The sequence below is a fragment of the Castellaniella sp. genome, from assembly GCF_047971665.1.
GTDB lineage: Bacteria > Pseudomonadota > Gammaproteobacteria > Burkholderiales > Burkholderiaceae_B > Castellaniella.
In genome coordinates, this window is sequence record NZ_JBKEAA010000016.1 from 1 (window position 1) to 57671 (window position 57671).

General features: G+C 65.4%; 53 protein-coding genes (1 of these 53 running past the window's edge). 36 read left to right on the plus strand and 17 right to left on the minus strand.

What is annotated here, in order from left to right; translation table 11 throughout:
* A partial coding sequence (locus tag ACK5JE_RS05865) for a transposase (RefSeq protein WP_416800762.1) occupies window positions 1–395 on the plus strand: 395 nt, incomplete at its 5' end.
* A 331-nt stretch (window positions 396–726) separates the two neighbouring features.
* Here ACK5JE_RS05865 and ACK5JE_RS05870 read toward each other — a convergent pair.
* The gene (locus tag ACK5JE_RS05870) at window positions 727–2850 is read right to left on the minus strand and encodes an autotransporter domain-containing protein (protein ID WP_416800763.1); all 2124 of its coding nucleotides are present in this window, start codon (window positions 2848–2850) and stop codon (window positions 727–729) included.
* 357 nt (window positions 2851–3207) lie between these two features.
* Here ACK5JE_RS05870 and ACK5JE_RS05875 point away from each other — a divergent pair, with 357 nt between their 5' ends.
* Window positions 3208–4176: a Bug family tripartite tricarboxylate transporter substrate binding protein gene (locus ACK5JE_RS05875; protein WP_416800764.1), complete on the plus strand. Its 969-nt coding sequence runs from the start codon at window positions 3208–3210 to the stop codon at window positions 4174–4176.
* A gap of 53 nt (window positions 4177–4229) precedes the next feature.
* Here ACK5JE_RS05875 and ACK5JE_RS05880 read toward each other — a convergent pair whose 3' ends face one another.
* Together ACK5JE_RS05880 and ACK5JE_RS05885 are read right to left on the minus strand one after the other, a co-directional pair.
* A complete protein-coding gene (locus ACK5JE_RS05880; RefSeq protein ID WP_416800765.1) occupies window positions 4230–5741 on the minus strand; it encodes a tripartite tricarboxylate transporter permease in 1512 nt (503 codons plus the stop codon).
* Between the two features lie 12 nt (window positions 5742–5753).
* Entirely contained in the window at window positions 5754–6242 is a 489-nt protein-coding gene (locus tag ACK5JE_RS05885) for a tripartite tricarboxylate transporter TctB family protein (protein WP_416800766.1), read from the minus strand.
* 297 nt (window positions 6243–6539) lie between these two features.
* Here ACK5JE_RS05885 and dapD point away from each other — a divergent pair, with 297 nt between their 5' ends.
* From dapD to ACK5JE_RS05930, 9 genes are all read left to right on the plus strand, one after another.
* Window positions 6540–7361 (plus strand): 2,3,4,5-tetrahydropyridine-2,6-dicarboxylate N-succinyltransferase, encoded by an 822-nt coding sequence (gene dapD, locus ACK5JE_RS05890; RefSeq protein WP_416800767.1) that lies wholly within the window; start codon window positions 6540–6542, stop codon window positions 7359–7361.
* A gap of 2 nt (window positions 7362–7363) precedes the next feature.
* Complete coding sequence (gene dapE / locus ACK5JE_RS05895) at window positions 7364–8497, plus strand: succinyl-diaminopimelate desuccinylase (RefSeq protein WP_416800768.1); 1134 nt, start codon at window positions 7364–7366, stop codon at window positions 8495–8497.
* A gap of 54 nt (window positions 8498–8551) precedes the next feature.
* The gene (gene prmB, locus ACK5JE_RS05900; protein ID WP_416800769.1) at window positions 8552–9448 is read left to right on the plus strand and encodes a 50S ribosomal protein L3 N(5)-glutamine methyltransferase; all 897 of its coding nucleotides are present in this window, start codon (window positions 8552–8554) and stop codon (window positions 9446–9448) included.
* The gene (locus ACK5JE_RS05905) at window positions 9445–11376 is read left to right on the plus strand and encodes an ABC-F family ATP-binding cassette domain-containing protein (RefSeq protein WP_416800770.1); all 1932 of its coding nucleotides are present in this window, start codon (window positions 9445–9447) and stop codon (window positions 11374–11376) included. The genes prmB and ACK5JE_RS05905 overlap by 4 nt, the downstream gene beginning before the upstream one ends.
* Window positions 11377–11487: 111 nt before the next feature.
* On the plus strand, window positions 11488–12030 hold the full coding sequence (locus ACK5JE_RS05910) for a carboxymuconolactone decarboxylase family protein (RefSeq protein ID WP_416800771.1): 543 nt from the start codon (window positions 11488–11490) through the stop codon (window positions 12028–12030).
* Between the two features lie 14 nt (window positions 12031–12044).
* Window positions 12045–13145: an acyl-CoA dehydrogenase family protein gene (locus ACK5JE_RS05915; RefSeq protein ID WP_416800772.1), complete on the plus strand. Its 1101-nt coding sequence runs from the start codon at window positions 12045–12047 to the stop codon at window positions 13143–13145.
* Window positions 13146–13157: 12 nt separating this feature from the next.
* Window positions 13158–14003 carry an ABC transporter ATP-binding protein gene (locus ACK5JE_RS05920; protein WP_416800773.1) on the plus strand — a complete coding sequence of 282 codons (846 nt, stop codon included), beginning with the start codon at window positions 13158–13160 and terminating at the stop codon, window positions 14001–14003.
* Window positions 13994–15214 (plus strand): ABC transporter substrate-binding protein, encoded by a 1221-nt coding sequence (locus ACK5JE_RS05925; protein ID WP_416800774.1) that lies wholly within the window; start codon window positions 13994–13996, stop codon window positions 15212–15214. The genes ACK5JE_RS05920 and ACK5JE_RS05925 overlap by 10 nt, the downstream gene beginning before the upstream one ends.
* Window positions 15215–15248: 34 nt before the next feature.
* The gene (locus ACK5JE_RS05930; protein WP_416800775.1) at window positions 15249–16025 is read left to right on the plus strand and encodes an ABC transporter permease; all 777 of its coding nucleotides are present in this window, start codon (window positions 15249–15251) and stop codon (window positions 16023–16025) included.
* 41 nt (window positions 16026–16066) lie between these two features.
* Here ACK5JE_RS05930 and ACK5JE_RS05935 read toward each other — a convergent pair whose 3' ends face one another.
* The 4 genes from ACK5JE_RS05935 to purN form a co-directional block, all read right to left on the minus strand.
* Entirely contained in the window at window positions 16067–18382 is a 2316-nt protein-coding gene (locus tag ACK5JE_RS05935; RefSeq protein WP_416800813.1) for a UvrD-helicase domain-containing protein, read from the minus strand.
* Between the two features lie 8 nt (window positions 18383–18390).
* Complete coding sequence (locus ACK5JE_RS05940; protein ID WP_416800776.1) at window positions 18391–19593, minus strand: acyl-CoA desaturase; 1203 nt, start codon at window positions 19591–19593, stop codon at window positions 18391–18393.
* Window positions 19594–19660: 67 nt separating this feature from the next.
* Complete coding sequence (locus ACK5JE_RS05945) at window positions 19661–20929, minus strand: RsmB/NOP family class I SAM-dependent RNA methyltransferase (RefSeq protein WP_416800814.1); 1269 nt, start codon at window positions 20927–20929, stop codon at window positions 19661–19663.
* Between the two features lie 118 nt (window positions 20930–21047).
* Window positions 21048–21737: a phosphoribosylglycinamide formyltransferase gene (purN, locus tag ACK5JE_RS05950; protein ID WP_416800777.1), complete on the minus strand. Its 690-nt coding sequence runs from the start codon at window positions 21735–21737 to the stop codon at window positions 21048–21050.
* A gap of 81 nt (window positions 21738–21818) precedes the next feature.
* On the opposite strand from purN, the gene ACK5JE_RS05955 reads away from it, so the two are divergent.
* From ACK5JE_RS05955 to ACK5JE_RS06010, 12 genes are all read left to right on the plus strand, one after another.
* Window positions 21819–22784, plus strand: a complete 966-nt coding sequence (locus ACK5JE_RS05955; RefSeq protein ID WP_416800778.1) for a bifunctional riboflavin kinase/FAD synthetase — start codon at window positions 21819–21821, stop codon at window positions 22782–22784.
* The gene (gene ileS / locus ACK5JE_RS05960) at window positions 22774–25611 is read left to right on the plus strand and encodes an isoleucine--tRNA ligase (protein WP_416800779.1); all 2838 of its coding nucleotides are present in this window, start codon (window positions 22774–22776) and stop codon (window positions 25609–25611) included. The genes ACK5JE_RS05955 and ileS overlap by 11 nt, the downstream gene beginning before the upstream one ends.
* Window positions 25604–26137, plus strand: a complete 534-nt coding sequence (gene lspA / locus ACK5JE_RS05965; RefSeq protein WP_416800780.1) for a signal peptidase II — start codon at window positions 25604–25606, stop codon at window positions 26135–26137. Before ileS ends, lspA begins: the two co-directional genes overlap by 8 nt.
* Window positions 26138–26148: 11 nt before the next feature.
* Complete coding sequence (coaBC, locus tag ACK5JE_RS05970; protein ID WP_416800781.1) at window positions 26149–27342, plus strand: bifunctional phosphopantothenoylcysteine decarboxylase/phosphopantothenate--cysteine ligase CoaBC; 1194 nt, start codon at window positions 26149–26151, stop codon at window positions 27340–27342.
* Window positions 27343–27407: 65 nt separating this feature from the next.
* Window positions 27408–27872 carry a dUTP diphosphatase gene (dut, locus tag ACK5JE_RS05975; protein WP_416800782.1) on the plus strand — a complete coding sequence of 155 codons (465 nt, stop codon included), beginning with the start codon at window positions 27408–27410 and terminating at the stop codon, window positions 27870–27872.
* Between the two features lie 625 nt (window positions 27873–28497).
* Window positions 28498–29640: a branched-chain amino acid ABC transporter substrate-binding protein gene (locus ACK5JE_RS05980; protein ID WP_416800783.1), complete on the plus strand. Its 1143-nt coding sequence runs from the start codon at window positions 28498–28500 to the stop codon at window positions 29638–29640.
* 111 nt (window positions 29641–29751) lie between these two features.
* Window positions 29752–30654 carry a branched-chain amino acid ABC transporter permease gene (locus ACK5JE_RS05985; RefSeq protein ID WP_416800784.1) on the plus strand — a complete coding sequence of 301 codons (903 nt, stop codon included), beginning with the start codon at window positions 29752–29754 and terminating at the stop codon, window positions 30652–30654.
* Window positions 30655–30668: 14 nt separating this feature from the next.
* On the plus strand, window positions 30669–31625 hold the full coding sequence (locus tag ACK5JE_RS05990; protein ID WP_416800785.1) for a branched-chain amino acid ABC transporter permease: 957 nt from the start codon (window positions 30669–30671) through the stop codon (window positions 31623–31625).
* Complete coding sequence (locus tag ACK5JE_RS05995) at window positions 31622–32473, plus strand: ABC transporter ATP-binding protein (protein ID WP_416800786.1); 852 nt, start codon at window positions 31622–31624, stop codon at window positions 32471–32473. The genes ACK5JE_RS05990 and ACK5JE_RS05995 overlap by 4 nt, the downstream gene beginning before the upstream one ends.
* Complete coding sequence (locus ACK5JE_RS06000) at window positions 32470–33183, plus strand: ABC transporter ATP-binding protein (protein ID WP_416800787.1); 714 nt, start codon at window positions 32470–32472, stop codon at window positions 33181–33183. Before ACK5JE_RS05995 ends, ACK5JE_RS06000 begins: the two co-directional genes overlap by 4 nt.
* Window positions 33184–33343: 160 nt before the next feature.
* Entirely contained in the window at window positions 33344–33625 is a 282-nt protein-coding gene (locus ACK5JE_RS06005; RefSeq protein WP_416800788.1) for a peptidylprolyl isomerase, read from the plus strand.
* A 103-nt stretch (window positions 33626–33728) separates the two neighbouring features.
* On the plus strand, window positions 33729–34172 hold the full coding sequence (locus ACK5JE_RS06010; RefSeq protein ID WP_416800789.1) for a VOC family protein: 444 nt from the start codon (window positions 33729–33731) through the stop codon (window positions 34170–34172).
* A gap of 138 nt (window positions 34173–34310) precedes the next feature.
* Here ACK5JE_RS06010 and putA read toward each other — a convergent pair whose 3' ends face one another.
* From putA to clpS, 6 genes are all read right to left on the minus strand, one after another.
* The gene (gene putA, locus ACK5JE_RS06015; protein WP_416800790.1) at window positions 34311–38096 is read right to left on the minus strand and encodes a trifunctional transcriptional regulator/proline dehydrogenase/L-glutamate gamma-semialdehyde dehydrogenase; all 3786 of its coding nucleotides are present in this window, start codon (window positions 38094–38096) and stop codon (window positions 34311–34313) included.
* A 109-nt stretch (window positions 38097–38205) separates the two neighbouring features.
* Window positions 38206–38847 carry a PqiC family protein gene (locus tag ACK5JE_RS06020; RefSeq protein ID WP_416800791.1) on the minus strand — a complete coding sequence of 214 codons (642 nt, stop codon included), beginning with the start codon at window positions 38845–38847 and terminating at the stop codon, window positions 38206–38208.
* Window positions 38848–38881: 34 nt separating this feature from the next.
* Window positions 38882–40579, minus strand: a complete 1698-nt coding sequence (locus ACK5JE_RS06025) for an intermembrane transport protein PqiB (RefSeq protein WP_416800792.1) — start codon at window positions 40577–40579, stop codon at window positions 38882–38884.
* Window positions 40569–41807: a paraquat-inducible protein A gene (locus ACK5JE_RS06030; RefSeq protein ID WP_416800793.1), complete on the minus strand. Its 1239-nt coding sequence runs from the start codon at window positions 41805–41807 to the stop codon at window positions 40569–40571. Before ACK5JE_RS06030 ends, ACK5JE_RS06025 begins: the two co-directional genes overlap by 11 nt.
* Entirely contained in the window at window positions 41807–44095 is a 2289-nt protein-coding gene (gene clpA / locus ACK5JE_RS06035; protein WP_416800815.1) for an ATP-dependent Clp protease ATP-binding subunit ClpA, read from the minus strand. The genes ACK5JE_RS06030 and clpA overlap by 1 nt, the downstream gene beginning before the upstream one ends.
* Window positions 44096–44288: 193 nt before the next feature.
* Entirely contained in the window at window positions 44289–44612 is a 324-nt protein-coding gene (gene clpS / locus ACK5JE_RS06040; RefSeq protein WP_416800794.1) for an ATP-dependent Clp protease adapter ClpS, read from the minus strand.
* Between the two features lie 136 nt (window positions 44613–44748).
* On the opposite strand from clpS, the gene ACK5JE_RS06045 reads away from it, so the two are divergent.
* Together ACK5JE_RS06045 and ACK5JE_RS06050 are read left to right on the plus strand one after the other, a co-directional pair.
* On the plus strand, window positions 44749–44988 hold the full coding sequence (locus tag ACK5JE_RS06045; protein WP_416800795.1) for a cold-shock protein: 240 nt from the start codon (window positions 44749–44751) through the stop codon (window positions 44986–44988).
* A 74-nt stretch (window positions 44989–45062) separates the two neighbouring features.
* Window positions 45063–45461 carry a DUF192 domain-containing protein gene (locus ACK5JE_RS06050; protein ID WP_416800796.1) on the plus strand — a complete coding sequence of 133 codons (399 nt, stop codon included), beginning with the start codon at window positions 45063–45065 and terminating at the stop codon, window positions 45459–45461.
* Window positions 45462–45488: 27 nt separating this feature from the next.
* Here the strand turns inward: ACK5JE_RS06050 and ACK5JE_RS06055 are convergent, their stop codons facing one another.
* The 3 genes from ACK5JE_RS06055 to xseA all read right to left on the minus strand — a co-directional run bounded on the left by ACK5JE_RS06055 (window position 45489) and on the right by xseA (window position 48747).
* Entirely contained in the window at window positions 45489–46739 is a 1251-nt protein-coding gene (locus tag ACK5JE_RS06055) for an MFS transporter (RefSeq protein ID WP_416800797.1), read from the minus strand.
* A 117-nt stretch (window positions 46740–46856) separates the two neighbouring features.
* Entirely contained in the window at window positions 46857–47435 is a 579-nt protein-coding gene (gene sodB, locus ACK5JE_RS06060; protein WP_416800798.1) for a superoxide dismutase [Fe], read from the minus strand.
* 10 nt (window positions 47436–47445) lie between these two features.
* Window positions 47446–48747, minus strand: a complete 1302-nt coding sequence (gene xseA / locus ACK5JE_RS06065) for an exodeoxyribonuclease VII large subunit (RefSeq protein ID WP_416800799.1) — start codon at window positions 48745–48747, stop codon at window positions 47446–47448.
* A gap of 317 nt (window positions 48748–49064) precedes the next feature.
* Here xseA and ACK5JE_RS06070 point away from each other — a divergent pair, with 317 nt between their 5' ends.
* From ACK5JE_RS06070 to rpsT, 9 genes are all read left to right on the plus strand, one after another.
* Window positions 49065–49673 (plus strand): MotA/TolQ/ExbB proton channel family protein, encoded by a 609-nt coding sequence (locus ACK5JE_RS06070; RefSeq protein ID WP_416800800.1) that lies wholly within the window; start codon window positions 49065–49067, stop codon window positions 49671–49673.
* Complete coding sequence (locus ACK5JE_RS06075; protein WP_416800801.1) at window positions 49670–50083, plus strand: ExbD/TolR family protein; 414 nt, start codon at window positions 49670–49672, stop codon at window positions 50081–50083. Before ACK5JE_RS06070 ends, ACK5JE_RS06075 begins: the two co-directional genes overlap by 4 nt.
* A gap of 68 nt (window positions 50084–50151) precedes the next feature.
* Complete coding sequence (gene lpxK, locus ACK5JE_RS06080; RefSeq protein WP_416800816.1) at window positions 50152–51204, plus strand: tetraacyldisaccharide 4'-kinase; 1053 nt, start codon at window positions 50152–50154, stop codon at window positions 51202–51204.
* Between the two features lie 96 nt (window positions 51205–51300).
* A complete protein-coding gene (locus tag ACK5JE_RS06085) occupies window positions 51301–51486 on the plus strand; it encodes a Trm112 family protein (RefSeq protein ID WP_416800802.1) in 186 nt (61 codons plus the stop codon).
* A complete protein-coding gene (gene kdsB / locus ACK5JE_RS06090; protein ID WP_416800803.1) occupies window positions 51483–52262 on the plus strand; it encodes a 3-deoxy-manno-octulosonate cytidylyltransferase in 780 nt (259 codons plus the stop codon). Before ACK5JE_RS06085 ends, kdsB begins: the two co-directional genes overlap by 4 nt.
* A 78-nt stretch (window positions 52263–52340) precedes the next feature.
* On the plus strand, window positions 52341–53009 hold the full coding sequence (gene adk / locus ACK5JE_RS06095; protein ID WP_416800804.1) for an adenylate kinase: 669 nt from the start codon (window positions 52341–52343) through the stop codon (window positions 53007–53009).
* An 18-nt stretch (window positions 53010–53027) separates the two neighbouring features.
* Complete coding sequence (locus ACK5JE_RS06100; protein WP_416800805.1) at window positions 53028–53786, plus strand: 3-hydroxyacyl-CoA dehydrogenase; 759 nt, start codon at window positions 53028–53030, stop codon at window positions 53784–53786.
* 123 nt (window positions 53787–53909) lie between these two features.
* Window positions 53910–55466, plus strand: coding sequence for a murein biosynthesis integral membrane protein MurJ (gene murJ, locus ACK5JE_RS06105; RefSeq protein ID WP_416800806.1), 1557 nt, complete (start codon window positions 53910–53912; stop codon window positions 55464–55466).
* Window positions 55467–55511: 45 nt separating this feature from the next.
* A complete protein-coding gene (gene rpsT, locus ACK5JE_RS06110) occupies window positions 55512–55775 on the plus strand; it encodes a 30S ribosomal protein S20 (protein ID WP_416800807.1) in 264 nt (87 codons plus the stop codon).
* A 130-nt stretch (window positions 55776–55905) separates the two neighbouring features.
* On the opposite strand, the gene argF is transcribed toward rpsT, so the two are convergent.
* Window positions 55906–56844: an ornithine carbamoyltransferase gene (gene argF / locus ACK5JE_RS06115; RefSeq protein ID WP_416800808.1), complete on the minus strand. Its 939-nt coding sequence runs from the start codon at window positions 56842–56844 to the stop codon at window positions 55906–55908.
* A 145-nt stretch (window positions 56845–56989) separates the two neighbouring features.
* Between argF and ACK5JE_RS06120 the strand changes: the two genes are divergently transcribed.
* Both ACK5JE_RS06120 and alkB read left to right on the plus strand, forming a co-directional pair.
* Entirely contained in the window at window positions 56990–57325 is a 336-nt protein-coding gene (locus ACK5JE_RS06120; RefSeq protein WP_416800809.1) for a DUF3579 domain-containing protein, read from the plus strand.
* Between the two features lie 127 nt (window positions 57326–57452).
* A protein-coding gene (gene alkB, locus ACK5JE_RS06125) for a DNA oxidative demethylase AlkB (protein ID WP_416800810.1) crosses the window boundary here: on the plus strand, window positions 57453–57671 show its 5' portion. The gene runs 432 nt beyond the window's last position; the window shows 219 of its 651 coding nt (coding positions 1–219); it begins with the start codon at window positions 57453–57455; its stop codon lies beyond the right edge, outside the window.

Genomic DNA, 57671 nt, shown 5'->3' on the forward strand with positions numbered 1-57671 from the left:
CCGCCGCACTCAAGCCCATCTACGCAGCGGCCAACGAGCAGCAGGCCACAGAGGCGCTGACGGCCTTTGCTGCTGGCCCTTGGGGCACGAAATATCCGACCATCGTGGCCGCCTGGGAGCGAGCCTGGGAGCATGTGGTGCCGTTCTTCATCTTCCCGCCTGACATCCGGCGTGTGATCTACACCACCAACGCCATCGAGAACATGAACCGGCAACTGCGTAAAATCATCAAGAACCGGGGTCAGTTCCCCAATGATGAGGCGGCCGTGAAGCTCTTGTGGCTGGCACTGCGAAATGTGCTGGCCAAGCCGTCACGATCGGTTCATACGTGGAAAGCAGCCATGAATCAGTTCGCCATCCTGTTCGGCGAACGGTTCACCGAGGCCAGGGATTGAACGATGTCAAACCGCCCCGCCCACAAAAAATCTGACACTCCCGGTCCCGCCCCACGATCGGGGAACGCCGGGACGCGCAGATGCGCGAAGGCCTGATCCCCGCGCCCGGCGATGGCGCTGCCAATCCGACGGGCGATTCGGGACCGACGGGGCAATCCCTCGAAAAACAGCACCCAGAAGGCGATTTTCGAGCGCCCCGGCTGTCCCGAGCGGACAGGCTTTATATCTTAATTGATTATTGATTGATATTTTGCGATCCACAAAATAAAACGGCACTCGCCATGTCAAAAACAGACAGGGCGAGCGCCGGTCATTCCGTGAGGTCTCTTCCCTAGAATCGACCGCTCAGACTGATCATGACCCCATAGGCGGTATCGCGCGTGGAGGTCCCTGCAACATAGGGCGTGACGCTCATGCTGACATCATCCGTTACCGCATACGCCAGCGTGCTCGACAAACTCGCGCGGGTATGGGCAAAATCGGAATCGAACTTCAACGCCCCGATGTAATCGGCGCGAGCGACCACACTTGGATCTTTGTGGGCAATGTCCTGCTCCAGTTCGCCATTAATCGACCACTTGAATTTATCGCTCAGCACCCTGGTGTAATTGGCGCCGATATAAGCCGTCGTCTGCTTGGATGTGGTTTGGGAATAAGTGAACGGGAAAACGGCATTGTGTTCGGTATAGCCGTCCATGTTCAGGTCGCTATAGCGCAATCCACCGTAGTAGCCGACGAGATCCCGATCCGAGAGCGCGTGGTTGCGGCCGATTTCGAACGATGCGCCCCAGCCGTCCATCACGGCATCCCCGGCACCGGCTTCCGTGTAGGAAAGCACAGCGCGGGTCCGCTTCACTTTGTACCGATTGGCCGCGACCGCGCCGCGCAGATACCAATCGCCATTTGCCGTGTCCTGTTTCCATCTCACGTAAAGGCCGCCACCGATATTGTTGCGATTGCGCCCAAAGCTCTCGGGAAGATCACGCCAGAAGGAATGCCCAATGGAGAAACCCGCCGAGAAATTATCGGTAAAGGCATGACCGATCGAGATGCCGGAAAGGACATCTGCATTGCCCGCAAAGCCGCCGACATCCATCATGATGCGATAGCATGTCTTGCCGACCTGGGCGATATCACAGCCCTCCTGGAGGCGATCCAGCCCGCGGCGCTGCATCTCGAGTCCCTCGAAGGTATCCTGGGCGGCTGCGCCAACCGTCTTGATGGTATTGTCGACGTCGATCACGGACGGCGTGACCGGATCGACGGGATCAACGGGATCGACCGGGGCGACGGGTTCAGGGAACTTCCACAATGCCGCGTGTGTCCCGCCATCGGCGGTCCCCGCATTTCCGACGATGACACGGCCATCGTCGGAAACCGCCAAGGCGTTCGAATTGTTCCCGCCGAGCGTGCCGAGGTCCTGCATCTGGTCCGCCTCAGTCCAACGGAAGGCGTGGATGTAACGATTGTTCGCCAAGTCGCTGTTTCCGACGATGACACTGCCATCCGCAGAAACGTCATAGGCGCGTGAATAGTTACCGCCAAGGGACCCGAGGTCTTCCATCTGCCTGGCTTCAGTCCAGCGGTAGGCATGGCCGGCGTCGCCGCTGCTCGTCAAGTGGCTGTTTCCCACAATGACACTGCCATCTGCGGAAACGGCGATGGCGGTTGCAAAATCCCCGCCAAGGGTTCCGAGATCCTCCATCAGCCTGGCTTCAGTCCAGCGGAAGGCGCGGGTGCTGCCCGTCTCGATCTCACTGTCTCCTATGATCACACTGCCATCCGCGGAAACGGCCTTGGCGTATGAGCGCCTGCCGCCGAGCGTTCCAAGGTCCTGCATCCGCCCGGCTTCAGTCCAACGGAAGGCACGAGCGCTACGATCCGCCAAGAAGCTGATACCTGCGATGACACCGCCATCTTCGGAAACCGCCTCGGCGCGTGAGTTCCCGCCCAGCGTTCCAAGATCCTGCATTTGCTCGGCTTCGGTCCAGCGAAAGGCGTGAATCTCACCGCTCCCGTTCCCCAATTCACTACGTCCGACAATCACGTTGCCATCCGCAGAAACCGCATACGCTTCCGCGTAGTCCCCGCCCAAATCCCCGAGGTCCTGCATCCGCCCGGCTTCAGTCCAACGGAAAGCGTGGTTGCGACCGCTCGCCACGGCACTGCTTCCCACAATGACGCGGCCATCTGCGGAAATGCCATTGGCGTCTGCCCCACTCCCGCCGGAAAGGGAACCAAGGCTTTCTATCTGGCTGGCGTCAGTCCAACGGAAAGCGCGCCCGCTACTGCCTTCTCCGATGATGACGCTGCCATCCGCGGAAACCGCCACGGCGGTGGAATAGCCGAATCCGCCGCTTGGGTCCAGATTCTGCGAGATTGGTTCTGCTGATGCGAATCCTGTTGTTGCGACCGCAGCCAGAAACATCAGGACTGATTTTTCTCCATGAAACATTCAAAAAACCTTTTAAATCCTAAATAATTAGAAAAACAAAAACCTCCTATGTTGGCATTCGTAGCAAGATTTATCTTTGTGAAAAATCAAATTTCACGGTAATTTTAAATAGTTTTGATATTTCAAAACTCCTGGGTTCAGGCGGCAGGCTCTAAAAAATGACGTCATGCAAAAATCTGGCGAAGTTCTCTCCCGAAAAGCGCAAACGTGCCGTACACGCGGGCGCCCGAATCCCGGTCGTCTCGCTACAATCCAATCAAACGACCAACACTTGCCCCCCAGAACCACCCATATGAGCGGCCGAAATCCACTAAAACCCGCCAAAACCCAACCAGCATTTTTCACGGAGACCCTGACATGCAACGACATACATTCGTGATGGCCGCCGCCGCGGCCGCTCTGGCTGTTTCCCTGGGCGCACAGGCGCAGGACTGGCCGACGCAACCGGTAAAACTGGTGGTCGGTTTCCCGGGAGGATCGACGCCCGACATGGTGGCCCGCACCCTCTCCGAGCCGCTGTCCAAGATGCTGGGCCAGCCGGTCATCGTCGAAAACAAGCCCGGCGCCGGCGGCAATATCGCGGCAGCCACAGTGGCCAAGGCAACCGATGGACATACACTGGGCATCGTGATCAACGGCAACCTGACCTCATCGCCGATGCTCTACCCCAGCCTGGCCTATGACCCGGCCAAGGACTTCAGCAACCTCTGCCTGCTGACCACGGCGCCGCTGATCCTGGTCGCGCCGGCCGATGCGCCCGAGGGCGCCGCGTTCTTCAAGAAGGCAGAGGAAGAAGGCGACCGCTGGAACTACGGCTCGGTGGGCGTCGGTTCCGTCTCGCATCTGGGCATGGAACTGCTGAAAAGCGAGGTATCCGGCCTCAAGCCCATGCAGGTGCCCTACACCGGCGGCAACCCCGCCGTGGTGACGGCGCTGATCAGCGGTCAGGTGCAGATGGGCCTGATGCCGCCGGGAACCGCCATGCCCCAGGTCAAGGCAGGCAAGCTCAAGGCGGTGGGCGTGACGACCACCGAACGCAGCCCGCTCGTGCCCGACGTACCGACACTGGCAGAGGCCGGGGTCAAGGACTTCACCCTGGAGGTCTGGGACGCCCTGGTGGGCCCCGCCAGCCTGCCGGCGCCGGTCCAGAAAAAGATCTCCGACAGCGTGATCCAGATCCTGCACACCCCGGAAATCCAGAAAAAGCTGCTGGCGCAAGGATGGAAGGCCGTGGGCTCCACGCCCGACGAGATGAAAGCCCGGGTCCAAAAGGAAACCGCCCTGCTGGGCAACATCATCCGTTCACAGAACATCAAGCTGCAATGAACCACGCACGGGTCTGCGGGCGCCCTGCCCGCAGACCCGTTCCGGTCGCCGGTTCATTCCTCGGAAAAGGCCTCCTGGCGGCGCTTGCGGATGGCCGGCAGCACCAGGAGCAGGAGCAGGCCGAGCGCCAGCAGCAGCAGCGTCGCGGATATCGGCCGCGTGACCAGCACGCTCCAGTCCCCTCTGGACAGCAGCAGCGCCCGGCGCAGGTTTTCCTCCATCATGGGTCCCAGGATCAGCGCCAGCAGCAGCGGCGCGGACTCCAGTCCCAGCTTGATGAAGACATGGCCGATCACGCCGAACCATCCCAGCATCCAGATGTCCCAGGTGCTGTTGCTGAGCGAATAGGCGCCGATCGCGCAAAACAGCACGATGGCGGGAAACAGCCAGCGGTAAGGCAGGGTCAGGAGTCTGACCCAGAGACCCACCAGGGGCAGGTTCAGAACGACCAGGAACGCATTGCCGATCCACATCGAGGCAATCAGGCCCCAGAACAGTTCGGGGTTGCTCGTCATGACCTGCGGCCCCGGCTGGATGTTGTGGATGATCATGGCGCCCACCATCAGCGCCATCACGCTGTTGGGCGGCAGGCCCAGCGTCAGCAACGGAATGAAGGCGGTCTGCGACCCGGAGTTGTTCGCGGACTCGGGGGCCGCCACTCCCCGGATATTGCCCTCGCCCAGGGGTTCCTCGCCAGGTTCGAGCTTGATCTTTTTCTCGGCCGTATAGGCCGCGAAGGACGACAGCACTGCCCCGCCGCCGGGCAGGATGCCCAGGAACGCACCGATCAGCGTGCCGCGGCAAATGGCGGGCGTCATCCGTTTCCAGTCTTTTTTACGCGGGTACAGATTCGACAGACCGACCTTGAAGACATGGCGTCCGCTATCGGGGCGCGACAGGTTCGAGATGATTTCTCCATAGCCGAACAGCCCCATGGCAATCACGACAAAGTCGATGCCGTTGGCCAGCTCGGGTATATCGAAGCTGTAACGCTCCACCCCCGAATTGACGTCCGCCCCCATCATGCCCAGCAACAGTCCCAGCACGATCATGCCCAGGGCCTTCAGAACCGAGCCCGAGGCGAGAATCACGGAACCGATCAGGCCCAGGACGATCAGGGAAAAATACTCGGCCGGTCCGAACTTGAAGGCCAGTTCGGTCAAAGGCAGCGCAAAGGCGGCGATCACCACCGTGCCAAAGCACCCGGCCACGAACGAGCCCACGGCGGCGGCGGTCAGCGCAGGCCCCGCCCGGCCCTTGCGCGCCATCTGGTAGCCGTCCAGCGTGGTGACCACCGAGGAGATTTCGCCGGGCAGATTGACCAGGATCGAAGTCGTCGAGCCGCCATAGGCGGCGCCATAGTAGATGCCGGCCAGCATGATCAGCGCCGAAGTCGGGTCCAGCGCATAGGTGGTGGGCAGCAGAATGGCGATCGTCGCAGTCGGCCCCAGCCCCGGCAGAATCCCGATCAGCGTGCCCAGCAGACAGCCGGCAAAGGCATAGGCCAGATTCTGAAGCGTGAAGGCCACGCTGAATCCCAGGGCGAGATGCTCAAAGACGTCCATGGTGAATGTCCCCTATCCCGGGATCAGCCGCGGCCAGCTCGAAAACTGCATGCCCAGGGCATAGACAAAGATGAACCAGCTGCCCAGCGCGAGCACGGCTGCCAGCGCCAGGGACTCGCGCAGCCGGAACGCCGGGCCCGCCCAGGAGGCCACGACAATCAGGATGACGGTCGAGAGCACGAAGCCGAGCGCGGGGATGTGCAGCGCGGGCCAGCCATCGAGCAGCACACCGAACAGCATGTTCGCCAGAATGATGAAAACCAGTGGCCGGACATGCCAGCCGCCGACGGGATCGCCATCGGCGGTTTTGATCGTCACGGACCGGATGCAGATGATCAGGCCGATGATGACCAGCAGCACACTGCAGATCAAAGGAAAATAGCCGGGCCCCATGTGGGCGCTGGTGCCGATCCGGTAGCGGGTCGCGCCCACGCCGAACGCCGTGCCGGCGGCCATGAAGAGCAAGCCGGAATAAAAATCCTTCTGGCTTTTGATGCGCATGCGGCGTGATCCTGTCGAAGGAATGAAAGGAAAGCGGGCCGATTCGATGAGAAATCATCGTGCCGTCCAGGGATGGCTGGATTGTATTGCAAGGCCCGGAGGCTTCGACATGCCAGCCCTCCGCCTCCGGGTCGGGGCGGCAAAGCGTGCTACATTTCATCTTTCAACTTGTATCACGACCGGCCGCTATCTTATTGATTCGCGTAGGAGTCGGCTGTGCCCCGGTTTCTGCGCCCGCACGACGACGCCTCGCGCACCGTCACCCGGCCGCTGTCATCAACGCCGCAACGGACGACCATGAGCTCAACTCTTCAACACACCATCGAAACCGCCTGGGAAGACCGCGCCAGCCTGAACCCCGGCCAGGCTCCCGACGCCCTGCGTCAAGCCGTCGATCAAGTCCTCTCCGGGCTGGATGACGGTTCGCTGCGCGTCGCGGAAAGAATCGACGGGCAATGGCAGGTCCATCAGTGGATCAAGAAGGCCGTGTTGCTGTCCTTCCGGCTGGTCGACAATCGCGTCGTGGGCCAGGCGCCCCAACTGTATTACGACAAGGTGCCGCTGAAATTCCAGGATTACGGCCCCGATGACTTCCAGCGAGGCGGCTTTCGCGTGGTCCCCACGGCCACCGTGCGACGCGGCGCCTACATTGCGCCCAATGTGGTGCTGATGCCCTCCTACGTCAATATCGGCGCACACGTGGGCGAAGGCACCATGGTCGACACCTGGGCGACCGTCGGCTCCTGCGCGCAGATCGGCAGCCACGTGCACTTGTCCGGTGGCGTCGGCATCGGCGGCGTGCTCGAGCCGTTGCAGGCCGGTCCCACCATCATCGAGGACAACTGCTTCATCGGTGCCCGCTCCGAAGTCGTCGAGGGCGTCATCATCGAGGAAAATTCCGTGCTGGCCATGGGGGTCTTCATTTCCCAGAGCACGCGCATCTACGATCGCACCACCGGAGAAACCCACTATGGCCGCGTGCCGGCCGGATCGGTGGTGGTGCCGGGATCGCTCCCCGCCGCCGACGGCAGCCACAGTCTGGCCTGCGCGGTGATCGTCAAGCGCGTGGACGCCAAGACCCGCGCCAAGACCAGCATCAACGACCTGCTCCGGGCCTGATCATGGCCGATGCCGACGTCCGCGCCCTGGCTTCGAACCTGATCGCCCGCCCCTCCGTCACACCGGACGACGCAGGCTGCCAGGATCTGATCGCCGAGCGCCTGCGGGCCCTGGGCTTCACCTGCGAACCCCTGCCGAGCGGACCCGTCAGCAATCTCTGGGCGCGGCGCGGCGCCACCGCCCCGCTGCTGGTGTTTGCGGGCCATACCGACGTCGTGCCCACCGGCCCCGAGACCGAATGGCCCAGCCCCCCCTTTGTCCCGACGGAAACCGACGGCATGCTGGTGGGCCGGGGCGCGGCCGACATGAAGACCTCGATCGCCGCCTTTGTGGTGGCCGCCGAGGAATTCGTCGCGGCCCATCCCGATCACCCAGGCTCGATCGCGCTGCTCATCACCTCCGACGAGGAAGGTCCGGCCACCGACGGCACGGTCCATGTCTGCCGCATCCTGGAAAATCGTGGCGAAAAACCCGACTACTGCATCGTCGGCGAACCGACCTCGGTGAAATCACTGGGCGACACGATCAAGAACGGCCGCCGGGGCTCGATGTCGGCCCGGATCACAGTGCGCGGCATCCAGGGGCACGTGGCCTATCCGCATCTGGCGCGCAACCCCATTCATGAGCTGGCTCCCGCACTGGCCGAACTGACGGCGGCCCGTTGGGACGAGGGCAATGAATACTTCCCTCCCACCACGTTCCAGGTCTCGAACCTGCACGCAGGCACGGGTGCGGGCAATGTCATTCCGGGCACGGCGACGATCGACTGCAATTTCCGCTTTTCCACCGCCAGCACGCCCGAGGGCCTGCAGGCCCGGGTGCGCACCATCCTGGAGCGTCACGGCCTGGACCATGACATCGACTGGACGATCAGCGGCCTGCCTTTCCTGACGCCCCGGGGCACACTGTGCAGCGCACTGCAGGCCGCCATCGCCGAGGAAACCGATGTCCAGGCGACACTGTCGACGACAGGCGGCACCTCGGACGGCCGCTTCATCGCCCGGATCTGCCCTCAGGTCGTGGAATTCGGCCCACTGAACCAGTCGATCCACCAGACGGGCGAACACATTCCCCTGGACAGCCTCGCTCCCCTGAAGAACATCTACCGCCGCACGCTGGAAAAGCTGCTGGACTGACCCGACCACGGCCCGCGCCGGACGGCGCGGCCCTTTGCACCGACGCCTTACGCCATGCCCGCCCCCCATCTCGAACTTCTGACGCTGCGCGATCTGCTGCGCTGGTCCATCAGCCGCTTTCATGCCGCCGACCTGGTCTTTGGCCACGGCAGCGACAACGCCTGGGATGAGGCCGCCTACCTGCTGCTGCACAGCCTGCATCTGCCGCCCGATACGCTCGATCCGTTCCTGGACGCACGCCTGCTCGAAAACGAGCGTCAGCGCTGCATCGACCTGATCCGCCAGCGCATCGAGACCCGCAAGCCCGCCGCCTACCTGACCGGCGAAGCCTGGCTCCAGGGAGCGCGGTTCCTGGTGGACGAGCGCGTGATCGTGCCGCGCTCCCCCATCTCTGAACTGCTGGCCGAGGGGCTGTCCCCCTGGATCGACGACCCGGACCAGATCGGCCAGGTGCTGGACCTGTGCACCGGTTCGGGATGCCTGGCGATCCTGGCGGCCCACGCCTTCAGTCAGGCCGCCGTGGACGCCGTGGACGTGTCCGGTGACGCCCTGGCGGTCGCGGAATCGAACATCACGCTGCACGGCCTGCAGGACCGGGTCCGGGCTCTGCGCAGCGATCTGCTGTCGCAGGTGCCGCCGGAGCGCCGCTATGAACTGATCATCTGCAATCCGCCCTACGTCAACGAACAGTCAATGCAGGCGCTGCCGTCCGAATACCGGCACGAGCCCCGGCTGGCGCTGGCAGGCGGCGACGACGGCATGGATCTGGTACGCCGCATTCTTGCCGACGCACCCGGCCTGATGGCGCCCGAGGGCCTGCTGGTGCTGGAAATCGGTCATGAGAAGGCCCATTTCGAGGCGGCCTTCCCCGAATTGGAACCGGTCTGGCTGGACACGGCCGCCACCACCGACCAGATTCTGCTGCTGCGCCGCGCGCAGCTGGTCTCGTGATCCGCGCCACCGGCCTGACCCTGCGGCGTGGCGTCAAGGTCCTGCTGGAAAACGCCGATTTCGTCGTCCATCCCGGTGAGCGGGTCGGTATCGTCGGCAAGAACGGGGCGGGCAAGTCCTCGCTGTTCTCCCTGCTGCAAGGGCAGATCGATCCGGACGCCGGCACGCTGGACATCCCCGCAGCATGGCGGCTGGCCAGCGTCGAGCAGATCCTGCACGATACGGGCCGCCCGGCGCGTGAATTCGTCATCGACGGCGATCATCACCTGCGCGAACTGCAGGCACGCCGCGCCGCCCTGGGGCCAGACCAGGGCCAGGCGATCGCCGAGCTGGAAGCCGCCCTGGTCGAGGCCGAAGCCTGGAGCGCGCCCTCGCGCGCCGAACAATTGCTGGCGGGGCTGGGCTTCGCCCCCGACGAATGGACCCGGCCGGTCGCCAGCTTCTCCGGCGGCTGGCAGATGCGCATCGCCCTGGCGCGCGCGCTGATGGCGCCCTCCGACCTGCTGCTGCTCGACGAACCCACCAATCACCTGGATCTGGACGCCATGCTGTGGCTGGAGCGCTGGCTGGCCGGCTATCCTGGCACCGTGCTGCTGATTTCCCACGACACAGAATTTCTGGATGCGGTGGCGCGTGTCGTCCTGCATTTCGAACAGCAATCGCTGGTCCGCTACAAGGGCGGCTATGAGTCGTTCCTGGAGCAACGCACCGAACGCCTGCGCCAGAACCGCCTGGCGATCCAGCGCCAGACGCGCGAGGCGGCGCATCTGCAATCCTTCATTGACCGGTTCAAGGCCAAGGCCACCAAGGCCAGGCAGGCGCAAAGCCGGGTCAAGGCCCTGGCGCGCATGCAGACCCTGACGCCGCTGGCCGTGGAGTCGGGCATCGACATCCGCCTGCCGGAACCTTTGCAGACACCCGACGTGCTGCTGACCCTGGAAGATGCCGCCCTGGGCTATCCGGCCATCGAGGCGGGCGCGCCCCGCGCCATCCTGGAGGAGGTGGGCCTGATGGTGCGAGGCGGCAGCCGCATCGGCATCCTGGGCGTCAACGGCGCCGGCAAGAGCACCCTGGTCAAGACCCTGGCCCGCGAACTGCGACCGCTAGCCGGCGGCTACCACCCGGCCAAAGGCCTGGAGATCGGTTATTTCGCCCAGCAGCAGCTGGACGTGCTGGATCCGGAGCTGAGTCCGCTGCAGCATTTCGTGCGCATTGCCCCCGACACCCGCGAGCAGGAGCTGCGCAACATGCTGGGCGGCTTCGGTTTCGGTGGCGACATGGTCAGCCAGCCGGTGGCGCCGTTTTCCGGCGGCGAAAAAGCGCGGCTGGCCCTGGCGCTGATCGTCTGGCGCAAGCCCAATCTGCTGCTGCTCGACGAGCCCAGCAATCACCTGGATGTGGATACCCGCGAGGCGCTGGCGCGCGCCCTGGCGGAATTCCCCGGCAGCGTGCTGCTGGTGTCCCACGACCGGCATCTGCTGCGCACGACCGTGGACAGTTTCTGGATCGTCGCCGATGGCCGGGTCCAGCCTTTCGACGGCGATCTGGAGGACTATCGCGACTGGCTGCAGCAACGTCAGGCGCAACGCAACCAGAGCGCGCGCACCGCGGACGGTCAGGCGCCGGAAAAAGACCGCAAGGCGCAGCGTCGCGAACAGGCTCAGGCGCGGCAGGCGCTGGCCGCCCGGCGCAAGCCGCTGGAAACCCGCCTGAAACAGGTCGAAGACGCCATGGCCAAGATCCAGGCCCGGCTGACGGCGCTGGACGCATTGATGGCCGATCCGGACTTCTACACCGATGCTCACAGGGACAGCCGCCCCGGCCTCATGGCCGAGCACGGCGAACTGAGCAAGGCGCTGCAAGGCCACGAGGAAGACTGGCTGGACTTGCAGACGGAGATCGAGGCACTGTCCCTGCCTGCCGATTGACCTATATATTCCAAGGTCGAATAATTTAATACTCTTATATTCGTTCGGTATCAGAAGCACGATCCTTAGAATGAACGGGTCTTATCACTTTCCGTTCAAAAGATCCGTGCCATGAGCCGCCTTCCCATACAGTCCATCGAATCCGCCCCCGCCGAAACGCAGGAACGCCTGCGCACCGCCGCCCAGGCCAACGGCTTTCTTCCCAATCTGCTGGGGGTTCTGGCCAATGCGCCCACCGCGCTGGAAACCTACCAGGTCGTCGGCGCCATCAACGGCCGCAACAGCCTCACCCCGACCGAGCGTGAGGTCGTGCAGATCACGGCCGCAACCTACAACGGCTGCGGCTTCTGCGTGGCCGGCCACACCAAGCTTGCCTACAAGAAACTGCAATTGCCGCAGGAACTGGTCGAAGCCCTGCGCGGCACCCGCGCGCTGGCCGATCCCAAGTTGAACGCGCTGGCCCGGTTCACCCTGCAGGTTCTGGAACACCGCGGTCAGGTGCCCGACGCGGCCCTGAGCGACCTGCGCACAGCCGGCTACGGTGACGCCCAGGCCCTGGATGTGGTCCTGGGCGTGAGCCTGGCCACCCTGTGCAACTACGCCAACAATCTGGCGCGCACGCCCATCAATCCGGAACTGCAGGCCTACGCCTGATCCTGGAGAACTGCATGGCCACCGACCTGCTGCCCGATGCGGACCGCGACGGCATCGATACCCTGATCCAGAAAACCCTGGCCCCCCAGGCGCAAGCCATCGACGAGGGCTGCTATCCGAAAGCGTTCATGCAGGCCCTGGGCCGGCAGGGCGGCTTCGGTGCCGCCCTGCCGGCTTGCGACGGCGGCCTGGACCTGGATCTTGCAACCCAGATCGACATCATCGCCCAGGTCGGGCGCGTCTGCGGTTCCACGGCCTTCCTGACCTGGTGCCAATCGGCCTGCGCCTGGTACCTGCGGCAGACTTCCCATGCCGCCGCGCGCGAGCGCTACCTGGCGCCCATCGCCCGGGGCGAAATCCTCGCCGGCACCGGCATGTCCAATGCCGTCAAGCATCTGGCCGGCATCGAGCGCATCAACCTGCGCGGCCGGCGTGACGGCGAGGGATACCGCGTCAATGGCGCCCTGCCCTGGGTCTCGAATCTGGGTCCGGACCATCTGATCATCGTCGCCGCCGCCCTGGAAGAAGGCGGCTACATCATGTTCGTCATCCCGCCAGGCGCGGCCGCCCTGACGCTGCGCCCCTGCCCTCCGTTTTCCGGCATGGAAGGCACCGGCACCTGCCATGTCCGCCTCAAGGACGCCTGGATTCCGCCGCAGGACATCCTCGCCTTCCCCGAAGAATTCGAGACCTACCTCGGCCGCATCAAGCCCGGCTTTCTGCTGATGCAGGTCGGCATGGGACTGGGGCTGGTCCAGGCCAGCCTGGAAACCATCCGTGCGACCAATCAGCGCCTGAGCCACGTCAACACCTTTCTGGATGACCAGGCCGAGACGCTCGACGAAGATCTCCAGGCGCTGCAGGCGGAAACCGCACGCCTGGCCAGCCTCGATCTGAAGGCGCTGCCTCTGGACGTTCTGCGCGCCCGGGCCCGCGCCTCCGAACTCGGACTGAGGGCCACGCAATCCGCCGCCCTGCATACGGGGGCCGCCGGTTATCTGATGAGCCATCCCGTCCAGCGCCGCCTGCGCGAAGCCCTGTTCGTGGCCATCGTGACGCCAGCCCTGAAACACCTGCGCAAGGAAATCCACGCGCTCGAGCAACAAGCCGCTTGAGGCCTGTCCACCATGACCTTGGCCACTGCGCAGCCCGATCCGCCCACGCAACCGGCCGTCTTCGCCCCTGGCGTGCTGAGCGCCACCGACGTGGCCCTCGGCTACACACGGCCGCAGGCCGGGCTCCATCGCATCCTGCAGGATTTTTCCTTGAACCTGCAGGCGGGCGAGATCGTCGCCCTGCTGGGCCCCAGCGGCGTCGGCAAGTCCTCGCTGCTGCGCGTGCTGGCGGGGCTGCAGCCACCGCTGGCCGGTCGGGTTCTTCTGCACGGCCGCCCGCTGACCGGCCCCGCGCCCGATGTAGGCTTCGTTTTCCAGGACCCCTGCCTGCTGCCCTGGCTGACGCTGGAGGAGAATGTCGCCTTCGGCCTCGATTTCCGCCACCAGCCTTCCCTCGACATCGCGCAGCGCCACCAGCGCGTGCAACAGGCCATTGCCGAGGTTGGTCTGGTCCCGGCCCGGACGCGCTACCCGGACGAACTGTCGGGCGGCATGGCCCAACGGGCCGCCCTGGCGCGCAGTCTGGCACGCGCGCCCGAGATTCTGCTGCTGGACGAGCCCTTCAGCGCCCTGGACGAGGTCACCCGCGGCGACATGCAGACCCTGCTGCTGGAGATCAGCGCGCATCATCACGCAGCTGTGATCCTGGTCACCCACGATATCGACGAAGCACTGCTGTTGGCCGACCGCATCCTTCTGCTCGGTGGCCAGCCCGGCCGCCTGATCGGTCAATGGTGGCCCGAGCGGCCCCATCCCCGCGACGAAACCGATCCGCATCTCACGGCACTGCGCATCGAGATCCTGCAAGCCCTGCGCGCCGCCCGCCCCCCAAAACCGGACCTTGCATCATGCGCCTGAAACTGATCGATTCCTGCTGCGGCATCACCGCAGACCCTCAGACCAGCCGCCGGCAGTTCCTGAGGCTGTCCTCGCTGTTCACGATGGCCGGCGCCCTGCCGCTGCTGCAGGCGGGCCAGGCCGCGCGCGCGGCCGAACCCGACGCGCCGGTGCGCATCGGCTACCTGCCCATCACCGACGCCACCCCGCTGCTGGTGGCCCACCACAACGGTCTGTTCGAGAAACGTGGCCTGCCGGTGGAAAAGCCACGGCGCTTTCGCAGCTGGTCGCAGATCGTCGAGGCTTTTCTCAGCGGTCAGGTGAACGTGGTCCATCTGCTCATGCCCATGACCCTCTGGTCGCGTTACGGCAGCAAGTCCCCGGCCAAAGTGGTGGCCTGGAACCATATGGAGGGTTCCTGCCTGACCGTGCACCCCGAGATCGTCCGCCTCGCCGATCTAGGCGGCACCACGATCGCCATTCCGTTCTGGTATTCAGTGCACAACATCGTCCTGCAAGCCATGCTGCGCGAGACCGGCCTGGCATTCATCAGCAGCGGTGAACCGACGAAACAGCAGGTCAAGCTGGTGGTCATGTCGCCCGGTGACATGCTGCCCGCCCTGGGCACAAAGCGGATTTCCGGCTACATCGTCGCCGAGCCGTTCAACGCCAAGGCCGAGGAACTGGGGGTCGGCAAGGTCTGGCGTTTCACGGGCGACGTCTGGCGCAATCATGCCTGCTGCGTGGTCACGATGCACGAGCGCGACCTGCAGGAGCGCCCCGGATGGTCCCAGAGGGTCGTCGATGCCATCGTCGAGGCCCAGGCCTGGACACGCGGCCATCGCGAGGAAACCGTCAAGATCCTGGCGCGCGACAACCCGGCCGACTACACCCCGCACGAACATTCGACCCTGGCGCGGGTCCTGCTGGCATCGCCCGAGCGCGATGCGGAATATGTCCGCACGGGCGCCATCCGGCATCCCGACTGGGAGGAACAGCGCATCGACTTCCAGCCCCACCCTTTCCCCAGCTACACGGAAAAGCTGGTGGAACTGCTGCAATCCACCTACGTGCCGGGCGAAAACGCTTTTCTGAAGACACTGAATCCGGCCGCGGTCGCCCGCGACCTGGTTGACGACCGTTTCGTGCGTGCGGCCATCGAGGCCCAGGGCGGGCCGGCCGCCTTCGGCATCGAGGGCTACACGCGCACGGAGACATTCTCGGTCGCCTAGCACCGGTTCACACGCATCCAGGAGTCGCGACATCATGAAACCACATCGCTGCGCGCTGCCCATCCACAGACGGCTGACGCTGAGCCTGGGCGGACTGCTGGTCCTGCTGCTGCTCTGGGCCGCGGGCATCGGCATGATCGGCGAGGAACCCGCCATGGCCGGGTTGTTCTCGCCGCTCGAGGCCCTGCCCAGCCTGGCCCATCTGGTCCTGGACAATCAACTCACTGCGCATACGCTGGTGAGCCTGAGACGCGTGGCCGTCGGCCTGTTCTGGGCGCTGGTCTTCGGCATCCCCCTGGGGCTCGCCATCGGCGCTTCACAAAAACTCGAACTGGCCACCAGCGGCGCTTTCCAGTTCCTGCGCATGGTCTCGCCCCTGTCCTGGATGCCGGTCGCCGTGATGCTGTTCGGCATCGGCGACGCACCCATCTATTTTCTGCTCAGCTTCGCCGCCGTCTGGCCGATCATCCTGAACACCAGCGCGGGCGTACGCCAGCTCGATCCGCGCTGGCTGATGCTAGCGCGCAGCCTGAGCGCCACCCGCATGGAAATTCTCCGGAAGATCGTGATCCCCGGCACGCTGGGCCATATGCTGACAGGGCTGCGTCTGGCCATCGGTATCGTCTGGATCATCCTGGTGCCCTGCGAAATGCTGGGGGTCAGTTCCGGGCTGGGGTATTTCATCCTGGACACCCGCGACCGGCTGGCGTATTCGGAGCTGATGGCCGTGATCGTGCTGATCGGCGCGCTGGGTTTCCTGCTGGATGCCACCGCGCAGCGGCTGCACCGGCGCTGGGCGCGGGGGCGCTGAGGCCCGCCCCTGCGCGACGCCTTGATTCGTGTGCACAGGCCCTAATCGAGGACTTCCAGCTTGGCCACGCCCAGGGCCAGGGTCTTGGTGCCGGCATCGCGGAATTCGATCCGCGCCTGCGCATCGGCGCCGCTGCCGCTCAAGGCGACCACGGTGCCTTCGCCGAAGCGCCCATGGCGCACGCCCGAACCGATCCGGAAACATTGTTCGCCCACCGTGACGCCGCTCGACTGAACGCGCGGCGCACGCGGCGCAAAGCTGCCGCCGGCCTCTCCCTGCCAGCCGCCCAGGCCGCGCCGGAACGCGCCACTCCAGGGCGGCTGAGCCGCCGCCGGGCGCTGGCGCGGGGTGACCGATTTGAGGTGTTCTTCGGGAATCTCATCCAGGAACCGGGAGCGCATGCCGTAGCGCGTCTGGCCATGCAGCATGCGGCTTTGGGCCAGGGTCAGCGTCAGACGCTCGCGCGCGCGCGTCACGGCCACGTACATCAGGCGGCGTTCTTCTTCCAGGCCGCCCGCGTCCAGCAAACTGTTTTCATGGGGAAACAGGCCCTCTTCGAGGCCGGTGATGAACACCACATCGAATTCCAGTCCCTTGGCCGCATGCACGGTCATGAGCTGCACCGCGTCTTCGCCGGCCTGCGCCTGATTGTCGCCAGCTTCCAGGGAGGCATGACTGAGGAAGGCGCCCAACGGCGACATGACGGCGGGCGACGGTTCGGCCTCCTCGCCAAAGGCGAGGCCCGGACCGGGTCTCGCCCCGGCGACCGGGGCAGAGTCAGGGAGGGCAACGGACTCGGGAAGGCGGCCGGCGGGCAGCCCCTGGAAGCCCTCCTCGGCCACGAAGGCGGCCGCAGCATTGACCAGTTCCTGCAGGTTCTCCAGCCGGTCCTGGCCCTCGCGGTCGGCCCGGTAATGGGCTTCGAGGCCGCTGTGGTGCACCACGTGGCCGATGAGTTCGGGCAGATCCAGCGTGCGGGCCTCTGTGGCCAGCTCGCGGATCAGCGTGGCGAATCGGGCCAGGCTGGCGCCGGCCTTGCCCGGGACGAAGGCGACCGCGCCGGCCAGGCTGGTGCCCTGCTGCGCGGCCATGTCGGCCTGCTGCTCCAGCGTCCGCGCGCCAATGCCGCGCGTGGGGAAATTCACCACCCGCATCCAGGAAGTATCGTCGTCGGGGTTGTCGATCAGGCGCAGATAGGCCAGCACATGCTTGACCTCCTGGCGCTCGAAGAACCGCTGACCGCCATAGACCCGGTACGGCACCCGGGCGGAAAACAGGGCATGTTCGATCGGCCGTGACTGGGCGTTGCTGCGGTACAGGATGGCGATCTCGTGGGCCGGTCGGCCCTCGCGGATCAGCGCGCGGATCTCATCGACCAGCCACTGGGCCTCCTGCGCATCGGAGGCCTGCTCGACCACACGCAAAAGCTCGCCCTCGCCCGCGTCGGTCCACAGATTCTTGCCCAGACGCCGGTCATTGTGCGCGATCAGGGCGTTGGCCGAATCAAGGATGTGGCCATGCGAACGGTAGTTCTGTTCCAGGCGGATGACCCGGCCCTGGGCATGGCGCTGCTCGAAATCGGCCATGTTGCCGACATTCGCGCCACGGAAAGCATAAATGGACTGATCGTCGTCGCCCACCGCGAACACCGGTGTGTGCGCACCCGCCAGCAGCATCAGCCAGCGATACTGCAGGACGTTGGTATCCTGGAACTCATCGACCAGAATCTGCTGGAAACGGCGCTGATAGTGCTCGCGGATCGGCGCTTCGCGCTGCAGCAGTTCGTAGGCGCGCAGCAGCAGTTCGCCGAAATCGACCACCCCTTCGCGTTCGCACTGGTCCTGATAGCGCTGATACAGATCGGCCAGCCGTCGGGCATGGGCATCGCGCACATCCAGATCGCCCGGACGCAGGCCGTCTTCCTTGGCGCTGCCGATCATGCGCTGCACGTCGCGCGGCGGAAAACGCTCATCGTCGATCCCGGCGGCCTTGAGCATGCGCTTGATGGCCGAAAGCTGGTCGGCGCTGTCCAGAATCTGAAACGCCTGCGGCAGGCCGGCCTCGCGGTGATGCGCACGCAGCAGCCGGTTGCACAGGCCGTGAAAAGTCCCGACCCACATGCCCCGGGTATTGATGGGCAGCAGCGCCGACAGCCGCGTCAGCATTTCGCGCGCGGCCTTGTTGGTGAACGTGACGGCCAGCAGGCCATGCGGCCCCACCTGTCCAGTCTGGATCAGCCAGGCCATGCGCGTGGTCAGGACGCGGGTCTTGCCGCTGCCGGCACCGGCCAGGACCAGCGCATGTTCGGCCGGTAACGTGACCGCTTGCCGCTGCTGCGGATTCAGACCTTCGAGCATCGCATCCGTCATGCAGCGTAACGTCCGAGCCGCAGGGCGAACTGCTCCAGGCCCTCGATGCCGCTGGCCTGGGCCCGTCGGCACCAGGCGCGCAGATCAGCCAGCAGTTGCTCGCTGCTGGCGCTGGAGGATTCCCACAATGCCGTCAGTTCACGGCGCATCTGGAGCAGGGTCGAGAGCGCGGGCGCCAGCGACAGGGCGCGATCCACCTGCGCCTGTTCCTGGGGCGCCAGCATGGCGGCGTCGCGCACCAGCCATTTGCGACAACGCCGCAGCAGCCGGCGCTCGCCGCGCCGATGACACAATTTGAGCGCCTTGAGTTCGTGCGCCACGACCGCCTTGATCACCCCCGAGTAGCGGGCCAGAACCTCGTAGCGGTGGGCGATGATGCCCTGCAGCTGATCCTGGCCCAATGCCTCGACGGTCTGCGGCACCCGCAGCCGCAGCGTGGGCGCGACCCGGCGCACCCGGGCCAGGCTCAGGGCCTGCAGCAGGCGGATGTAGGCCCAGCCCAGATCGAATTCATACCAACGCGAGGAGAATTTGGCCGAGGTTCCGTAGGCATGATGGTTGTTGTGGAGCTCCTCTCCGCCAATCAGCAGCCCCCAGGGCACGACATTGGTGCTGTCGTCCGGACAGGCGAAATTGCGGTAGCCCCAGGCATGGCACAGGCCATTGACCACCCCCGCCGCCCAGAACGGGATCCAGGCCATCTGCACCGCCCAGACCGTCAGCCCCACGACGCCGAACAACGCCAGATCCATCATCAGCATCAGGCTGACGCCCAGCAGATTGTGGCGGCTGTACAGATGGCGCTCGATCCAGTCATCGGGCACGCCATGGCCATAGCGCGCCAGGGTTTGCGCGTTGCGGGCCTCGTCGCGGTAGAGCTCCGCCCCACGGAAAAAGACCTGGGCCAGACCGAACACGGCGGGCGAATGCGGATCGCCCTCGCGTTCGCACTTGGCATGGTGCTTGCGATGGATGGCAACCCACTCGCGCGTGATCATCCCGGTGGTCAACCACAGCCAGAACCGGAAAAAATGCGCCACGACAGGATGCAGATCCAGCCCCCGATGCGCCTGGCTGCGATGCAGGTACAGCGTCACCGCCGCGATCGTGATGTGCGTCAGCGCCAGCGTCACGCCGACCAGCGCCCAGGGCCCCGGATCCAGCATGCCGCCCTGAAGAAAGGAAAGCCAGGTGTTCATCTCGTTCGAACGATACCCGCGTCGTGCAGGAAAGGATTTTCAGTGTAGCCCACGCGGTTTGTCCGCGTCAGGGGGACAACCCCGAGGCGTCGTCCCTGGTGGCCGGGCGCTCGGCCTTGGCGCGCTGCATCACGGCCGCAAAAAACCCGTCCGTCCCGTGGACGTCGGGGCGCAGACGCAGGTAGGGGCCCTGCGTCTCCAGGCGGATGTCCCGCTCGGCGAGAATCGCGCCGGCATCCAGCAGGGAGAACTCCGGGTGCGCCTCCAGAAAGGCCTGAACCTGCAACTCGTTTTCCTCCGGCAGGATGCTGCAACTGGCATACACCAGCCGGCCGCCCGGCATCACGCAGGCGGCGGCATCCCGCAGAATCGCCGCCTGCGTCTCGCACAGCTGGACCAGCGATTCGGGGTGCTGGCGCCATTTCAGGTCGGGATTGCGGCGCAGCGTGCCCAGGCCGCTGCAAGGCGCATCGACCAGCACGCGGTGCGCCTTGCCGCGCAGACGGCGCACCCGCTGGTCATTGCGCTCGGCAATCGCCACCGGCACGATGTTGGACAGGCCGCTGCGGGCAAAGCGCGGCTTGGCCCGGGCCAGCCGGGCGGCCGACACGTCAAAGGCGTACAGCCGGCCCGTGGATCGCATCAACGCGCCCACCAGCAGTGTCTTGCCCCCCGCGCCCGCGCAATAATCGATGATCATCTCGCCGCGCCGGGGCGCCACCAGCGCCGCCAGCAACTGGCTGCCCTCGTCCTGGACCTCGATCTCACCGCGCTCGAAGGTGCGCCAGCGATTGACCGGCGGGCGTCCCTGGATACGGATGCCCCAGGGGGAATACGGGGTCGCCCGCGCCCCCCAGCGGGCCTCGGCTCCCTCGGCCCAGGCATTCAATACGGTCTTGCGATCGGTCTTGAACGGGTTGATGCGCAGATCCAGGGGCGCGGGCGCATTGAGGGCCTGCAGCAGGGATTCGGCGTCCGGCAACGCGGCCAGACGCTCATCCAGCCAATCCGGCACGCTGTGGCGGACCGCCCGGGGCAGCGCATCGACGGACAACGACTGGACATGGTCCAGCCAGGGGCGCTCGTGCTCATCCAATCCCGTGTCCAGCGTCTCGCGCGGCCAGACCGATGCCAGACCCAGCACGGCCAGACGGCGCGTCCCGGCGCCCGTGCCGCTTTCGGCGAACTGGCGATAGCGCCGCAGATGGCGCAGCACATCGAATACCGCCTCGGCAATTTCGCCACGGTCGCGCAGTCCGGCGTTGGTATGCGCGCGGAACCAGTGCGACAGCACGGCATCGGCCGGGTATTTCCATTGCAGCACCTCGCCCAGCACTTGACGCACCTGTTCGATACGCGCCGCCGCCATGACATAGGGCCGCGCAGGCTGATCGGGGCGTTGCACCGATTCCGCGCGGCGCGCGCGCGGCCGGGCGCGGGAGCCGTCCCGCGAGTCATGCCTGCTCATGATGATCCTCTTTGAAAAGCGCCGGACCGGCCCAGGCGCGATGCGGAGCATCGGCGACCGAAACCCGGCCATTGGCCAGCAACCGCACACGGCCCTGCGCCAGCCAGCGCAGCACCTGAACATAGATCCGGTGCTCGACCGGCAGCAACCGGGCGGCCAGCCGCTCCGGCGTGTCATCGTCCCGGACCGGAATGGCGCCCTGGGCGACGATCGGCCCGTGATCCAGCACCGGCGTCACGAAATGCACAGTGCAGCCATGCCACTGCACCCCCTGGGCCAGTGCCTGGGCATGCGTATGCAGACCGGGAAAGGCCGGCAACAGCGAAGGGTGGATATTGATGATGCGGCCATTGAAATGCCCCACCAGATCGGGGCCCAGCACCCGCATGAACCCGGCCAGCAGGATATAGTCGGGCGCCAGCGCGTCCAGCCGCGCCGTCAGGGCGGCGTCAAAGGCTTCACGGCTGTCGAAATCGCGATGCGCCAGGACCTCGGTCGGCAGACCGCGCGCGCGCGCCCAGTCCAGGCCGGCCGCATCGGCGCGATTGGCAAGGACGGCGCAGAGGTCGACAGGCAGGCCTTCGGCCTCGATGGCCTGCGCCAACGCCTGCATGTTCGAGCCCCGGCCCGAAATGAGAATGACCACCCGGATCGGCCGGTCGGGGGAATGCGGCATGCGCAGAGTCTCCAGCAGGTAAAAAAGGGGAATGCCCGACGATATTCCTGAGCATAAACGCAAAATTGTAAACTCTCGCCTGTGAATACCGATCTCCACCTCTACCACCGCCTGCCCCGGCACGATTCGACGGCCCCCAGCGCCGTGACCATCGGCAATTTCGATGGCGTGCACCGGGGCCATCAGGCCATCCTCGCCCAAGTCCGCCAACAGGCCGACACGCGCGGGCTCGTGCCCACCGTGATGACCTTCACCCCTCATCCGCGGGCGTTCTTTGCCCGTCGGGGTCAGCGGCCCGAATTGATCCCCACGCAGATCAATAGCCTGCGCGACCGCGTCTCGCGCCTGGCCGCGCAGGGCATGCGGCAGATCGTGGTCGAACGGTTCGATCAGCATCTGGCCGACATGAGCGCCGAGGACTTCATCCTGCGCCTGCTGGTCCGGGGCCTGAACACCCGCTGGCTGCTGGTGGGCGAGGATTTCCGCTACGGCCACAAGCGCAGCGGCGACATCGACCTGCTGCGCCGGATGGGACGTGAACACGGCTTCGAGGTCCAGACCCTGGCCGATGTGGGTGACGACCAGGGCCAGCGGATTTCCAGTTCCGCACTGCGCACGGCCCTGGCGGTGGGTAACCTGGAGCGCAGCAGCGAGCTGCTGGGCGCCCCCTACCGCATCGGCGGGCATGTCATCCACGGCCGCAAACTGGGCCATGACCTTGGTTTTCCGACGCTGAATCTGCGTGTGCCCGAGCCCTGTGCGGCACGCTCGGGCATCTACGTGGTGCTCGTCCACGGCCTGAGCGAACAGCCCCTGCCGGGCGTGGCCAGCCTGGGCGTGCGCCCCACCGTGACCCGCGACGGCACGCTGTTGCTGGAGACGCACATCCTCGATCGGCAGGTCGACGCCTACGGTAAACTTGTGTGCGTCGAATTCCTCGCGTTCCTGCGCGACGAGGAAACCTTTCCCGACCTGACCACCCTGACCGCCGCCATCCGCCAGGATGCGCAAGGCGCTTGCGATTATTTTGCCTCCCATGGATTATAGAAACACCCTGAACCTGCCCGAATCCCCCTTCCCCATGCGGGGCAACCTCGCCAAGCGCGAGCCGGGCTGGATCGCGGCCTGGGAAGAAAAAAAGGTCTATGCGGCCATTCGCGCCGCCGCGCAGGGACGGCCCAAGTTCATCCTGCACGACGGCCCGCCGTACGCCAACGGCGACATCCATATCGGCCACGCGGTCAACAAGATCCTCAAGGACATCATCGTCAAGAGCCGCGACATGGCCGGCTTCGATGCCCAGTATGTGCCCGGATGGGACTGCCACGGCATGCCGATCGAGATCCAGATCGAGAAAAAATACGGCAAACACCTGCCCGTGGCCGAGGTCCAGTCGCGCGCCCGCGCCTACGCGGCCGAGCAGATCGACCGTCAGCGCCAGGACTTCAGGCGCCTGGGCGTGCTCGCCGACTGGGACGCGCCCTATCTGACCATGAACCCGGGCAACGAGGCCGACGAACTGCGTGTGCTGGCCAGCATCCTGGACAAGGGCTTTGTCTTCCGTGGCCTCAAGCCGGTGAACTGGTGCTTCGACTGCGGTTCGGCTCTGGCCGAGGCCGAAGTCGAATACGCCGACCGCAAGGATCCCTCCGTGGACGTCACCTTCGCCTTCGACGACCGGGCGGCCGTGGCGCGCGCCTTCGGACTGCCGGGCGAAGTCGAGCCCGGCGCCATCGTCATCTGGACAACCACGCCCTGGACCCTGCCCTCCAACCAGGCCCTGAACCTGCATCCAGAACACGAATACGCTCTGGTGCGCCTGGCCGAACCCCGCGCCACCGGTCCGCTGCTGCTGGTGGCCGCCGAGCTGGCCGCATCCTGCCTGACACGCTGGGGACTGCGGGGCGAGATCATCGCCCGCGCGCCCGGCGCCGCCCTGGAGGGCCTGGCGTTCCGCCACCCCCTCTACGAGGTCGATCCGGGCTACCGCCGCCTCTCGCCGGTCTACCTGGGCGACTACGTCACCCTGGATTCGGGCACAGGCGTCGTCCACTCGGCCCCCGCCTACGGCGTCGAGGACTTCATCTCCTGCAAGGCGCACGGCATGACCGACGCGCAGATGCTCAACCCCGTCATGGGCAATGGCCATTTCGCCGACAGCCTGCCGCTGTTCGGCGGCGAGATGATCTGGAAAGCCAACCCGCTCATCGTCGAAGCCCTGCGCGAGGCGGGCAGCCTGCTGCACACTGAATCCCACGCGCACAGCTACATGCATTGCTGGCGTCACAAGACCCCCATCATCTATCGCGCGACCAGCCAGTGGTTCGCCGGCATGGACGTCCAGCCGACCACCGGCCCGACCCTGCGCGAGATGGCGCTGAAAGGCGTGGACGATACCGCCTTCTATCCGGCCTGGGGCCGCGCGCGCCTGCATGCCATGATCGCCAACCGCCCCGACTGGACCCTGTCGCGCCAGCGTCAATGGGGCGTGCCCATGGCGTTTTTCGTCCACAAGGAAACCGGCGCCCTGCATCCCCGCACGGTCGAGCTGCTGGAACAAGTCGCCCTGCGCGTCGAGCGTGACGGCATCGAGGCATGGCAGACGCTCGATCCACGCGAGTTGCTCGGCGATGAGGCCGAGCACTACGAAAAGAACCGCGACACGCTGGATGTCTGGTTCGACTCCGGCAGCACCCACGCCACCGTGCTGGGCGGACGCGATCACAGCCTGAAAGGCTCGCACGCCGACCGGCTGGCCTGGCCTGCGGACCTGTACCTCGAAGGCTCGGACCAGCATCGCGGCTGGTTCCACTCGTCCCTGCTGACCGGCTGCATGCTCTATGGCCGCCCGCCCTACAAGGCCCTGCTCACGCACGGCTTCGTGGTCGACGGCAAGGGCAAGAAAATGAGCAAGTCCGTCGGCAACGTCGTCTATCCCCAGGAGATCGCCAATACCCTGGGCGCCGAGATCCTGCGCCTGTGGGCCGCCTCGACCGACTACTCGGGCGAACTGTCGATCTCCAAGCAGATCCTGGATCGGGTAGTCGAATCCTACCGGCGCATCCGCAACACGCTGAAATTCCTGCTGGGCAATCTGGCCGATTTCGATCCCGCCACCCAGCTGATGCCCGCCGACGCGCTGTTCGACCTCGACCGCTATGCGCTGCAGATGACCGCCGCCATGCAGGCCGAGATTCTCGCCGCCTACGAGCGCTACGAATTCCACACTGCCGTCGCGCGCCTGCAGATCTTCTGCTCCGAGGACCTGGGCGCCTTCTATCTGGACATCCTCAAGGACCGCCTCTACACGACCGCGCCCGACAGCGCGGCGCGCCGCTCGGCGCAGACCGGCCTGCATCATGTCACGCAGGCGCTGCTCAAGCTGCTGGCCCCGATCCTGTCGTTCACAGCCGAAGAGGCCTGGGCCGACCTGCGCGGCGCCGACACGCCCACGATCTTCACCGAGCTGTTTCACGCCATTCCGGCACCGGCCGATGCCGCTGCCCTGGAGACCCGCTGGACACGGCTGCGCGAGATCCGCGCCGAGACCATGCGCGAAATCGAGACCGTGCGCACACGCGGTGAAATCGGCTCGTCGCTGGCGGCGGAAATCGACTATCACGCCTCGGGCGAGGACCTGGACCTGCTGCGCAACCTGGGCGACGACCTGCGATTCGTGATGCTGGTCTCGCGGGCCGACACGCATCCGGGCGACGGGGCCTTGCGGATCACCGTGCAGGCCACGACGCACGAGAAATGCGGCCGCTGCTGGCACCACCGCGCCGACGTCGGCCGTGACCCGGCACACCCCGAGCTGTGCGGCCGCTGCGTAGACAACCTGCACGGCGATGGCGAAGCCCGCGGCCATGCCTGACTCCAGCCTCGACACCGGCACCGGGGCGCACCGCCCGGCGCGCTTGCGGCCGCTGGCCGGCTGGCTGCTCCTGGCCCTGGCGCTGGTGCTGCTGGATCAGGCCGTCAAGACCTGGGTTTCAGGCGCGCTGGCCTACGCGCAGCGCATTCCCGTGCTGCCCTCTTTCTTTGACCTGACGCTGCTGTACAACCCCGGCGCGGCCTTCAGCTTTCTGGCCGATTCCGGCGGCGGCCAGCGCTGGCTGTTCACCGGCATCGCCGCCGTGGCCGCCGTTCTGATCCTGCGCTGGCTGTACACCCACACGACCGAACGCCTGTTCTGCGCGGCGCTGGCCTGCATCCTGGGCGGCGCACTGGGCAATGCCATCGATCGGCTGCTGCATGGGCATGTCGTGGATTTCCTGCTGTTCTACTGGAACGACTGGTATTTTCCGGCCTTCAATCTGGCCGACGTGGCCATCACCTGCGGGGCCGCACTGCTGATCCTGGACGAAATCCTGCGCGCCCGCCGCGCGCGCTCTTCCTGAAGGAGGTTCTCATGGACCTGCCGGGCAAACGCATCATCCTGGGGCTGACGGGCGGCATCGCCTGCTACAAGTCCGCTGAACTGCTGCGCCGCATGCAGGACGAGGGTGCCACCGTGGACGTGGTCATGACCGAGGCGGCCACCCGCTTCATCACCCCGGCCACGATGCAGGCCCTGTCAGGCCGCCCCGTCTGGACGGACGCCTGGGACGCGCGCATGGACAACCGCATGGCGCACATCAACCTGACGCGCGGAGCCGACGCCGTCCTGGTCGCGCCGGCCAGCACGGATTTCCTGGCCCGGGCCGCCCACGGCCTGGCCGATGACCTGCTGACGACCCTGTGCGTGGCGCGCGGCGCCGTGCCGCTGCTGGCCGCGCCGGCCATGAACCACGAAATGTGGACACATCCGGCCACGCAACGCAATGCGGCGCAATTGCGCGATGACGGCGTGACGCTGATCGGCCCGGAGGCGGGTCCGCAAGCCTGCGGCGAGACCGGTTCGGGCCGCATGATGGAGCCCGACCAGATCCTGCGCGCCCTGATCGCCTTTTTTCAACCCAGACGGCTCACCGGCCGACGTGTCCTGCTGACGGCGGGCCCCACCAGCGAGACCATCGATCCCGTTCGCGTCCTGACGAACCGCTCGTCCGGACGCATGGGCTATGCCCTGGCCCGGGCGGCCGCAGAGGCCGGCGCCGAGGTCACCCTGGTCTCGGGCCCCACCGCGCTGCCCTGCCCGGACGGGGTCGAACGCATCAGCGTGCGCAGCGCCGCCGACATGCATGCGGCGGTGATGATGCGGGCCCGCCAGGCCGACCTGTTCATCGCCGTGGCCGCCGTGGCCGACTGGGGCATCGCCAACCCCTCGGCCATCAAGCTCAAAAAGCAGGCCGACGGCCAGCCGCCGCACCTAGAATTCATTCAGAATCCCGACATCCTGGCCGAGGTCGCCGCCATTCCCCACGGTCCCTGGTGCGTGGGCTTTGCCGCCGAAACAGATCACCTGACCGAACACGCCCAGGCCAAGCGCGAACGCAAGGGCATCCCCGCCATCGTGGGCAACCTGGCTCAGCACGCCATGGATGCCGAGGATACTGAGCTGGTCATTTTCGATCATGCAGGCGCCCACCCCCTGGCACGCCAGCCCAAGCTGCGGGCCGCCCGCGAGCTGATCGCCTGGATCGCCAGCCAGATGCCCGACTGATCTTCGCACGGCCGGGCACTGTTCCTTTCCCGCTTTTCCTTTCTCTTTTCCGACCCGGACTTCTCATGCAACGACTCATCCAGGCCCGCATCGTCAATCCCTTGCTCGGCACGGACGCCATCCCCTTGCCCGACTACGCCACAGGCGGCTCCGCCGCGCTCGACCTGCGCGCCTGCCTGGACGCCCCGCAGACGCTGGCACCGGGCGCGCGGCTGCCTGTGCCCACGGGCCTGGCATTGAACATGATGGATCCCGGCCTGGTGGCCATCGTGGCCTCGCGCTCGGGCCTGTCGCTCAAGCACGGCATCCGCGTCGCCCAGGGGATCGGCGTCATCGACGCCGACTATCACGGGGAAATCAAGGTCCTGCTGACCAACGACAGCGATACACCCTACGACATCCTGCCTGGCGAACGTATCGCCCAGTTGTTGTTCCAGCCGGTCGTGCAGGTCGGGCTGCACATGGTCGAGGCATTCGACACGGTGACCGAACGCGGCGAAGGCGGTTTCGGCAGCACGGGCCGGCACTGATTCCGGCCAGAGAGAGGGGCGGCGGAATCTCCCTCTCCGCAGGCCGCTTTCCATGCGGTTTTCAAGAATCAGGGTTTATACCGATAAACCGCCTGAGGAATCCTCGCGTTCCGCCGTTCCCTCTTCCAAACCGACCCAGAACATCAATACGGTCTTGCGGAGATGGCGTCGATGCATCAATTCGTCAATCATTAAGTTTTAAATCATATTAATCAATATATTATTGAATATATTTAATGTCGTTTATGACATAAATAATCTCAGGGTTTATCCTGGTTTTTGCAAAAATATTATTAATATATTATAAATTCCGTTGAAAATAGCCAGACAGGCCGGGGATTAAGCGGTTATTCATCTAGGCGATATCCCTGGTTGCACTCGCAGATTTCGCATGGTTATACTTCACCGGTCTTTCAGGTTGTTCCTTTTCGTTCCCATCAAGGTTCTACCTGTTCGACAGGGTTAACCGAATTCCTCGACCGGTCTTGCCAACAGCATGACCCGAGAGGCCCAGGTTCTCTTTCCATCGAGACAAGGGATATTCCCCGGAAAGAGGCCGATTGCTTCGCATACGCGCTACTCGACCCATCACGCGACTGGATCCGTCACAAAGGAGAATCCACACATGAGCAGGCTGACCAAACTTTCCACCCTCACCGCCGCGATCCTGCTGGCGACCGGCGCCGGAACGGCGATGGCCGCCGACGGCCCGATCAAGATCGGTGTACAGGCCCCCATCACAGGCGAATACGCGGCCGAGGGCCAGGGCATCGAAAACGGCGTGCAGCTGCTGGTCAAGCAGCAGAACGCGGCGGGCGGCCTGCTGGGCCGTCAGATCGAGGTGATCGTATGCGACGACGAAGGCAAGGCCTCGCAAGCCGCGATCTGCGGCCGCAAGCTGGTCAATGACGGCGTGATCGCGGTGATCGGTACATACACCAGCGGCGCCGCCCTGGCCGCCGCCCCGATCTATTCCGCCGCCAACGTCATCCAGACCTCGGACGGCACCAGCGACGAACTGACGCAGCGCGGCTGGAAAACCTTCTTCCGCAACGCGCCGCCCAACAGCGACGAGGCGACCTTCGCCGCCAACTACATGGTCAACGTCAAGAAGTATCAGCGCATCGCGGTGCTGAGCGACCACTCCAGCTACGCCACCGGCCTGGCCGACAGCGTCAAGAAAGCCGTCCAGGACCAAAAGGGCAACCTCGTGGCCGACGACTTCATCAATGCCGGCACCCAGGACTACAGCGCGGTGCTGACCAAGCTCAAGTCCAAGAACCCGGACGTCCTGTTCTTCTCGGGCTATTACACCGACGGCGGCCTGATCCGCGCCCAGATGAAACAACTCGGCATGGAAACCGTGTTCATCGGCGGCGACGCCAATCAGAACGCGGCTTTCGCCAAGATCGCCGGCAACGCGGCTGCGGGCGCCATGATCATCAACGTCCCCGCCCCGGAAAACCTGCCCTATCCGGAAGCCAAGAAGTTCCTGGCCGACTATACCCAGGCCTTCGGCTCGGCGCCTCCCAGCATCTACACGTTCACCAATGCCGATGGCCTGCGCGCGGTCTTTGCCGCGATCGAAGCCACCAAGAGCGCGGACACCGCCAAGCTCATCCCCTGGCTGCACGACATGAAGCAGCCCTTCCCCGGCCTGACCGGCCCCTTTACCTGGGATGAAAAGGGCGAACGGATCGGCAGTCCGATGTCGGCCTTCGAAATCCAGGCCGACGGCAGCTACAAGACCGTCTACCCGACGAACTAAGCCCGCCATCCAGCAGCGCCCGAACCCCGCGGTTCGGGCGCCGCTTTCATCCATGCGTCAGGCTTTGGGCGACGCGCTTGCCGCGATGCGGCTCTCTCTGGAAACCGTTCGATGGACTTTATCCTCCAGCAATTCATCAATGGGGTGACGGTCGGCGGCATATATGCGCTGATCGCGCTGGGCTACACCATGGTCTATGGTGTGCTCAAGCTGATCAACTTTGCCCATGGCGACCTGTGCATTCTGGGCGCCTTCATCGGGCTCACCACCCTGACCTCCGGCGCCTTCGGCGGTCTTTCCACACCGGTTCTTCTGATCCTGGCCTTCCTGATCGCCATGCTGGCGGTGGCCGTGGTCGGCACGCTGCTCGATCAGTTTGCCTATAAGCCCCTGCGCAAGGCCCCGCGCCTGTCGGCCGTGGTGTCGGCCCTGGGCGCCTCGATGCTGATCGAGAACGGCATCATGCTGATCTGGAGCCCGAACGTCCAGGTCTTTCCCAACAATCTGCTGCCCAACATCACCTGGCAGATCGGCGGCGCCTATCTCAGCTTCGTCCAGCTGCTGATCATCGTCGGCGCATTCGTGCTCATGGCGGCGTTGTATTTCTTCGTGCACCACACGCGCGTGGGCACTGCCATCCGCGCCACCGCCATTGACCAGGACGCCGCGCGCCTGATGGGGATCAACGTCAACCGCGTGATCGCCATGGTGTTCATCATCGGCCCGGTACTGGGCGCGGTGGGCGGTCTGTTCATCGGCCTGTATTACCGCCAGACCTATTTCACGATGGGCTGGTCCTACGGCCTGAGCGCCTTCATTGCTGCCATCATCGGCGGTATCGGCAACATCCCCGGCGCCATGCTGGGCGGTCTGCTACTGGGCCTGTTCAACGCCTTCGCCGCCGGCTACGTCTCCAGTTCCTGGCAGGACGCCATCACCTTCGCCCTGCTGATCGCCATCCTGCTGGTCCGCCCCACGGGCCTGCTGGGCGAACGTGTCGCGGAAAAGGTGTAATCATGGACAATCGCATGAACCAATCCTCTCCGGCCGCTTCCAGCGGTTCGGCCCGCGCACTGCGTCTGGCCGGCCCCGCCCTGTGGATTCTGGGCCTGCTGATCCCGCAAGTGCTGTCACCGGCCTGGATCACCATCGGCGGCATCTTCGCCATCTATTCGATCGTCGCCCTGTCCCAGGACATCGTGCTGGGCCGCGCCGGAATGTACGACATGGGCCACGCGGTCTTTTTCGGCATCGGCGCCTACACCAGCGCGATCCTGTCGCTGACCTTCGGCTGGCCCGTCCTCTGGACCATTCCCGTGGCCATCCTGCTGGCCGCCGCCCTGGGCGCCATCCTGGCGGCCCCCATCGTCAAACTGCGCGGCGACTATCTGCTGGTGGTCACCATCGGCTTCAACGCGATCTTCGTGCTGGCGATGCAGAACAACCTGTTCGGCCTGACGGGCGGCGCCGACGGCCTGTTCGGCGTCAGCGGTCCGACGTTCTTCGGCCACATGTTCGGTTCGCAAAGCGACCTGTTCTACCTGAACTGGGTCGTGCTGGCCGCAGTCCTGTGGGTGATGGGCAACCTGGACCGCTCCTCGCTGGGGCGCACTTTCCGCTACATCAAGCACGACGAACTGGCGGCCACGACCCTGGGGGTTAACGCCCGCAACTACAAGGTCGCCGCCTTCGCGCTGGGGGCCGGGATCGCGGGGCTCGCGGGCACGCTGTTCGCTATGCAGCTGTCGGCCGTCAGCCCGGGCTCGTTCCGCTTCACCGATTCAGTGGTGCTCTTCGCCATCGTGCTGGTCGGCGGCCAGGCCTCGGTGCCCGGCGTGCTGCTGGGCACCGCCATGATGTTCGTGGTGCCTCAGATCTTCACCGAATTTGCCCAATACCGTTATCTGGCCTTTGGCGTGGCGATGATTCTCGTCATGATCCTGCGTCCGCAAGGCATCTGGCCGGCTCGAAAGGGGGTTATATGAACACATCCACGTCCAGTCCCTCCAGCGCCGCCACGGCCGAGACCCTGCTGGAGCTCGACGGCATCGGCATCAGTTTCGGCGGCCTGCGCGCGGTCGACGATCTCAGCTTCAAGATCCGCCGCGGCGAGATCGTCGGCCTGATCGGCCCCAACGGCGCCGGCAAGACCACGGTGTTCAACATGATCACCGGCGTCTACCGCCCCACCGACGGTCACATCCGCTGGCATGGCCGGGACATCACCGGTCTGGCGCCGCATCACGTGGCCGAGGCCGGCATCCGCCGGACGTTCCAGACCATCCGCCTGTTCCAGGACATGACGGTGCTGGAGAACGTGATCGCCGGCCAGCACCTGCAAATGCGCCAGTCCTGGTGGCAGGGTCTGCTGAACACGCCCGCCCAGCGCCGCGAAGAGCGTGAGCTCATCGAGCGCGCCATGACGGTGCTGCAACAGCTCGATCTGGCGGACGTGGCCCACGAAATTGCCACGTCCCTGCCCTATGGCGCCCAGCGCCGCGTCGAGATGGCCCGCACGCTGGTGGCCAAACCCGAACTCATCATCCTGGACGAACCGGCCGCCGGCCTGAACGAACAGGAATCGGCCGGCCTGAACGAAACCATCCGCGCCATCCGCGACGCCGGCATTACCGTGATCCTGGTGGAACACGACATGAGCGTGGTGATGAACGTCACCGACAACATCGTCGTGATCAACTTCGGCAAGAGGATCGCCGAAGGCAAACCCGCCGAGATCCGCAGCAATCCGCTCGTCATCGAGGCCTATCTGGGCCAGGATGACGATGAGGACGATGCGCTGTTGAACGCCGTACAAGACCAGGTGACCGAATGACTGCCCCTCTGCTCCAGATTGAAGACCTGTGCGTCAGCTATGGCCACATCCAGGCCCTCAAGGGCATTTCCCTGAGCGTCCGGGAAAAGGAGGTCGTGGCCATCCTGGGCGCCAACGGCGCCGGCAAGACCACGCTGATGCGCACCCTCAGCGGCCTGATTGCCCCCAAATCGGGCAAGATCACCTTTGCCGGACACGAGACCACCCACATGGGCGCCGACCGCATCGTGCGGCTGGGCATCGGCCAGTCGCCCGAAGGCCGCCGCGTGTTCGGCACGCTGTCGGTGGCGGAAAACCTGCGCATGGGCGGCTTTACGCGCCCCACGGCAGAAATCGACGAAAGCTGCGAACACGTCTACAAGATCTTTCCGCGCCTGTACGAGCGCCGCGCCCAGCTGGCCGGCACGCTGTCGGGCGGCGAGCAGCAGATGCTGGCCATCGGCCGCGCGCTGGTGACCAAGCCGCGCCTGCTGCTGCTGGATGAACCCAGCCTGGGGCTGGCGCCGATCATCGTGCGCAATATCTTCCAGGTGCTGGCCGACGTGCGCGACACGGGCGTCACCGTCCTGATCGTGGAGCAGAACGCCCGCATGGCACTGAAACTGGCCGACCGCGGCTATGTGCTGGAAGTCGGCAAGCTGTCGCACGAGGGTTCTTCGCGCGAACTGCTGTCCTCGCCTGAAATCCAGGCCGCCTACCTGGGGCATTGAGCCCCGCCCTCCATAGGGTGCAATGCCCGCTCTCTGGCGGCCTGCGGGCCGCCGTCCCTGCAAGCCCCACCGCCCCGGAAGGGACGCGTCTTCTGAAAGACCGTCCTGTTCGGGTTAACCTTATGGGGCTTTTTCATTTTCAACACGATAGGAAAATCCCATGACCCAAGCCTCCGCCCGCCACATCCTGGTCGACAGTGAAGAACAGTGCCTGAAACTGAAGACCGACATCGAAAACGGCGCCGACTTCGCCCAGGTCGCGCGGGAACATTCCAGCTGCCCGTCCAGCCGCGACGGCGGCAACCTGGGGACATTCGGCCGCGGCCAGATGGTGCGTGAGTTCGACGAGGTCGTCTTCAGCGCGCCAGTGGGCGTCGTCCAGGGGCCCGTTCGCACCCAGTTCGGCTACCACCTGGTGGAAGTCACCCAGCGGCAGGATTGATTGCGGCTGAGGACGGTCCACAGGGGACCGTCCTTCGTCGCGGCCTGCGGCCTTTCGCATCGCCCTGCGCGCCTCATCTCCCGAACACGCCCAGGAGACAGACATGAAGGCCCGAATTTCAGTTCTGACACTCGCCGTCGCCGACCTGGAGGCGTCCCTCGTTTTTTACCGGGATGGTCTCGGTTTGCCGACGGAAGGGATCGTTGGCCGTGAGTTCGCGCACGGCGCCGTTGCGTTTTTCCAGCTGTCGGGAGACATGAAGCTCGCCATCTGGGCGCAGGACGACATCGCGCACGACACGGGTTTGGCGAAGACGCCCATCAGTTCGACTGCGCTCACAGTCGGCCAGAACGTATCGACGAAAGAAGAAGTCGACGAAGTGATGAGAACGGCTGCCGAAGCCGGCGCCGAAATCATCAAACCCGCTCAAGACACTTTCTACGGCGGTTATGCGGGGTATTTTCGTGACCCGAACGGGCATGTATGGGAGGTGGTCTGGAATCCCGCCATGCTCCCAGACGATGACCAGGAAACCGGGACTGACTAGAAAACCCAGGCCGATTCAGTCCGCAGGGGACTGTCCTCTGTTGCGGCCGCTGGCCGCCATGCCCCACCTCGTGGCCTGCAGGCCACTCCGATGATTCCGGCTGAGGACAGTCCGCAGGGGACTGTCCTCTGTCCGGAATCATCCCACCATCATCAGGGTGGCGTTGCCGCCGGCGGCGGCGGTATTGATGCACACCGACACCTCGCGGACCAGCATTTCCAGGGGATACCGCTCACCGGCCGAAAGCTCGTCGGCGCGGCGAGCCAGGATCGGGATGATCGGGCCGGAACGGTCCGCCACCGCGTGCGACAGAGCCTGCAGTCCGTCGCTGTCGCCTTCGTAGAGCACGGCCTGGAAATCCGCCGTGGCGATCGCTTCCGGCGCGATCCAGCGCACGGCGGCGCCCTTGGGCCGGGCCGCATGGAAGGCGCGCACTTCCGGGTGATCCACCCACACCATGTCGTTGCCCGTCTGGCCGCAGGCCGCCATCTGCGCCTGCGCTCCGGCCGCGCTGGCGGCATGGCACAGCACCGTGCCGCGCGGCTTCAGGTGGTATTGATTGGTCTCCCCGGTGGGGCCGGGCAACGTCAATGGCTTGGCGCCCTCGCCGCCGACATTGTCGATCGGCAGCGCGCTGGGCGTATCGACCAGCAGGCGATGCAGATACAGGGGACCGCCGGCCTTCGGTCCGGTGCCCGACAGGCCCTCGCCGCCAAAAGGCTGCACTCCGACGGTTGCGCCGACGATATTGCGGTTGACATAGATATTGCCCGCATGGATCCGGTCCGTGACATGGCGCACGGTCTCGTCCAGCCGGGTGTGGACGCCGAAAGTCAGGCCATAGCCCCGGGCATTGATGGCATCGATCACCGCGTCGAGATCCTTGCGACGGTAGCGCAGCACGTGCAGCACCGGGCCGAACACCTCGCGTTCGAGTTCGGCGATATCGGAAATCTCGATCAGGGTCGGCGCCACGAAAGTGCCGTGACGTGTCTGGGTCTCATCGAGCGGATTGCGGTCGACGGCATGACCGGCCGTCCGCATGGCCTGGACGTGACGCTCGATCACCGAGCGGGCCTCGGCATCGATCACCGGGCCGATGTCGGTGCACAGCAGTTCGGGGCGCCCCACGCGCAATTCGTTCAGTGCGCCACGCAGCATCGCCAGGGTGCGGTCGGCGCAGTCCTCCTGAACGCACAGGATCCGCAAGGCGGAACAGCGCTGGCCCGCAGAATCGAAGGCCGAACTGAGCACGTCATAGACGACCTGCTCGGTCAGAGCCGAGGAATCCACGATCAGGGCGTTCTGCCCGCCCGTCTCGGCAATCAATGGAATGGGATGACCCGCGCCGTCCAGGCGGTCCGCCAGCGTGGCCGAGATCAGCCGCGCGACCTCGGTCGAGCCGGTGAACATGACGCCGCGCACGGCCGGACTGGCGACCAGGGCCGCGCCGACGGTCTCGCCGCGACCCGGCAGCAGCTGCACGGCATCGGCCGGAATCCCGGCGCGGTGCAGCACCGACACGCCATAGGCCGCGATCAGGGCCGTCTGCTCGGCCGGCTTGGCCAGCACCACATTGCCGGCCGCCAATGCCGCCGAAACCTGGCCTGTGAAGATGGCCAACGGGAAGTTCCAGGGGCTGATGCACAAGACCGGGCCCAGGGGACGGTGGCTGTCGTTGGAGAATGACGCCTCGATGCGGACTGCATAGTACCGCAGGAAATCGACGGCTTCGCGCACCTCGGCGATGGCGTTGGGAAAGGACTTGCCCGCCTCGCGCACGATCAGGCCGATGGCCATCTGCATTTCGTCTTCGAGGAGCTGCGCGGCATGGCGCAGGCACTGCGCCCGCTCGGCGGGCGGCGTCGCCTGCCAGATCGGCGCGGCATATTCAGCCCGTTTGAGGGCAGCCTGGACATCGGCCTCGTCCGCCTCGATCACCTGACCGACCACGTCGCGGTGGTCCGCCGGATTGAGCACGGCCCGGGCCCGCGCCTCATCCCACTCGCCGGCCGGGGCGGCGCGCCACGACTGGGGCGCGCTGCTCAGCAGCGCCGCCGCCAGCGAACCCAGACGATGTTCATTGCTGAGATCCAGCCCTGCCGAGTTGGCGCGATCCTCGCAGGCGCGATACAGGTCGCGCGGCAAGGGAATGCGATCGTGCGGCGCGCCCAGTGGCTGCACGGCGCGCGCCTTGCGCACGGGATCGGCCACCAGCGCCTCGATGGGCAGGTCGTGATCGCCGATCTGATTGACGAAGGACGTGTTCGCGCCGTTTTCCAGCAGCCGGCGCACCAGATAGGCCAGCAAGGTCTCGTGCGTCCCCACCGGCGCATAGATGCGGCAGGGCCGGTTCAGACGGCCTTTGCTGACCGGGCCGACGACGTCTTCGTACAGCGGCTCACCCATGCCGTGCAGGCACTGGAATTCGTACTGCCCGGGATAGTAGTTCTCTCCCGCCATGTAGTAGATGGAGGCCAGCGTCTGGGCGTTGTGCGTGGCGAACTGGGGAAAGATCGCCTCGGGCGCCGACAGCAGTTTGCGCGCGCAGGCCAGATAGGACACATCGGTATGAATCTTGCGCGTATAGACTGGATAGCCCTCCAGGCCATCGACCTGGGCGCGCTTGATCTCGGAATCCCAGTAGGCGCCCTTGACCAGGCGGACCATCAGGCGATGCTTGCTGCGACGCGCCAGGTCGATCACGAAATCGATCACGAACGGCGCGCGTTTCTGGTAGGCCTGGATGACGAAACCGATCCCGTTCCAGCCCTGCAGGCGTTCGTCGAAGCACAAGGCTTCCAGCAGGTCCAGGGACAGCTCCAGCCTGTCGGCCTCTTCCGCGTCGATGTTCAGACCGATGTCATAGCGACGCGCCAGTGCGGCCAGTTCGACCATGCGCGGCAGCAACTCATCCATGACGCGATCGCGCTGAGCGCGGGCATAGCGCGGATGCAGGGCGGACAGCTTGATGGAAATGCCGGGGCCTTCGTAGATGCCGCGGCCCTGGGAGGCCTTGCCGATGGCATGGATGGCCTGCTCGTAGGATCTGAAGTAGCGCTCGGCGTCCTGGGCCGTGGTGGCCGCCTCGCCCAGCATGTCGTAGGAATAGCGGAAGCCGACATCCTCGAATTTGCGGCTGTTGGCCAGCGCAGAGGAAATCGTCTGGCCGGTGACGAACTGCTCGCCCATCAGACGCATGGCCATGTTGACGCCGCGTCGGATCAGCGGCTCGCCGCCCTTGGCGATGAGGCGGGTCAGCGCCTGGGACAGATTCTGTTCGCTGTTGACGCTGACCAGCCGGCCGGTCACCAGCAGCCCCCAGGTCGCTGCATTGACGAACAGCGAGCGGGATTCGCCCACATGCGCGCGCCAGTCGCCGTGGCTGATCTTGTCGCGAATCAGCGCATCGCGCGTGGCCTGATCGGGAATGCGCAGCAGCGCCTCGGCCAGACACATCAGGGCGACCCCTTCCTGGCTGGAGAGGGAAAACTCCTGGATCAGGCCTTCCACCCCACCGCCCTTGCGCTTGTCGCGCAGAGTCTGGACCAGGCGGCGGGCCAGCGCATCGACCTGATCGGGCTGCCGCGATTCGGCCTGGTCGACCAGCATGGCCACGCATTCCGGTTCCGGGCGGCGATACGCCGCCGTGATGGCAGCGCGCAGCACGGACTGTGGCAGAACCTCCTGGGCAAATTCATGGAACGGCGCCAACGGCTCGGATTCGGCCTGGAGCACGGCGGTTTCGGCATCCGCGCGACGGTCGATCTCGGCGGGCACCTGGCCACGCTCGATGGCCTCTATATAGTTCAGCAGGGCCTGCTTGTGCAGCCAATGCGGCGTGCAACCCAATGATTCCGCCAGAACCCGCAGGCGCTCGCGCAGCGCCTCATCGACCTTTACACCCAAGGTTACAGTTGCCATGTTCGAGGTATTCCACGTTGGTAGCATCGACTGGGAAAACCCAGCCTGGATCAGGCGCCATACTAAAAGGTTGCACCTGGATAGACCATTATGGTTAACCCCAAAGCGCTCAGGTACAACCGAATTCTGACACGACTGATTTGCCTTGTAAATCCGTGGGATGTCCCGATGCAACGGCCGCGATCAATTCGGCCAGCCGATCCAGCGCCTGGCGCTGGGCCCGCACCAGGCCGGCCACCCCATCGGCGGCAGGCAGGCGCACCGAAGCCTGGCAAAGGCGGGGTTTGCCTGCACCGGGCGCCTGATCCGACCAGCTGGCGTCCAGTGCCACGAACCGGCCCCAGATCATGTCGAAACGATCCACCCGGACATCGATGCGCCGGGCTGCCGCGGACTTCACCTCCGAAAGACGCTGGGCATCGGTCGCCCCCAACCGGCGGCTGACGGCCCCGGCCAGCACATCGCGAATCTGGTCGGTCAGTGGCGCGGCCCAGAGAGAATCGTTCAGCACCTGAACCGCCGGTTCCCGCGCAGGATCCCGCACGATCAATTGCGGACGCTCGACTTCGGGCGGAATCCTCGCCACCGAGAGGCGCAGTACGCGCCCCTTGGTCGTTCCGGCCTCGTCATGGGCCGGCTGGTCCGTGGCGGGCGCCGCCAGGCTGTAATAGCGCGCGGGCGCCACGGCGCACCCCGCCAGCAGGGCCGCCAATCCCAACCGGCATATCCAGGTCGGTATCGTCCGTCTCATGATCAAGTCCTCGTGAAAAGCCCCCGGCCTGTGGTCAACGCAGCGCATCAGCGTCACGCCCCTTGATCAGGAGATCGGGATGGGCCTGCAAGGTATCCGACAGCAGGCGCAGCGCGTGCGCCGTGCGATTCAGTTGGTTCAGGGTATCCAGCACACCGCCCAGCATGGTCGAATCGGGCGCCAGCACCTCTCCCAGGCGGTCCAGTGCGGTGCTGGCGGAGGACAGCGCCTTCGTCGCCTGAGGCGTCACCTTGGTGTCCAGACGGCGCAACAGGCTGTTCAGGGACTCCAGACTGTTGCGCAGGTTCTGGCCGATCTCCTCGAGCGGCAGCTTGTCGAGCTTGGTGACGATATTGCCCAATTGTCCCTGCAGCCGGTCGAAATCCCCCTGCACGGTGGGCACCAGCAGCCCCTTGCGCGTGGCAGGATCGCCCGGGATCCTCGGCGTCTTGTTGGCTTCGTCCGTGAAAAAGTCCAGCGCCACATATTGCTGGCCGGTCAGCAGGCTGGCCGTGCGCAGCTGGGCCCGCAAGCCGCGCTCGATGAGCGGCTTGAGCAAGGCATCTCCCTCGATGCCGCCCGATGCGTTGACCCACTCGTGATAGGCATTGTTGAACCGCATCGGATAGAGCAGGGTCCGCACCCGGGAATAGAAGCGCCGGGTCTCGTTATCGAAATTGAGGTCGATGTCGACCACCTTGCCGATCGAAATGCCGCGGAAATCGACGTCGGCCCCGATGCTCAGGCCCCGGATCGACTGGTCAAAGCGCAGCTCGACCGGGACGGGCGTGCCATCCGGATCGGCCAGCGCCTCTTCGCGCGACTTGAACAGCGAGTACTCGCTGCCGGCGGCGGCCGGCGTATCGTCCACCTCGCCGTCATAGGAACTGGACTCGTCGGCCTGCGTGAAGGCAATGCCGCCATTGAGGATGGACGCCAGGCCGCCCGTACGCACCTGAATGCCGTCTGGCGCCACCTTCAGATTGACCCCGCTGTCGTTCCAGAAACGCGTATCCCGCGTCACGTATCGGTCATAGGGAGCCTGGACAAAGACATGGATCTGGACCGAGCGGCCATCGGACGCCATGTCGTAGCTGACGATACGACCGACCTCGATGCGGCGGTAATGGATGCGGGAGCCCACTTGCAGGGACCCCAGGGAATCGGCCCTGAGCACGAACCGGGAACCGACCTGACCGCTGAATATCTCGGGGGGATTGCCCAGGCCATCGAAGGCATAGACAGGATCGCCCTTGGGCTGCGCCGAGGGGGCATCCACATTGATATAGACACCCGACAGCAGCGTATCCAGCCCCGAGATTCCGGCAAGGGAGAAACGGGGGCGGACGATCCAGAACTTGGAGTCCCTTTGCGTGATGTATTCCGCGCCCTCGCGGTTGAGCTGGACGTCCACCAGCACGTGCTGGCGATCCTCCGCGACGCGCACGCCGGACACATTGCCCACCACCACATCGCGGTAGCGCAGCTTGGTCTGGCCGGCCTCGACGCCGGCCGCCGACAGAAAGCTGATGGTGATCATCGGCCCGGTGCGCACCCAGACCGAAGCCAGCAGGGACAGCCCCACCACCAGAGCCAGCAGAGGAACCAGCCAGACCCAGGACCAGCGCAGGGAGCGGCCAGGGCGCATGGCCGGCGCGGCAACATCCCGCGCGGACCGCGAGCCGTCGGCCGCGGCGTGTGATGTCTGGATGGGCGTGTCTTCAGTATCCATGAGGTTCCTTTACCAACCGAGCCTCCCTCAGCGCGTCCCAGCCTCGACGCGGATCATAACGCATGGCCGCCGCCATGGTGAGCACGACCACCGCGCCGAAATTCAGGGCGGCCGGCCCGACGTCGATCTGCGACAGCCCCGGAAAATTGGCCATGGCCGCCATCAGGACGACCACGAAGACATCCAGCATGGACCATTGTCCGACAAACTCGACGGCGGCATACAGCCGGGTACGCTGCCGCTGGACCCGCACCCCCATGGGCTGGTTGCGCAGCAGCAGAAAAGCCAGCGCCAGCAGCTTGGTCACCGGCACCATGACGCTGGCGACGAAAACAATGATGGCCAGATCCCAGGAGCCGTATTGCCAGAGCTCGATCACGCCGCCCAGAATGGTGTGGCCGCTCTCGCCCATCACCGTCCGGATCTCCATGACCGGCAGGACATTGGCCGGCACATAGAACACGGCGGCGGCGATCAGCAAGGCCCAGACCTGGGCCGCATCTCCATGACGGGCATGCCTCATCGCGGCCCCGCAGCGCAAGCAGCGTCCGGATGCCTGAGGCGTCTGGATGCAGCCACAGTCATCGCAGACCCTGCCCTGCCCGTGCGCGCCGGAAACCGGCACGATGCCCGCGTCTTCCGCGTGGCGCCACAAGGCGCGCGCGTTCCAGCTTCCCAATCCGGTCAATAAAAAGCACAGAACGAAAAAGCCCACCATACCGGGCTCGATCTGCAGGCGCAGCAGGCCGGCCACCTTGACGACGGAGACGAGCAGCGCCAGGATCAGCACGGTCGCCATGGACCAGGGCGCCAGCCGCTCCAGCAGACGCAGCACGCGGGCCAGATCGGCTGCCGGGCGCCGCGATACGATGGTCTGCATCGCCCAGAGCGTCAAGGCGATCTGCAACAGCGGAATCCAGAAGCCGACCAGCCCGGTCATCACCGAGATCCCGTAATAGTCGCGCTCCCAGCACAGGTACAACGCCTGCCAGTAGGTCAGGCTCAGATCCAGTCCCTGAAGAGACAGCCGTGCCAGAGGAAACCACTGGGCGATGGCAAATACGATCAGGCAGGCCCAGCCCAGCGCCAGGGACTGTTCCAGGGACAGCCCGCCCGCCTTGTACAGCACCATGCCGCAGCAACGGCATTCGGCCCGGCCTCGTCCCCCTGGATCCAGCCGGACATGCAGCGTATCGCAATGCGGGCAGGCAATCAGGGGCCGCTGCATCAATCGACGAGCTCAGGTTCCGGTCGGGAAGATAGCGCAGCGGTCCCCACGTGATCGTCATCCGCGGGGAAATTCAGCACGACCTGCCCCCCGGCATCCAGATCGACCTCGACCCGTCCTCCATGCACCAGGCGACCGAACAGCAGTTCGTCGGCCAGCGCCCGGCGGATGGTGTCCTGGATCAGTCGCTGCATGGGCCGCGCCCCCATGGTCGGGTCGAAACCGGCCTGCGCCAGATGGTCGCGCAACGCCTGGGTGAACAGCACCTCGACGCGCTTGTCGTGGAGCTGGTCCTCGAGCTGCATGAGGAACTTGTCCACGACCTGCAGGATGACCTCGCGTGGCAAAGCGGCAAAACCAATGATGGCATCGAGCCGGTTGCGGAATTCGGGCGTGAACTGGCGCTTGATTTCGGCCATCTCGTCGCCCGAACGCTGTGGCGCGGCAAAGCCGATGGTGTTGCGATTCAGCGTGTCGGCGCCTGCGTTGGTGGTCATCACCAGGATCACGTTGCGGAAATCGGCCTTGCGCCCGTTGTTGTCGGTCAGCGTGCCATGGTCCATGACCTGCAGCAGGATGTTATAGACGTCCGGGTGGGCTTTTTCGATTTCGTCGAGCAGCAGCACGCAATGCGGCTGCTTGGTCACCGCCTCGGTCAGCAGACCACCCTGGTCGAAGCCGACATAGCCCGGAGGCGCGCCGATCAGCCGCGACACGGTATGGCGTTCCATGTATTCGGACATGTCGAAGCGCAGCAATTCGATGCCCAGCACGAAGGCCAGCTGGCGCGCGACCTCGGTCTTGCCCACGCCCGTCGGGCCGGAAAACAGGAAGCAGCCAATCGGCTTGTCAGGCCGCCCCAGACCGGAGCGCGCCATCTTGATCGAGGCGGCCAGCGCGGAAATGGCCTGGTCCTGGCCGAATACCACGGCCGTCAGGTCGCGTTCCAGCGTCGCGAGCTTGTTGCGGTCATCCGTGGACACGTTCTGCGGCGGAATCCGGGCGATCCGCGCAACCGTGGTTTGAATCTCGGCGCGGCCGATCAGTTTTTTCTGGCGCGATTTGGGCAGCAGCCGCTGGGCGGCGCCGGCCTCGTCGATCACATCGATGGCTTTGTCGGGCAGAAAACGGTCGCTGATATGGCGCGCCGACAGTTCGGCCGCCGCCGTGATCGCCGCTCCCGAGTAGCGCACCTGATGATGAGCCTCGAAACGCGCCTTCAGGCCGCGCAGGATCTGCACGGTCTGTGCCACGGTGGGCTCGGCGATATCGATTTTCTGGAAACGCCGCGCCAGCGCGTGATCCTTTTCGAAAACCCCGCGATATTCGGTGTAGGTGGTCGCCCCGATGCACTTCAGATAGCCGGAGGACAACGCCGGCTTGAGCAGGTTGGAGGCATCCAGGGTGCCGCCCGATGCCGAGCCGGCGCCGATCAGCGTATGGATTTCGTCAATGAACAGCACCGCATGGCGGTTGTCCTTGAGGGCCTTGAGCACCAGCTTCAGGCGCTGCTCGAAATCGCCCCGGTATTTGGTGCCCGCCAGCAGCGCTCCCATGTCCAGCGCGTAGACCTGGGTCTCGTGCAGGATCTCGGGCACGTCGCCCTGCGTGATGCGCCAGGCCAGGCCCTCGGCGATGGCCGTCTTGCCAACCCCGGCCTCGCCCACCAGCAAGGGATTGTTCTTGCGCCGGCGGCACAACACCTGAATGACGCGCTCGACCTCATCCTCGCGGCCGATCAGCGGATCGATGCGGCCCTTGAGGGCTTCGGCGTTGAGATCGGTGGCGTAGGTTTCGAGGGGGGATTTCTGCTGATCGGACTTGAGATCGGCGGCGGGAGGCTCCAGGCGCGGATGGTCCGTCGCCGGGGGTTGTTCCTCGGAGGCCTTGGCGATGCCGTGAGACAGATAATTGACCACGTCCAGCCGGGATACGCCCTGCTGCACGAGGAAATACACCGCATGCGAGTCCTTTTCGCCATACATGGCGACCAGCACGTTGGCGCCGGTCACGGCGTTCTTGCTGGAGCCGTTGGATGAGACATGCATGATGGCGCGCTGGATCACACGCTGGAATCCCAGGGTCGGCTGGGTGTCCACATCGCCCTCGCCCGGAAAGACCGGCGTATTCTCGACGATGAATTTGCGCAGGTCCTGGCGCAGCAGCTCGATGTCCGCTGCGCAGGCGCGCAGGACTTCAACGGCCGACGCATTGTCCAGCAAGGACAGCAGCAGATGCTCCACGGTGATGAATTCATGTCGAGCGGCGCGGGCCTCGACAAACGCCATGTGCAGGCTGACTTCGAGCTCTTCGGAAATCACGCTTCCTCCATTGCTTATCGGAGCGGATCAAGCAATCCGTTATGCCTATTCTATGACTAAAACGGCTTGCCGTTTGAGGCGCCGGAACCCGGAGGCGTCCCCAAGCGCCGCTCGAGCGCGGGATGACCGGGCCATTCGCACGAATCAGGGAGCCCGCGCCTCAGGAAAACGGCACGGGTTCCATCAGGCATTGCAGGGGATGCTGATCGGCATGCGCCAGATGCAGCACGGCATCGACCCGGGTGGCCGCCACATCGCGCGTATAGACGCCACAGACGCCGCGCCCCTCGTGATGGACCTGCAACATGATGCGCTCGGCCTCTTCGCCACCCTTGTGAAAGACCCGCTGCAGCACGAGCACCACGAAATCCATCGGCGTGTAATCATCGTTCAGCAGCACGACCTGATACATCGGCGGCGGCGCCAGACGCACCGGCACCGCTTCGCGCACCAATTGCTGCTGATTTTGAATATCGCTCGTCATGTGCATCAAAACCTAGTGGTTTCCATAGTTGACTGAATGACACGGAATTCAGCATGATCGTCGTGTCCCTCAGGCCGCCCATCCCGGATGGCCGGGGTCCATTCAAACCCCACACTATAGTCGAGAGGCAGTTTGCATGTCGGAATCCATCGAAAACTCCGGAGAGTCACCAAAACTGACGGGCACGGTCAAGTGGTTCAATGACGCCAAAGGCTTTGGCTTCATTACCCCCGACAACGGGGGCGAAGACCTTTTTGCACATTTTTCATCCATCCAGATGAACGGCTTCAAGACCCTGAAAGAAGGGCAAAAGGTCGTTTTCGATATCGCGCAGGGTCCGAAAGGCAAACAAGCCCTGAACATCACCGCCGCTTGAACCAAGCCTTGATGTTCAACACCATTTTAACGCGATGCGGGGCCCCGGGCGGGCCCCGTTTTTTTGCCATTTCTTTGCTGTCGGGACTGCTGTGCGGATCTCCGGCCGCCGCGCAGCCGCCGCTGCCGACCGTGACGCTGGAGGTCGGCGGCCACCCCGTCCAGGCCGAGCACGCCGCCACGCCCGAAGCCCTGCGCGAAGGACTGATGCACCGAACTGCGCTGGCGACCGACTCCGGCATGCTGTTCGAACTGGGCGAACCGGACATTCATTGTTTCTGGATGAAGAACACCCTCATCCCGCTGTCCATCGCCTTCATCGACAGCGACGGGCGCATCGTCGACATCCAGGACATGGCGCCGCAAAATCTGACCCCCCACTGTCCAACGGCCCCCATCACCCGCGCCCTGGAAATGAACCAGGGCTGGTTTCTGCGCGCCGGCGTGCGGCCGGGTGACCGGGTGACCCGCTGAGGCCGAGACGGCCTTCCGGCCGGGCGCTCAAGATGCCGCGTTCTCCTGCTTCGCGAGATCGGGCTGCTTGCGTCCGGCCATCAGGGCCAGCGCGACAAAAGCCAGGACCAGCGGCGCAAAGGACACCCACAAGACCATGTCCCAGCCATAGGCGGAAAGCAGCCCGCCGGACGAGAATGAGCCGATCGCCATCAGGCCGAACACGATGAAGTCGTTGAGCGACTGCACCCGCGTCTTTTCTTCGGGTCGATGGCATTCGAGCACTAGCGCGGACGCCCCCAGAAACCCGAAATTCCACCCCAGGCCCAGCAGGATCAGCGTCGCCCAGAAATGCGACACATCGACCCCGCCCAGCCCGATCGCGGCCGACAGGCCGATCAGCAGCAGGCCCGCCGTCACCACGCGCCCGGCGCCCCAGCGCGTGATCAGGCTACCGGTGAAGAAACTGGGGCCGTACATGGCGATCACATGCCATTGCAGCCCCCAGTTGGCCGATACCTGGGAATGTCCCGACAGATGCATCGCCAGCGGCGCGGCCGTCATCAGGAAATTCATCAGCAGATAGGACACTGCGCCGCAGGTCGCTGCGGCGATGAAACGCGGCTGGCGCGCAATCTGCCCCAGAGGCCTGCCGCCCTCGATATCCCGCGCAGTGGGCAGAGGCAGCTTCACCCTCAGCAGGATGAACGCGCACAGCACCGCCACGATCGCCTGGAAGAGATAGGTCGCCGCGAACCGATGGGGGGACCACAGATCCATCGTGTACGTGACCAGTTGCGGCCCCACGATGCCAGCAGCCACGCCGCCGGCCATGACCAGCGACAGCGCGCGGGCGCGACGGCCGGGCGCGACCCCGTCGGCGGCCGCGAACCGGAACGACAGCACGACAGCCGCATAGCCGCCACCGAAAAACGTCGCCAGGCAGAACAACCAGAACCAGCCCAGCAGGACGGCGCCCATGGCCAGCACACCGGTCAGCGCGCCGGCGCCCGTGCCGGCCAGAAAGGCCGCGCGTCGGCCATGCCGGCGGGCGATGGCGCCCGCGGGAAGAATGCAGGCCGCCATGCCCACGACGAAGATCGAAATCGGCAGCGTCGCCAATACAGGAGAAGGCGCCAGCTGATCGCCTACGATGGCCCCGGTGGCATAGACCACCACCGCATTGGCCCCGGCCAGCGCCTGCGCAATGGAAAGCCGCCAGATGTTTTCGCTCTGGACCTTTTCGGGCAGCAGATCGGAAGAATCGATCACGGCTGCTGCGGCACTGTCTTGCGTCATGTTTTCCTTGCCCTTGAAAAAACGGCGAATGCATCACTGCATCCGCCGCGCTCGCGAGTCGGAACCTCGCACGAACCGTTGTCCGGGGCGCGGCACAGGGCCGCATCCCGGGCCGGATCAGGCCAGATTGGCCGCCGCAAAATCCCAGTTCACCAGATTCCAGAAATTTTCCAGGTACTTGGGACGGGCATTGCGATAATCGATATAGTAGGCATGTTCCCACACATCACAGGTCAGCAGCGCCTTGTCGTCCGTATTGACGACCGTCCCGGCATTGCTGGTGTTGACGATATCCAGGCTGCCGTCGCTTTTCTTGACCAGCCAGGTCCAGCCGGAACCGAAATTGCCCGCCGCGGATTGGGTAAAGGCGGCCTTGAAGGCGTCGACGCTGCCCCATTTGGCCTCGATGGCCTGGCGCAACGCGCCGGCGGGTTCGCCGCCCCCCTTGGGAGACAGGCTGTTCCAGTAGAACGTGTGGTTCCAGACCTGGGCCGCGTTGTTGAACACGCCGCCGCTGGATTTGCGGATCACGTCTTCCAGACTCAGGGAGGCCATCTCGGTGCCTTCGAGCGCCTTGTTCAGGTTCGTCACATAGGCCTGATGGTGCTTGCCGTAGTGATATTCCAGTGTTTCCTGAGAGATGTGGGGAGCCAGTGCGTCCATCGCATAGGGCAGCGGCGGCAGGGTAAAAGCCATGACAGTTCCTTCATAAAAAATCGGTTCGAGTCACCTCGGCCTGGGCACGCCCCTGACCGAACTCGATCTCGACGGTCTCATTCAAGTTTAAGTCTAACGCATTTTTGACGAGGCTCCCGTCGGCCCGGCGCACCAGGGCGTAACCGCGCCCCAGGACCCGGTGCGGATCCAGCGCGTCCAGGGCGGCCAGCACCGCATCCAGCCGCCCATGCCGCCGTTGCAACAGGCCATTCAGGCGCGCGGCCACCCGTTCGAGCGCCGCCTGCGGGCGCTGGCCACGTTCCTGCAACACCCCCGTCAGGCCGGCCTGCAAGCGGCGGACGGCAAACGCCAGGCGCTGACGCCGCAGTTGCAGCCGCTGCGCGGGCGACACACATTGAGCGCAAGCCCGGTCCAGCCGGATCGCGGCATGTTCCAGGCGCCGCTGCTGTCCCCGTGCCAGCAGGACACGCGCGGCCTGCAGCCGCCCGAGGGTCTGGCTCCGGTCCTCGCAGCACAATTCCGCCGCCGCTGTCGGCGTCGGCGCGCGCAGATCGGCAACAAAATCAGCAATGGAGAAATCGGTCTCGTGACCGACGCCGCTGATGACGGGAATCGGGCTGGCGGCGATGCGGCGCGCCAGCATCTCGTCATTGAAACACCACAGGTCCTCCAGACTGCCGCCGCCCCGCACCAACAGCAGCGTATCGACCTCGGCGCGCTCGACGGCCCGCGCCAGCGCGGCGCACAGCTGCAGGGCGGCATCGCGCCCCTGGACCTGCGCCGGATAGACGATGATCCGCACATGGGGCGCCCGTCGCGCCATGACCGACAACACATCGCGCAACGCAGCCGCCGACAATGAAGTCACGACCCCCACCGCCCCGGGAAACGCCGCCAGCGCGCGCCGCCGGTCCGGGTCGATCAGCCCCTCGTCGGTGAGCCGGTCGCGCAGGCGCAGGAACGCCTCATGCAGGTCTCCCCGGCCCGCCTGACGCAGCGATTCGACCTGCACCTGGTAATCACCCCGGGGCTCATAGAGCGAAACCTGGACCCTGAACTCGTAGCGCCCCCCCGCTTCGGGCACGAATCCTACCGCCTGGGCGCGCGCCCTGAACATCACGGCGCGCACCGCCGCAGTCTCGTCCTTGATGGAAAAATACCAGTGACCGGACGCGGCCCTCGTGAAATTCGAAATCTCACCCGCCACCCAGAGGCGCGGCACCTCCGCTTCCAGCAGGCGCGCCACCCGGCGGTTGAGTTGCGACACGCTCAGGACAGCATCGTCCCCCGGAGAACCGCTCTCCTCAAGCCTTGAAGCAGAAAAACGCATTGAAACCTATCCACAGAAAGCCCTGATTTGTCAAACAGCCCTGTTTACGGGCTCATCAGGGGACGTCATCAAAATCCACTTCAAAAAGCCAATATAAGTCATTGATTTTTAATTCATTAGAAATCCAGTCCCGGGTGTGCAAAAAATAACCAATCCAGTACGAAGGGCCATGAATCATGCGCGTTCGCCTTCTTGTGCACAGAATTATCCACAGAATCTGTGGATACCGGCGGGAAAGCCGCGCCCTGATTCACGCTCAGGCCTTAGAATACGCATTGACGCCGATTTCCGGCACCCAAACTGCAAGGATCAGGACTTTGTTGGACATCATTCAAACGGCAGGCTGGCCGATCTGGCTGCTCATCGCCACCTCGGTCATCACCCTGGCCATCATCATAGAACGATTCCTGGCCCTGCGCGCCCGCCTGATCATGCCGCCCGGCCTGCCCGAACAAGTCCTCGAACTGGTGCGCCGGCAGCAGGACGAGCCCGACACGGTCCTGCGCCTGGCGCGCGGCAGCCCCCTGGGCCGCATCCTGGCCGAAATCGCCGCTCACCGTCACCAGGATGATGCCTGGAGACTGGCTGCCGTCGAAGCCGTCGGCCGCGATGTCTCCTGGCGGCTGAACCGCTACCTGCCCGCCCTGGCGACCATTTCCGTGATCGCGCCGCTGCTGGGCCTGTTCGGCACCATCGTGGGCATGATCGAAATCTTCGGCGCCTACGATCCGTCCGGCGGTGATCCGGCGCAACTGGCCCGGGGGATTTCGATCGCCCTGTACAACACGGGGTTCGGCATCCTGATCGCCATCCCCGCGCTGGCCTTTCATCGCTATTTCCGCTCCCGCGTCGAGTACTTCCTGCATACCATGGAACGCGAGGCCGAGACCCTGAACCGCCTGATCAGCCGGCGCGCCGCTCCATGAATTTCCACCACCATCGCGCCCACGACGAGCCCGAGATCAACCTGATCCCGCTGATCGACGTCTTGCTGGTGATCCTGATTTTCCTGGCGGCCTCGACCTCGTTCACCCGTCACCGTCAGTTGCAGATCGCCCTGCCCCAGGCCCAGGCCGAAGCGCCCGATTCCTCGCCTTTCGTCGAACTGTCGATCAGCCGCGATGGCCTCTACGCACTGGACGGCCACTATGTCGACGCCGCAGACGATGCGACCCTGGCCGACAGTCTGCGTCAAGCAGCCTCGGACCGTCCCGACATCGCCCTGCGCATCGACGCTGACGGACAGGCCTCGCATGCCGCCGTGGTCCGCGCGCTGGAAGCCGCCCGCCTGGCCCACATCGGCCGGGTGCATTTCCTGACCCAGGCCCGTCCGTGAGCGCCACGGATCATCCCGACCGCGAACACCGAAAGACGCCGCCCGACGCGCATCCCGTCCGCCGCCGGATCGAAGACTGCCTGCTGGCGGCCTGGCGCCACCGTGGCGGCCTGAGCACCCTGCTGCTGCCCCTGTCCTGGCTCTATGGCGGACTGTCGGCCCGGCGGCTGCGATCCCGGGCCCGCCGGGCCTGGCAAGCGCCGGTGCCGGTCGTGGTCGTCGGCAACATCCTGATCGGCGGCACCGGCAAGACCCCGGTCACCGTGGCCGTCTGCCAGGCGCTGAAGGCCCGCGGCTGGCATCCCGGCATCATCAGCCGGGGCTATGGCGCCGACATCGGGCCCCAGCCCCGGCTGAGCGACCAGGGCGGCGAGGCCAGCCACCTGGGCGACGAGCCCGCCCTGATCCACGCCGTGACCGGCGCGCCTGTCGCGGTCCACCCCCGGCGCGCCCTGGCGGCCTGCACCTTGCTGTCCGCCCACCCGGACGTGAACGTCCTCATCGCCGACGATGGCCTGCAACACACCGCGCTGGCCAGAGACCTGGAAATCATCGTCCAGGACGGCCGCGGCATCGGCAATGGCCGCCTGCTGCCGGCGGGGCCCCTGCGCGAACCCCCTGTCCGCCTGGATCGTGCCGACTGGCTCGTCACCCACCTGGCGACCGATGAGCCCCCGCCATCAACGCCTGCCAGCGCCACCACCGGCGGGCCACGCGAGATCGTCATGCGCCTGCAACCCGAGCGCATCACACATCTGGCCAGTCGCCGCGACCTGCCCTGGACGACCTGGCGCAGCGAACAGGCCGCCGCCCCCTGCAGCGCGGCGGCGGGCATCGGCCGTCCCGAGCGTTTCTTCGCCATGCTGCGTGCCGCTGGCGTGACCCTGGTCCGTACCCTGCGTATCCCCGATCACCAGGCAATTCCGGCGGAAGCGCTGCGGGACCTGCCCGGCGGCCCGGTCCTGATCACCCCCAAGGATGCCGTGAAATGCACGGTTCCGTACGATCCGCGGCTGTGGGCCGTGAGCGCGGCGCCGGTCTTTTCCGATCCGGGATGGCTGGACGCGCTCGATCAGCGCCTGCGAGCCGTCGCCGCCCGCCGTCCACCCCGTCACGCCTAGAGCCAACTCCGCGCGCGGCATGGCAACCAGCCGCACAAGGACAGCGTCAGGCATTACACTTGATGCTCCGTTTTCTTTTCCGGACCCTGCCCGCCCATGGAAACCCGCCTGCTGCAGATCCTCGCCTGCCCCCTCTGCAAGAGCGCACTGCGCCACGACCGCGACCGCCAGGAACTGATCTGCGCCGCCGACCGCCTGGCCTACCCCATCCGTGACGGCGTGCCCATCATGCTGCCCTCGGAGGCCCGCTCACTGGACACGGCCCCGGCGCCCGCCGCATGACTTTCATCGTCGTCATCCCTGCGCGCGCCGCCTCGACCCGCCTGCCCGGCAAGCCGCTGCTCGACCTGGGCGGCCTGCCGATGGTGGTGCGGACCGCGCAGCAGGCCGCCCGCTCGGCCGCGAGCCGGGTTCTGATCGCCACCGACCACGCCGATATCGCCCGGGCGGCGGCCCATCACGGCATCGAAGTCCTGATGACCCGCCCGGACCACCCGACCGGCACCGACCGTCTGGCCGAAGTCGCCACGACGCTGGCGCTGGACGACGAGGCCATCGTGGTCAACGTCCAGGGCGACGAACCGTTGATCGATCCCGCCCTGATCGACGCCGTGGCGACCCTGCTGGCGCAACATCCCGACGCAGCCATCGCCACCTGCGCGGCGCCGATCCTCGATGCCGAGACTCTGTTTGACCCGAACGCGGTCAAAGTCGTCTGCGGCGCTCAGGATCGCGCCCTGTATTTTTCCCGTGCCCCGATTCCCTGGGCCCGCGATGCACTGGCCGACGGCCGGCAGCGCCTGGCGCCCGGCCTGCCCGCCTGGCTCCATATCGGCCTGTATGCCTACCGCGCCGGGTTCCTGCGGCAATTCCCCGAACTGCCGCCGGGTCGGCTCGAGCGCGTCGAGTCCCTGGAACAACTGCGCGCCCTGGAGCAAGGTTTTCCCATTCTGGTCCATGCCGCCGGCGCGGTGCCGGCGCGGGGCGTGGATACGCCTGAGGACCTGGCCCGGGTGCGCGCCCTGTTCGACGACGGCCCGCCTTCCCCGCCGGTCTGATGCCTGCAGGAATTGCTGCGTTGCGGCATAATCGGAAAAATTTCAAAAAATAGTTATCGCGATTGATCGGAGGAAATCATGCGTTTGATTCTGCTCGGCCCCCCCGGGGCGGGAAAAGGCACTCAGGCGGCCTACATCACCGAAGCATTCAACATCCCGCAGATTTCAACCGGCGACATGCTGCGCGCAGCGGTCAAGGCGCAGACCCCGCTGGGGCTGGAAGCCAAGAAAATCATGGATAGCGGCGGCCTCGTCTCCGACGACATCATCATCGGCCTGGTCCGCGACCGTCTGCAGCTTCCCGATTGCAAGACAGGTTACCTGTTCGACGGCTTCCCGCGCACCATTCCCCAGGCCGACGCCCTCAAGAACGCCCACGTGGCGCTCGACTATGTGATCGAAATCGCTGTTCCCGAAGAAAGCATCATCGAGCGCATGAGCGGCCGGCGCGTGCACGTGGCCAGTGGCCGGACCTACCATCTCAAGTTCAATCCGCCCAAGCGCGAAGGTCTGGACGACGAAACCGGCGAGCCCCTGATCCAGCGTGACGACGACCGCGAAGAAACCGTGCGGCACCGCCTGTCGGTCTACCGTGACCAGACCCGTCCGCTGGTGGACTACTATTCCAGCTGGGCCGCCGAGGGGGCTGCCGAAGCCCCCCGCTACGCACAGATTTCGGGCGTCGGCTCGGTCGACGAAATCCGTGAGCGCATTCTCGGCATCCTGCGCGCGCATCACGCCTCCTGACCCTTACCGGACCTTGTCATGGACATTCGCAACCAAGTCATCCTCATCACCGGCGGGGCCTCGGGCCTGGGAGCGGGCACGGCCCGCGCCCTGACTGCCCAGGGCGCCCGTGTGGTCCTGGCCGATGTCCAGGACGAAGCCGGCCAGGCGCTGGCCGCCGAGCTCGGCCAGACCTACGTGCATTGCGACGTCACCGCCGAGGCCGACGCTCAGGCCGCCGTCGACGCGGCTCTGGCCCAGGGCACACTGCGCGGCCTGGTCAATTGCGCCGGCATCGCCCCGGCCTCGCGTATCGTGAGCAAGAACGGCCCGCACGAACTGTCCCTGTTCCGGCGCGTGATCGACATCAACCTGATCGGCTCGTTCAACATGGACCGGCTGGCCGCGCAGGCCATGTCCGCCAACGCCCCCCAATCGACCGGCGAACGCGGCGTGCTCATCAACACGGCCTCTGTCGCAGCGTATGACGGCCAGATCGGCCAGGCCGCCTACGCGGCCTCCAAGGCCGGTGTCGTCGGCATGACGCTGGCCATCGCGCGCGACCTGTCGCGGCTGGGCATCCGCTGCATGACCATCGCCCCGGGCATCTTCGGCACGCCCATGATTTTCGGCATGCCCCAGGAAGTCCAGGATTCCCTGGCCGCCAGCGTCCCCTTCCCCGCGCGTCTTGGCCGTCCCGAGGACTACGCCAAACTGGTGCTCTCGATCTTCGACAACGACATGCTCAATGGCGAAACCATCCGGCTGGACGGCGCCATCCGCATGGCGCCCAAGTAACGGCGAGATCATGCCCCCACGCTGCGCTGCCTACGGCCGCTTGCTGCCCCCCGAGGGGGCGCTTTTTGCCTTGGGGCGGCCCGGCGGCAAAATCATCATGCCCCCACGCAGCCTGTCGATCACATGAGTCTGCTGCGTTCGGCCGCAACGATCAGCGGTCTGACGCTGTTTTCCCGCGTCACGGGCATGCTGCGCGATGTGCTCATCGCGTCGGTCTATGGCGCCGGGCCGCTCACGGATGCGTTCTGGGTCGCGTTCCGCATTCCGAACCTGCTGCGCCGGCTGTTCGCCGAAGGCGCTTTTTCCCAGGCCTTCGTTCCCATCCTGGGCGAGGTTCGCGAACGCGGTGACCACGAGACGCTGCGTCGCCTGCTGGACCGGGTGGCCCTGCTGCTGTTCTTCACTCTGTGCGGCGTGACCCTGGTTGGCATGCTCGGAGCCACCTGGGTTGTCACTGCCATGGCCAGTGGCATGCGCCATGCCTCCCGCGCCCACGAATTCGGCGAGGCCGTGTGGATGACCCGGCTGATGTTCCCCTACATCGTCTGTATGTCCCTGGTGGCCTTCGCCTCGGGGGTGCTCAATACCTTCAGCCGCTTCGCCATCCCCGCCTTCACCCCCGTCCTGCTGAACCTGTCGATGATCGGTGCCAGCCTGCTGCTGGCGGGCCACATGGCGCAACCGATCCATGCCCTGGCGGTGGGAGTCATGATCGGCGGGATGCTGCAACTGCTGGTGCAGTGGATCGCCCTGGGAAGGCTGGGCCTGCTGCCGCGCTGGGGCCAAGGCCTGCGGGCGGCCTGGCAGGATCCGACGGTACGCCGCATCCTGCGGCAGATGCTGCCCGCTACCCTGGGCGTCTCGGTCGCCCAGTTGTCGCTGCTGATCAACACCAACATCGCCACCTGGCTCGCACCCGGCAGCGTCACCTGGCTGTCCTTTGCCGACCGGCTGATGGAATTTCCCACCGCGCTGCTGGGCGTCGCCCTGGGCACCGTGCTGCTGCCCAGCCTGTCGGCCGCGCACGCCCGCCAGGATCACGCCGCCTACAATGCCCTGCTGGACTGGGGATTGCGCCTGGTGCTGCTCCTGGGCCTGCCTGCCGCGCTGGGGATGGCGCTGCTCTCTGACGGGCTGGTAGCCGTTCTGTTCAACTATGGCGCCTTTTCGCCCGACGACGTCGCCCAGACCCGGCTGGCCGTCATGGCCTACGCCGTGGGCCTGCTGGGCCTGCTGGCGATCAAGATCCTGGCACCCGGGTTCTATGCCAAACAGGACATCCGCACGCCGGTGCACATCGCGATCGCTGTCCTGGTCTTCACTCAGCTGATGAATCTGGTGCTGGTGCCCTGGCTGGCCCATGCGGGGTTGGCTCTGTCCATCGGCCTGGGCGCCAGCGCCAATGCCCTGACCCTGGTGGTCCTGTTGCGCCGCCGGGGACTGTACACCCCGCTGTCCGGTTGGCCGCTGTTCTGCCTGCGCCAGCTGCCGGCGCTGGCCGCCCTGGCCGCCGTCCTGCTGGCGGCCGATCATTTCCTGGACTGGATCGCGCTGGGCACCCGACCGGGCATGCGGGCCGCCTGGCTGGCCGGGGTGCTGGCCGCGTCCGGCCTGGCCTATTTCAGCGCCTTGTTTTTATTCGGCTTTCGCCCCAGAGACTTTACACGTCGTCGCGCATAGGATAGAATCGCTGTCTTTGACGCAACCCCGTATACCTATACTTTTATGGCCAATTCCGCCCAAGCCCGCAAGCGCGCCCGCCAGGCTGTCGCTCACAACAAACACAATGCCAGCATGCGCTCGATGCTGCGCACCGCCATCAAGCGTGTGCGTCAGGCCATCGAAGCGGGCGACAAGACCGCCGCCAACGAAGTCTTCCGCAAGGCCAGCGCCGTCATCGACCGCGTTGCCGACAAGCAGATCATCCACAAGAACAAGGCCGCTCGCCACAAGAGCCGCCTGTCGGCCGCGATCAAGGCTCTGGCCTGATCCAATCCCGGGGGCTTGCGCCATCAAAAAGGACGCTTCGGCGTCCTTTTTCGTTTTTGCGCATGCCCGGACATGCGGACATGCACCATCAGGCACAGGCCAGTCCGCAGCGGCTGGCCCGTGCTCAGACTCATTCCTGGCGTCCCAGCAGCAGGAACTCCATCAGGGCTTTTTGCACATGCAGGCGGTTTTCCGCCTCGTCCCAGACCACGCTCTGCGGTCCGTCGATGACCTCGCCCGTGACCTCTTCGCCCCGATGCGCCGGCAGGCAATGCATGAACACCGCATCAGAATGGGCCACCGCCATCATCCGGTCATCGACACACCAGTCGGCAAACGCCAGACGCCGGGCCTCGTTCTCGGATTCGTAACCCATGCTGGTCCAGACATCGGTCGTGACCAGATCGGCGCCCTCGCAGGCATCCAGGGGGTCATCGAATTCGCGCAGGATCGATGCCGGCTGGCTGCCCACGCGCAGCGGGTCCAGACGGTAACCCGCCGGCGCCGACACATGCAGCGTGAAGCCCAGCAGTTCGGCGGCGTGCAGCCAGGTGTAGGACATGTTGTTGGCATCCCCGATCCAGGCGACCGTCTTGCCACGGATCGGACCGCGATGTTCGACGAACGTCAGGATGTCGGCCAGGATCTGGCAGGGATGGAATTCATTGGTCAGACCGTTGATGACCGGCACCCTGGAATGCGCCGCGAAACGCTCGATGCGCGTCTGCTCGAACGTCCGGATCATCACCAGATCGACCATGCGCGACACCACCCGCGCGGTGTCTTCGATGGGTTCGGCGCGCCCCAGTTGAGAACCCTCGGTGGTCAGATAGATGACCGAGCCGCCCAGCTGATACATCCCGGCCTCGAACGACACCCGGGTCCGGGTGCTGGCCTTTTCGAACACCATCGCCAGATTGCGATCATGCAGCGTGTGATGCGGCAGATAGCGTTTGAACTTGTCCTTGATGCGCCGAGCCCGGTCAATGACGTAGAGGATCTCGTTCTCGGAAAAATCACGCAACTGCAAGAAATGACGCAAAGGCCCGGTCAGATTGGCGGCAGACATGTCAAACCCTGGGTAAAACGATCATGTTACCGTGTGCATTGACCGTGTGCAAAACATTGTGATTCCTTGATCGGATACAATGCGCGGCGAAGGGAAGCAACGCACCGCCTTTATCCAGGACGCGTCCCTTCTTTGGAACCACCACATGAGCCACCCTGTTCAGCATCTGATCATCCACGGCAAGACCCTGGAGGGCCAGCGGTTTCGCCCCAGTGACTGGGCCGAACGCCTGGCGGGGGTCCTGTCACAGTTCCGGCCGGCCGGTCTCGCCGCCAACCCCCTCTCCTACTCTCCCTACGCCATGCCGCGCACCCTCGACGGCCTGCCCTGCATCATGATCGATCATCGCCTGCGTCAGCTGGAACCGCTGGCCTGGAAGTTCGCCTGCGACTTTGCCGAAAGCAATCATCTGCAGACTTCGAACACAGCCGATGACGACACCAAGAGCGCGCAGGACGGGAGTGCGCGCCCTCCTGCCTGAGCCCGCTTTCCCCCGCGCGCGTCATCGGCATCATCGGCGCATGACCGCCATCGCACGCGACACGCCGACGGTCGCGTGATGCTCACCATCCGTATCGCCGCGGCCTCATCTGTGCCAAGATCATCTCATGACCTCCTGGGATCTATTCGGCGACCACGACCCCGGCCAGCGTACACGCCTGGGCCCCCAAGCCTGGGTGCTGCGCGGCTTCGCGCTGCCCTGGATAGATGAACTGCTGCCGGCGCTGAACCGCATCGAAGCCGCCGCTCCCTTTCGCCACATGCGCACACCGGGCGGGTTCATGATGTCCGCCGCGCTGAGCAGCTGCGGCCCACTGGGCTGGACG

Bases quoted from the DNA above. Each gene is read 5' to 3' on its own strand.
- dut (WP_416800782.1), top strand. From the start codon at position 27,408: ATGCAACGACTCATCCAGGCCCGCATCGTCAATCCCTTGCTCGGCACG.
- ACK5JE_RS06045 (WP_416800795.1), top strand. From the start codon at position 44,749: ATGTCGGAATCCATCGAAAACTCCGGAGAGTCACCAAAACTGACGGGC.
- ACK5JE_RS05875 (WP_416800764.1), top strand. From the start codon at position 3,208: ATGCAACGACATACATTCGTGATGGCCGCCGCCGCGGCCGCTCTGGCT.
- ACK5JE_RS05930 (WP_416800775.1), top strand. From the start codon at position 15,249: ATGAAACCACATCGCTGCGCGCTGCCCATCCACAGACGGCTGACGCTG.
- clpA (WP_416800815.1), bottom strand. From the start codon at position 44,095: ATGGCGTTTGTCGAGGCCCGCGCCGCTCGACATGAATTCATCACCGTG.
- ileS (WP_416800779.1), top strand. From the start codon at position 22,774: ATGGATTATAGAAACACCCTGAACCTGCCCGAATCCCCCTTCCCCATG.
- xseA (WP_416800799.1), bottom strand. From the start codon at position 48,747: ATGCGTTTTTCTGCTTCAAGGCTTGAGGAGAGCGGTTCTCCGGGGGAC.
- argF (WP_416800808.1), bottom strand. From the start codon at position 56,844: ATGTCTGCCGCCAATCTGACCGGGCCTTTGCGTCATTTCTTGCAGTTG.
- ACK5JE_RS05880 (WP_416800765.1), bottom strand. From the start codon at position 5,741: ATGGACGTCTTTGAGCATCTCGCCCTGGGATTCAGCGTGGCCTTCACG.
- coaBC (WP_416800781.1), top strand. From the start codon at position 26,149: ATGGACCTGCCGGGCAAACGCATCATCCTGGGGCTGACGGGCGGCATC.
- ACK5JE_RS06010 (WP_416800789.1), top strand. From the start codon at position 33,729: ATGAAGGCCCGAATTTCAGTTCTGACACTCGCCGTCGCCGACCTGGAG.
- dapD (WP_416800767.1), top strand. From the start codon at position 6,540: ATGAGCTCAACTCTTCAACACACCATCGAAACCGCCTGGGAAGACCGC.
- rpsT (WP_416800807.1), top strand. From the start codon at position 55,512: ATGGCCAATTCCGCCCAAGCCCGCAAGCGCGCCCGCCAGGCTGTCGCT.
- ACK5JE_RS05925 (WP_416800774.1), top strand. From the start codon at position 13,994: ATGCGCCTGAAACTGATCGATTCCTGCTGCGGCATCACCGCAGACCCT.
- ACK5JE_RS06055 (WP_416800797.1), bottom strand. From the start codon at position 46,739: ATGACGCAAGACAGTGCCGCAGCAGCCGTGATCGATTCTTCCGATCTG.
- ACK5JE_RS05885 (WP_416800766.1), bottom strand. From the start codon at position 6,242: ATGCGCATCAAAAGCCAGAAGGATTTTTATTCCGGCTTGCTCTTCATG.
- ACK5JE_RS05985 (WP_416800784.1), top strand. From the start codon at position 29,752: ATGGACTTTATCCTCCAGCAATTCATCAATGGGGTGACGGTCGGCGGC.
- ACK5JE_RS05910 (WP_416800771.1), top strand. From the start codon at position 11,488: ATGAGCCGCCTTCCCATACAGTCCATCGAATCCGCCCCCGCCGAAACG.
- ACK5JE_RS06100 (WP_416800805.1), top strand. From the start codon at position 53,028: ATGGACATTCGCAACCAAGTCATCCTCATCACCGGCGGGGCCTCGGGC.
- ACK5JE_RS05920 (WP_416800773.1), top strand. From the start codon at position 13,158: ATGACCTTGGCCACTGCGCAGCCCGATCCGCCCACGCAACCGGCCGTC.
- adk (WP_416800804.1), top strand. From the start codon at position 52,341: ATGCGTTTGATTCTGCTCGGCCCCCCCGGGGCGGGAAAAGGCACTCAG.
- kdsB (WP_416800803.1), top strand. From the start codon at position 51,483: ATGACTTTCATCGTCGTCATCCCTGCGCGCGCCGCCTCGACCCGCCTG.
- ACK5JE_RS05940 (WP_416800776.1), bottom strand. From the start codon at position 19,593: ATGAACACCTGGCTTTCCTTTCTTCAGGGCGGCATGCTGGATCCGGGG.
- ACK5JE_RS06025 (WP_416800792.1), bottom strand. From the start codon at position 40,579: ATGGATACTGAAGACACGCCCATCCAGACATCACACGCCGCGGCCGAC.
- ACK5JE_RS05980 (WP_416800783.1), top strand. From the start codon at position 28,498: ATGAGCAGGCTGACCAAACTTTCCACCCTCACCGCCGCGATCCTGCTG.
- putA (WP_416800790.1), bottom strand. From the start codon at position 38,096: ATGGCAACTGTAACCTTGGGTGTAAAGGTCGATGAGGCGCTGCGCGAG.
- dapE (WP_416800768.1), top strand. From the start codon at position 7,364: ATGGCCGATGCCGACGTCCGCGCCCTGGCTTCGAACCTGATCGCCCGC.
- purN (WP_416800777.1), bottom strand. From the start codon at position 21,737: ATGCCGCATTCCCCCGACCGGCCGATCCGGGTGGTCATTCTCATTTCG.
- ACK5JE_RS06000 (WP_416800787.1), top strand. From the start codon at position 32,470: ATGACTGCCCCTCTGCTCCAGATTGAAGACCTGTGCGTCAGCTATGGC.
- ACK5JE_RS06085 (WP_416800802.1), top strand. From the start codon at position 51,301: ATGGAAACCCGCCTGCTGCAGATCCTCGCCTGCCCCCTCTGCAAGAGC.
- ACK5JE_RS06030 (WP_416800793.1), bottom strand. From the start codon at position 41,807: ATGCAGCGGCCCCTGATTGCCTGCCCGCATTGCGATACGCTGCATGTC.
- ACK5JE_RS05935 (WP_416800813.1), bottom strand. From the start codon at position 18,382: ATGCTCGAAGGTCTGAATCCGCAGCAGCGGCAAGCGGTCACGTTACCG.
- ACK5JE_RS05870 (WP_416800763.1), bottom strand. From the start codon at position 2,850: ATGTTTCATGGAGAAAAATCAGTCCTGATGTTTCTGGCTGCGGTCGCA.
- lspA (WP_416800780.1), top strand. From the start codon at position 25,604: ATGCCTGACTCCAGCCTCGACACCGGCACCGGGGCGCACCGCCCGGCG.
- ACK5JE_RS06075 (WP_416800801.1), top strand. From the start codon at position 49,670: ATGAATTTCCACCACCATCGCGCCCACGACGAGCCCGAGATCAACCTG.
- ACK5JE_RS05990 (WP_416800785.1), top strand. From the start codon at position 30,669: ATGAACCAATCCTCTCCGGCCGCTTCCAGCGGTTCGGCCCGCGCACTG.
- ACK5JE_RS05915 (WP_416800772.1), top strand. From the start codon at position 12,045: ATGGCCACCGACCTGCTGCCCGATGCGGACCGCGACGGCATCGATACC.
- murJ (WP_416800806.1), top strand. From the start codon at position 53,910: ATGAGTCTGCTGCGTTCGGCCGCAACGATCAGCGGTCTGACGCTGTTT.
- clpS (WP_416800794.1), bottom strand. From the start codon at position 44,612: ATGACGAGCGATATTCAAAATCAGCAGCAATTGGTGCGCGAAGCGGTG.
- prmB (WP_416800769.1), top strand. From the start codon at position 8,552: ATGCCCGCCCCCCATCTCGAACTTCTGACGCTGCGCGATCTGCTGCGC.
- ACK5JE_RS05995 (WP_416800786.1), top strand. From the start codon at position 31,622: ATGAACACATCCACGTCCAGTCCCTCCAGCGCCGCCACGGCCGAGACC.
- ACK5JE_RS06120 (WP_416800809.1), top strand. From the start codon at position 56,990: ATGAGCCACCCTGTTCAGCATCTGATCATCCACGGCAAGACCCTGGAG.
- ACK5JE_RS06020 (WP_416800791.1), bottom strand. From the start codon at position 38,847: ATGAGACGGACGATACCGACCTGGATATGCCGGTTGGGATTGGCGGCC.
- sodB (WP_416800798.1), bottom strand. From the start codon at position 47,435: ATGGCTTTTACCCTGCCGCCGCTGCCCTATGCGATGGACGCACTGGCT.
- ACK5JE_RS06005 (WP_416800788.1), top strand. From the start codon at position 33,344: ATGACCCAAGCCTCCGCCCGCCACATCCTGGTCGACAGTGAAGAACAG.